43 protein-coding genes (2 of these 43 cut by a window edge) are annotated in these 57,671 nt (G+C 63.4%); 22 read left to right on the top strand and 21 right to left on the bottom strand.

The genetic code is table 11. The features are described 5' to 3' along the window. Nucleotides 1–1,262, bottom strand: partial view of a trimethylamine methyltransferase family protein gene (locus AC04SH_RS12780; RefSeq protein ID WP_488575276.1) — the 5' portion only. 277 nt of this gene lie to the left of the window's left edge; 1,262 of the gene's 1,539 nt are visible here — the first part of the coding sequence; its start codon is at nt 1,260–1,262; its stop codon lies beyond the left edge, outside the window. Nucleotides 1,263–1,479: 217 nt separating this feature from the next. Between AC04SH_RS12780 and AC04SH_RS12785 the strand changes: the two genes are divergently transcribed. Continuing rightward, complete coding sequence (locus AC04SH_RS12785; protein WP_488575277.1) at nt 1,480–2,070, top strand: transglycosylase SLT domain-containing protein; 591 nt, start codon at nt 1,480–1,482, stop codon at nt 2,068–2,070. Nucleotides 2,071–2,082: 12 nt separating this feature from the next. On the opposite strand, the gene AC04SH_RS12790 is transcribed toward AC04SH_RS12785, so the two are convergent. The 6 genes from AC04SH_RS12790 to AC04SH_RS12815 form a co-directional block, all read right to left on the bottom strand. Further along, the gene (locus AC04SH_RS12790) at nt 2,083–4,404 is read right to left on the bottom strand and encodes a dipeptide ABC transporter ATP-binding protein (protein WP_488575278.1); all 2,322 of its coding nucleotides are present in this window, start codon (nt 4,402–4,404) and stop codon (nt 2,083–2,085) included. A gap of 45 nt (nt 4,405–4,449) precedes the next feature. Then, the gene (locus AC04SH_RS12795; protein WP_477231594.1) at nt 4,450–5,607 is read right to left on the bottom strand and encodes an ABC transporter permease; all 1,158 of its coding nucleotides are present in this window, start codon (nt 5,605–5,607) and stop codon (nt 4,450–4,452) included. Nucleotides 5,608–5,619: 12 nt separating this feature from the next. Next, the gene (locus tag AC04SH_RS12800; RefSeq protein ID WP_488575279.1) at nt 5,620–6,654 is read right to left on the bottom strand and encodes an ABC transporter permease; all 1,035 of its coding nucleotides are present in this window, start codon (nt 6,652–6,654) and stop codon (nt 5,620–5,622) included. A 226-nt stretch (nt 6,655–6,880) separates the two neighbouring features. After that, nucleotides 6,881–8,533, bottom strand: coding sequence for an ABC transporter substrate-binding protein (locus AC04SH_RS12805; RefSeq protein WP_488575280.1), 1,653 nt, complete (start codon nt 8,531–8,533; stop codon nt 6,881–6,883). A gap of 256 nt (nt 8,534–8,789) precedes the next feature. Beyond that, nucleotides 8,790–14,837, bottom strand: coding sequence for a translocation/assembly module TamB domain-containing protein (locus tag AC04SH_RS12810; RefSeq protein ID WP_488575281.1), 6,048 nt, complete (start codon nt 14,835–14,837; stop codon nt 8,790–8,792). A gap of 2 nt (nt 14,838–14,839) precedes the next feature. After that, the gene (locus AC04SH_RS12815) at nt 14,840–16,768 is read right to left on the bottom strand and encodes an autotransporter assembly complex protein TamA (RefSeq protein ID WP_488575282.1); all 1,929 of its coding nucleotides are present in this window, start codon (nt 16,766–16,768) and stop codon (nt 14,840–14,842) included. Between the two features lie 271 nt (nt 16,769–17,039). Between AC04SH_RS12815 and AC04SH_RS12820 the strand changes: the two genes are divergently transcribed. From AC04SH_RS12820 to AC04SH_RS12850, 7 genes are all read left to right on the top strand, one after another. Continuing rightward, nucleotides 17,040–22,523 carry an alpha-2-macroglobulin family protein gene (locus AC04SH_RS12820; protein WP_488575283.1) on the top strand — a complete coding sequence of 1,828 codons (5,484 nt, stop codon included), beginning with the start codon at nt 17,040–17,042 and terminating at the stop codon, nt 22,521–22,523. 205 nt (nt 22,524–22,728) lie between these two features. Next, on the top strand, nt 22,729–24,819 hold the full coding sequence (pbpC, locus tag AC04SH_RS12825) for a penicillin-binding protein 1C (RefSeq protein ID WP_488575284.1): 2,091 nt from the start codon (nt 22,729–22,731) through the stop codon (nt 24,817–24,819). A gap of 40 nt (nt 24,820–24,859) precedes the next feature. Continuing rightward, nucleotides 24,860–25,543: a M15 family metallopeptidase gene (locus AC04SH_RS12830; RefSeq protein ID WP_488575285.1), complete on the top strand. Its 684-nt coding sequence runs from the start codon at nt 24,860–24,862 to the stop codon at nt 25,541–25,543. A gap of 233 nt (nt 25,544–25,776) precedes the next feature. Further along, complete coding sequence (locus AC04SH_RS12835) at nt 25,777–26,805, top strand: sulfate ABC transporter substrate-binding protein (RefSeq protein WP_488575286.1); 1,029 nt, start codon at nt 25,777–25,779, stop codon at nt 26,803–26,805. Between the two features lie 23 nt (nt 26,806–26,828). Then, a complete protein-coding gene (gene cysT, locus AC04SH_RS12840) occupies nt 26,829–27,680 on the top strand; it encodes a sulfate ABC transporter permease subunit CysT (protein WP_488575287.1) in 852 nt (283 codons plus the stop codon). After that, a complete protein-coding gene (cysW, locus tag AC04SH_RS12845) occupies nt 27,673–28,557 on the top strand; it encodes a sulfate ABC transporter permease subunit CysW (RefSeq protein WP_488575288.1) in 885 nt (294 codons plus the stop codon). The genes cysT and cysW overlap by 8 nt, the downstream gene beginning before the upstream one ends. Before the next feature lie 12 nt (nt 28,558–28,569). After that, the gene (locus tag AC04SH_RS12850) at nt 28,570–29,610 is read left to right on the top strand and encodes a sulfate/molybdate ABC transporter ATP-binding protein (RefSeq protein ID WP_477231604.1); all 1,041 of its coding nucleotides are present in this window, start codon (nt 28,570–28,572) and stop codon (nt 29,608–29,610) included. A gap of 28 nt (nt 29,611–29,638) precedes the next feature. On the opposite strand, the gene AC04SH_RS12855 is transcribed toward AC04SH_RS12850, so the two are convergent. Both AC04SH_RS12855 and AC04SH_RS12860 read right to left on the bottom strand, forming a co-directional pair. Further along, a complete protein-coding gene (locus tag AC04SH_RS12855; protein WP_488575289.1) occupies nt 29,639–30,037 on the bottom strand; it encodes a PIN domain-containing protein in 399 nt (132 codons plus the stop codon). Continuing rightward, nucleotides 30,037–30,306: an antitoxin gene (locus AC04SH_RS12860; RefSeq protein WP_488575290.1), complete on the bottom strand. Its 270-nt coding sequence runs from the start codon at nt 30,304–30,306 to the stop codon at nt 30,037–30,039. The genes AC04SH_RS12855 and AC04SH_RS12860 overlap by 1 nt, the downstream gene beginning before the upstream one ends. A 226-nt stretch (nt 30,307–30,532) precedes the next feature. On the opposite strand from AC04SH_RS12860, the gene AC04SH_RS12865 reads away from it, so the two are divergent. Together AC04SH_RS12865 and AC04SH_RS12870 are read left to right on the top strand one after the other, a co-directional pair. Beyond that, entirely contained in the window at nt 30,533–31,519 is a 987-nt protein-coding gene (locus tag AC04SH_RS12865; RefSeq protein WP_488575291.1) for a sulfate ABC transporter substrate-binding protein, read from the top strand. Between the two features lie 263 nt (nt 31,520–31,782). Beyond that, nucleotides 31,783–32,232, top strand: a complete 450-nt coding sequence (locus AC04SH_RS12870; RefSeq protein ID WP_112394487.1) for an RrF2 family transcriptional regulator — start codon at nt 31,783–31,785, stop codon at nt 32,230–32,232. 132 nt (nt 32,233–32,364) lie between these two features. Here the strand turns inward: AC04SH_RS12870 and AC04SH_RS12875 are convergent, their stop codons facing one another. Next, nucleotides 32,365–34,188 (bottom strand): phospholipase D-like domain-containing protein, encoded by a 1,824-nt coding sequence (locus AC04SH_RS12875; RefSeq protein ID WP_488575292.1) that lies wholly within the window; start codon nt 34,186–34,188, stop codon nt 32,365–32,367. A 328-nt stretch (nt 34,189–34,516) separates the two neighbouring features. Between AC04SH_RS12875 and AC04SH_RS12880 the strand changes: the two genes are divergently transcribed. Both AC04SH_RS12880 and AC04SH_RS12885 read left to right on the top strand, forming a co-directional pair. Beyond that, nucleotides 34,517–34,690: a hypothetical protein gene (locus AC04SH_RS12880; RefSeq protein WP_488575293.1), complete on the top strand. Its 174-nt coding sequence runs from the start codon at nt 34,517–34,519 to the stop codon at nt 34,688–34,690. A gap of 241 nt (nt 34,691–34,931) precedes the next feature. Further along, nucleotides 34,932–36,080: a hypothetical protein gene (locus AC04SH_RS12885; protein WP_488575294.1), complete on the top strand. Its 1,149-nt coding sequence runs from the start codon at nt 34,932–34,934 to the stop codon at nt 36,078–36,080. Here the strand turns inward: AC04SH_RS12885 and AC04SH_RS12890 are convergent. The 7 genes from AC04SH_RS12890 to AC04SH_RS12920 form a co-directional block, all read right to left on the bottom strand. Continuing rightward, nucleotides 36,075–36,629, bottom strand: a complete 555-nt coding sequence (locus AC04SH_RS12890; protein ID WP_488575295.1) for a gluconokinase — start codon at nt 36,627–36,629, stop codon at nt 36,075–36,077. The two genes, AC04SH_RS12885 and AC04SH_RS12890, sit on opposite strands and share 6 nt — an antisense overlap. A 2-nt stretch (nt 36,630–36,631) precedes the next feature. Beyond that, nucleotides 36,632–37,618: an ABC transporter permease gene (locus tag AC04SH_RS12895; RefSeq protein WP_488575296.1), complete on the bottom strand. Its 987-nt coding sequence runs from the start codon at nt 37,616–37,618 to the stop codon at nt 36,632–36,634. After that, nucleotides 37,615–38,595, bottom strand: coding sequence for an ABC transporter permease (locus AC04SH_RS12900; protein ID WP_181055656.1), 981 nt, complete (start codon nt 38,593–38,595; stop codon nt 37,615–37,617). Before AC04SH_RS12900 ends, AC04SH_RS12895 begins: the two co-directional genes overlap by 4 nt. Continuing rightward, nucleotides 38,592–40,139 carry a sugar ABC transporter ATP-binding protein gene (locus tag AC04SH_RS12905; protein WP_488575297.1) on the bottom strand — a complete coding sequence of 516 codons (1,548 nt, stop codon included), beginning with the start codon at nt 40,137–40,139 and terminating at the stop codon, nt 38,592–38,594. Before AC04SH_RS12905 ends, AC04SH_RS12900 begins: the two co-directional genes overlap by 4 nt. 82 nt (nt 40,140–40,221) lie before the next feature. After that, nucleotides 40,222–41,346: a sugar ABC transporter substrate-binding protein gene (locus AC04SH_RS12910; RefSeq protein WP_488575298.1), complete on the bottom strand. Its 1,125-nt coding sequence runs from the start codon at nt 41,344–41,346 to the stop codon at nt 40,222–40,224. A gap of 305 nt (nt 41,347–41,651) precedes the next feature. Then, nucleotides 41,652–42,680, bottom strand: coding sequence for an HTH-type transcriptional regulator GntR (gntR, locus tag AC04SH_RS12915; protein WP_488575299.1), 1,029 nt, complete (start codon nt 42,678–42,680; stop codon nt 41,652–41,654). Nucleotides 42,681–42,833: 153 nt separating this feature from the next. After that, nucleotides 42,834–44,006, bottom strand: coding sequence for an MFS transporter (locus AC04SH_RS12920; RefSeq protein WP_488575469.1), 1,173 nt, complete (start codon nt 44,004–44,006; stop codon nt 42,834–42,836). 225 nt (nt 44,007–44,231) lie between these two features. On the opposite strand from AC04SH_RS12920, the gene AC04SH_RS12925 reads away from it, so the two are divergent. The 4 genes from AC04SH_RS12925 to mocR all read left to right on the top strand — a co-directional run bounded on the left by AC04SH_RS12925 (nt 44,232) and on the right by mocR (nt 47,444). Beyond that, nucleotides 44,232–44,519, top strand: a complete 288-nt coding sequence (locus AC04SH_RS12925; protein ID WP_477231615.1) for a DUF3175 domain-containing protein — start codon at nt 44,232–44,234, stop codon at nt 44,517–44,519. Between the two features lie 112 nt (nt 44,520–44,631). After that, entirely contained in the window at nt 44,632–45,543 is a 912-nt protein-coding gene (gene iolE, locus AC04SH_RS12930) for a myo-inosose-2 dehydratase (protein ID WP_488575300.1), read from the top strand. Between the two features lie 225 nt (nt 45,544–45,768). After that, nucleotides 45,769–45,975, top strand: coding sequence for a LacI family DNA-binding transcriptional regulator (locus AC04SH_RS12935; protein WP_488575301.1), 207 nt, complete (start codon nt 45,769–45,771; stop codon nt 45,973–45,975). A 2-nt stretch (nt 45,976–45,977) separates the two neighbouring features. After that, complete coding sequence (mocR, locus tag AC04SH_RS12940) at nt 45,978–47,444, top strand: rhizopine catabolism transcriptional regulator MocR (RefSeq protein ID WP_488575302.1); 1,467 nt, start codon at nt 45,978–45,980, stop codon at nt 47,442–47,444. 21 nt (nt 47,445–47,465) lie between these two features. Here mocR and AC04SH_RS12945 read toward each other — a convergent pair whose 3' ends face one another. Then, complete coding sequence (locus tag AC04SH_RS12945) at nt 47,466–48,710, bottom strand: DegT/DnrJ/EryC1/StrS family aminotransferase (protein WP_488575303.1); 1,245 nt, start codon at nt 48,708–48,710, stop codon at nt 47,466–47,468. A gap of 329 nt (nt 48,711–49,039) precedes the next feature. Between AC04SH_RS12945 and AC04SH_RS12950 the strand changes: the two genes are divergently transcribed. From AC04SH_RS12950 to AC04SH_RS12970, 5 genes are all read left to right on the top strand, one after another. Continuing rightward, nucleotides 49,040–49,972, top strand: a complete 933-nt coding sequence (locus tag AC04SH_RS12950) for a polysaccharide deacetylase family protein (protein ID WP_488575304.1) — start codon at nt 49,040–49,042, stop codon at nt 49,970–49,972. A gap of 61 nt (nt 49,973–50,033) precedes the next feature. After that, entirely contained in the window at nt 50,034–51,002 is a 969-nt protein-coding gene (locus AC04SH_RS12955) for a rhizopine catabolism ABC transporter substrate-binding protein (protein WP_488575305.1), read from the top strand. A gap of 145 nt (nt 51,003–51,147) precedes the next feature. Next, complete coding sequence (locus tag AC04SH_RS12960) at nt 51,148–52,263, top strand: ABC transporter permease (protein ID WP_477231956.1); 1,116 nt, start codon at nt 51,148–51,150, stop codon at nt 52,261–52,263. After that, the gene (locus AC04SH_RS12965; protein WP_488575306.1) at nt 52,260–53,081 is read left to right on the top strand and encodes an ATP-binding cassette domain-containing protein; all 822 of its coding nucleotides are present in this window, start codon (nt 52,260–52,262) and stop codon (nt 53,079–53,081) included. The genes AC04SH_RS12960 and AC04SH_RS12965 overlap by 4 nt, the downstream gene beginning before the upstream one ends. A 28-nt stretch (nt 53,082–53,109) precedes the next feature. Beyond that, a complete protein-coding gene (locus AC04SH_RS12970) occupies nt 53,110–54,216 on the top strand; it encodes a Gfo/Idh/MocA family protein (protein ID WP_488575307.1) in 1,107 nt (368 codons plus the stop codon). Nucleotides 54,217–54,365: 149 nt separating this feature from the next. On the opposite strand, the gene AC04SH_RS12975 is transcribed toward AC04SH_RS12970, so the two are convergent. Both AC04SH_RS12975 and AC04SH_RS12980 read right to left on the bottom strand, forming a co-directional pair. Continuing rightward, nucleotides 54,366–55,142 carry a FadR/GntR family transcriptional regulator gene (locus tag AC04SH_RS12975; RefSeq protein WP_488575308.1) on the bottom strand — a complete coding sequence of 259 codons (777 nt, stop codon included), beginning with the start codon at nt 55,140–55,142 and terminating at the stop codon, nt 54,366–54,368. A 107-nt stretch (nt 55,143–55,249) separates the two neighbouring features. Then, complete coding sequence (locus AC04SH_RS12980; RefSeq protein ID WP_112560284.1) at nt 55,250–56,140, bottom strand: NAD-dependent epimerase/dehydratase family protein; 891 nt, start codon at nt 56,138–56,140, stop codon at nt 55,250–55,252. A gap of 117 nt (nt 56,141–56,257) precedes the next feature. On the opposite strand from AC04SH_RS12980, the gene AC04SH_RS12985 reads away from it, so the two are divergent. Then, the gene (locus tag AC04SH_RS12985; protein ID WP_488575309.1) at nt 56,258–57,196 is read left to right on the top strand and encodes an NAD(P)-dependent oxidoreductase; all 939 of its coding nucleotides are present in this window, start codon (nt 56,258–56,260) and stop codon (nt 57,194–57,196) included. Between the two features lie 37 nt (nt 57,197–57,233). On the opposite strand, the gene AC04SH_RS12990 is transcribed toward AC04SH_RS12985, so the two are convergent. After that, on the bottom strand, nt 57,234–57,671 hold the 3' portion of the coding sequence (locus AC04SH_RS12990) for a FadR/GntR family transcriptional regulator (protein WP_488575310.1). Its footprint extends 345 nt past the window's final position; only the last 438 of its 783 coding nucleotides appear in the window; its start codon lies beyond the right edge, outside the window; its stop codon occupies nt 57,234–57,236.

Here is a 57,671-nt window from a genome sequence, read left to right on the forward strand (position 1 = left end):
TCGACCGCCAGTTCCGCCTCGTCGACGACGATTGGGCGCAGAAACTCCATCATGTGCTGGATCATCTCGACATCGATGATGAGCTTCTCGAACGATGCCGTCAGCCCGCCCTCTTGCCAGCCGGCGGCGTGGTAAACGAGGTTGCCGTGGCCGAGCACCGCACCCCACAGCGCCATCAGCGTCTCATAGGCGCCCTGCGCATCGGCGGCATTGGAGGCCGAACCCGGCGTCGTTCGGTAGGGGAGATTGTAGCGCCGCGCCAACTGCCCGGAGGCGATGTTCGCCTTGGTGTTCTCCGGCGTACCGAAGGCCGGCGCACCCGACTTCATGTCGACATTGGAGGTGAAGGCGCCGTACATGACCGGCGCGCCGGGGCGCACCAGTTGCGTCAGCACCACGCCGAACAGTGCCTCGGCATTCTGCTGCGCCAATGCGCCGGCGAGCGTCACCGGGCTCATCGCGCCCATCAGCGTGAACGGCGTCACCGCCACAGACTGGCCGAATTCGGCCATGGTCATCAGCCCCTCGGCCATCATCTCGTCGAAGCGGCGCGGCGAGTTGACCGAGATGATGGTGGCAATGCCTGGATCGTCGCGCATCTCATCCAGCGTCAACCCGCGCGCGATCGCCATCATCTCGATGCCGTCCAGCGCCCTGCCACGTCCGATCGCCGAGACATGGAACGATTTGTCGGTCAGCGTCAGATTGGTGAAATAGGTGTCCATATGCCTGGTATTGGCCGGCAGCTCGACCGGCGCACAGACCTGGTTGCCAAGCATGTGGATGCAATTGAAATGCTGCGCCAGCCGGGTGAGATCGGCATAGTCGCGCAAATTGCCGGCACGCCGGCCGCGCTCCACGTCATGCACATTGGGCGGCCCGGCGACGAGGGTGAAATTGATCGTGTTGCCACCGAGATGGATGGCGTTGGCCGGATTGCGCGGTGTCAGCCGGTAGCTGGACTTCGTGGTCTTCAGCGCCTCGGCAACCAGGCCCCTGTCGATGCGGACATTCGCCGTCGCATGATCGACCGTGGCGCCGGCCTTCTCGAACAGCGACAGCGCCCGCGGGCTCATCACCTCGATGCCGAAATTCTCCAGAATGTGCATCGAGGCCTGATGGATCGCCTCTATCTGGTCGGCCGACAGCATCGCCATCGGCGGATAGGGATTGGTCACACGCCGCAGCGGCAGTTGCGGGATGGCCGACGGCCCCCTGTTGCTGGTCCGCTCGGCGCCGCGCTTGCGTCTTGGTTCATTCATGCCGGCATCAGAGCGCCGGTATCCCGATATGGCTGTCAGAAATCCGCCCTTCGCGGGCGTGATTTTAGCCAAGGCGGCATTTCCGGATTCCGATGAAGACAAAGGCGACGCAAAGGGTCGGAATAATGACACAGGCTCGAGTCGGCGCAGCCGAGCCGGCAACCCGTTAAGAAACGCCGCAAGATTCCCTTTATGATTTCGGCCTATTCGTCTTCCAATGTGTAGGTCGAGTTTTAGCAAAATTGTAGCGGTTGGTGTGCTGCTGGCGTTGTCGGCCTGCGCGACGCCGCCAAACCATATCAACAATGTCTGTGCCGTCTTCGACCAGAATGACGGCTGGTTCGACAACTGGCAGTCGGCGGCCGAACGCGCCTCGCAGAAATATAGCATCCCCGTTCCCGTGCTGATGGCGACGGTGCGCAAGGAGTCCGGCTTCAAGGCCAACGCCAGGCCGCCGCGCACCAAATTGCTCGGCTTCATTCCGTGGAAGCACGTCTCCTCGGCCACCGGTTTCTCGCAGGCGCTCGACGGCACCTGGTCGCAATATCAGAGCGAAACCGGCAGCTGGGGGGCGCGGCGGACAAAGTTCGCCGATGCCGTCGATTTCGTCGGCTGGTACCATTCCAAGACCGCCGACACGTTCGGCGTCGCCCGCAACGACACCTACAATCTCTACCTCGCCTACTATCTCGGCTGGACCGCCTATGGCCGCGGCAACCGCGGTGATGCCGGCGTGCAGGGCTATGCGCGGGCGACCGAAAAGATGGCCCGCGACTACGCCGTCCAGCTGCAGCAATGCGGCAGCTAGCGCCTTCCCGGTTTAGTGCCGCCTTGTCGTATCTTTCGGCTTCTTAACACCGGTTTCGGAAGTCTCGTCGACTACTTTGAGGCGACGGACTCGCATCCCGGCCTGGCCCTGCTCCACGGCCTCGCCGATCTCGTCCGCTGCCGCGGTCGACGATTTGCCACGCGGCCGTTTGGGCGCCGTTCCTGCCGAACCCGGCCCAGCGATATGCGGTGCGTCTTCCGGCACGCCTTCATGCGCCGCGTGCTCCTTGTCGAACTTGATCACCGGCTCCATCGTCGCCAGCACATCGTCCGACAGCCAGCACAGGCTCATATGGCCGTCGCCGAGATGCTTGACCGGCGGCACCTTGGTCTCGCACAGATTGTCCGGCACCAGTTTCTTGTAGCCGCAGCGCGTCTGGAACGGACAGCCCGATGGCGGGTTCATCGCCGACGGGATGTCGCCTTCCAGCACGATGTGTTTCTTGACCACACTGGTATCGGCGATCGGGATCGCCGACAGCAGCGCCTCGGTATAGGGGTGGTAGGGCGGCGCGAAGATCTGGTCGGTCGTGCCTTGCTCGACGATATAGCCGAGATACATGACGACGACGCGGTCGGCGATGTAGCGCACGACGGACAGGTCGTGGCTGATGAACAGCATCGTCGTCTTGTTCTTGCGCTGGATGTCCATCAGCAGCTCGGTCACCGCCGCCTGCACCGAGACGTCGAGCGCCGAGACCGGCTCATCGGCCACCACCACCTTGGCGTCGCCGGCAAAGGCGCGCGCCACGCCGATGCGCTGTTTCTGGCCGCCTGACAGCTGACGCGGCTTGCGCGTCTCGAAGGCGCGCGGCAGCTTCACCAGGTCGAGCAGTTCCAGCATGCGCTTGCGCCGTTCGGCGACGTTGTTGCCGACATTGAATTTTTCCAGCGTGCGGATGATCTGCGAGCCGACGGAGTGGCTGGGATTGAGCGTATCGAACGGGTTCTGGAACACCATCTGGATCGACGACACCGTATCGACGCTGCGCTTCTCGATGCTGGTCGACTGGATCTCCTTGTTGCCGAGCGTCACCGTGCCGGAACTTGCCGTCTCCAGGCCGAGCAGCACCTTGGCCAGCGTCGACTTTCCGCAGCCGGACTCGCCGACAATGGCAACGGTCTCGGATTCGCGCGCCACGAACGAGATCGTCTCATTGGCCTTGACGACGCGGCCTTCGCTGGAGCCGAACACTTCGCTGCCGCCGACCTTGTAGTATTTCCTGAGGTCCTCGATCTTGAGCACCGGTGCGCCGGGAACGACCTTCTCATTGACCTTCTTGGCGCCGGGCGGCAGTGCTTCCCAGTCGATCTCGTTGAAGCGCACGCAGCGCGAGAAATGGCCTTCATGGCCGGCTACTTCGATCATAGGAATTTCGGCGGCGTTGCAGACGCCCTCGACGAAATGGTGGCAGCGCGGACCGAAATTGCAGCCCTTGGGCCGCTCGTGCGGCAGCGGCAATTGCCCCGGAATGGAGATCAGCGGCCGAGAATTCTTGTCGGCGCCCGGTAGCGGAATCGAGCGGAACAGTCCTTGCGTATAGGGATGGCGCATCCGGTCGAACACGTCCTTGATCTTGCCGGTCTCCACCGCTTCGCCCGAATACATCACAGTGATGCGGTCGCAGGTTTCCAGGATCAGGCCGAGATTGTGCGACACGAAGATCATCGACGTGCCGAACTTTTCGCCCAGTCCCTTGACCAGGTCGACAATGCCGGCCTCCACCGTCACATCGAGCGCCGTCGTCGGCTCGTCGAGAAGAAGCAGCGCCGGCTTCGACAACAGCGCCATGGCGATGACGATGCGCTGCTGCTGGCCGCCGGAGAGCTGGTGCGGATAGGAGCGCATCATGCGCTCGGGATCGGGCAGCTTCACCGCCCGCACCATGTCCAGCGCGCGGGTATAGGCCTCTTCCTTCGACACCTTGTCGTGGATTAGCGGCACTTCCATCAATTGCTGGCCGACCTTCATCGCCGGATTGAGGCTGGCCATCGGCTCCTGGTAGATCATGGCGATCTTGTTGCCGCGGATGGCGCGCAACTCCTCGTCGGAGAGCTCGCCCATGTCCTTGCCCTGGAACTTGATCTTGCCGCCGACGATCTTACCGATGTTGGAGAGGTCGCGCATGATACCGAGCGACACCGTCGACTTGCCGCAGCCGGATTCGCCGACGATGCCCATCGCTTCGCCGGGCATCACCGTGCAGGAGAAATCCATGACGGCAGGGATCTCGCCCTTGCGGGTGAAGAAGGAGATCGACAGGTTCTCGATCTCGATGATCGGTTCTCCGGGATTTCGAACTGCCTCATTCATGGGTCGCTCCAATCCTATTTTCATGCGTCGGGCCGAACCCGCAGATCAGTCTTTCATCGATTGTTCGCGCAGCGAGTCGGCGAGCAGGTTCAGCCCCAGCACGAACGACATCAGCGCGATCGTCGGCGGCAACGCCGGGTGGATGAAGGAGCGCAGCAGGCGGCTGGCGTCCTTGATCGCGGTGCCCCAGTCTGGGCTCTCCGGCGCCAGGCCAAGGCCGAAGTACCCCAGCGTGCCGAGCAGGATCGTGGTGTAGCCGATGCGCAGGCAGGCATCGACGATCAGCGGTCCGCGCGCATTGGGCAGGATTTCCCACAGCATGATATACCAGGGCGATTCACCGCGCGTCTGCGCTGCCGCCACATAGTCGCGCGTCTTGATGTCCATCACCAGGCCGCGCACGATGCGGAACACGCCGGGGCTGGAGGCGAACACTACCGCCACGAAGATGTTGAGCTGGTTGGGATCGATGTGGATGACCTTGAACGGATCGGCATCGAACACCAGACCGGCATAGACCCAGCCGCCGATGACCAGGGTCAGTCCCATGAGAATGTAAAGTCGATCCGGCCGGTTCTTGTAGCGGGTCCAGAACAGCACGGAAAAGAAGATGATCGGGAACAGGAAGAACAGCCCGGCCATGGCGTAGGGGATTGGCGTGTCCATGATGCCCGGCGTCACCAGCAGGTAGAACAGGAGGATCACCGGGAAAGCCAGCACCAGATTGGCCAGGAACGACAGCACGGTGTCGATCCTGCCGCCGTAATAGCCGGCGGGCAGGCCGAGCGTGATGCCGACCATCAGCGCGAACCCGGTCGCCGCCGGTGCGATGATCAGCACGATCTGGCTGCCATAGACCATGCGCGAGAAGACATCGCGGGCGAGCTTGTCGCCGCCGAAATAGTAGATGAGCTTGGATACCGGCTCGATCCCGCCCGGCAGCGCGTCCTTCATGATCGGCACCTGGGAAAGCGGATCGAAGGGCGCGACGGTCGCCGCGAAGATCGCGGTGAACAGCCAGAACAGGCAGATGCCGACACCGACAATGCCGACGCCGCTGTCGAACAGCTGGCCGTAAAGGCCGAGCCTTTTCTTGTAGGTGAAGCTCGCCCCCATCACCAGGGCCAGCCCCAGCCAGACCGGCCAGAAGCGCGCAATCACGCCGAGCACGATGTTGAAGGCGCCGATATATTCGACCTGCATCTGCCCAGACCCCTATTGAACTCTGATACGCGGATTGAGGAACGCGTAGCCGACATCCGAGATGAGCTGCGTGATCAGCACGATGAACACCGAGACCAGCGAGCAGCCGAGCAAAAGGTCGATGTCATTGTTGCCGGCAGCCTCGACGAGCGTGTAGCCAAAGCCCTGATAGCGGAACATCACCTCGACGATGACGACGCCGGTGAGCAGCCAGGGGAATTGCAGCATGATGACGGTGAAGGGCGCAATCAGCGCATTGCGCAGCGCGTGCTTGACCACCACGCTGCCGAAGGAGAGGCCTTTCAGGCGAGCGGTGCGGATATATTGCTGCGTCATCACCTCGACCATCGAGGCGCGCGTCATGCGGGCGATATAGCCGATGCCGTAGATCGCCAGCGTCATCACCGGCAGGGTGAAATTGTAGAAGGTGATGCCTTGGCTGGCCGAGGCGGCCGACCCGTTCAGCCAGCCGAGCCAGGAGGCGAAGATGACGGTGAAGATGACGCCCGACACATATTCGGGCGTCGCCGTCGAGGCGATCGAGGCGACGGACAGCGTCCGGTCCGTTCGCGAGCCCTCGCGCATGCCGGCCAAAATGCCGATCAAAAGCGAAATCGGTACCATCACCGCCAGCACGCAGAGCATCAGTATGCCGGTGGCGCCGAGGGCCGGGAAAAGCTTTGACGCAACATTGGTCTTGAACTTGGTCGAGCAGCCGAAATCGCCCTCCAGGATGCCGGAGAATTTCGGCTCCAGCGGGTCATTGCAGAAGGAAAAACGCTGCGCCGGCTTGCCGGTCGCCGGATCGGTCACCGGCTGCTTGGGCAGGATGCCCAGCCATTGGCCGTAGCGCGCGAAGAAGTTCTGCCGGTAGCCGTGCTCGACAAGCCAGCTTTCGAGCTGCTCGGCCGAAGTGTGCATTTCGGTCTGACTGATCGCCAGCTTCTTCAAATTCGGCTCGAGATTGATCAGGAAGAAGACGATCATCGTCAGGCACAGCATCGTCAATGCCATGGTGCCCAGGCGCCTGATTACGAAAGAAAGCATGGCGGTCCCCTGCCGGTCTGGTTGGGGTTGGAGCCAGCTTGGAAAACCAGCTTTGCCGTTGCCGGCAGAGTTGGCCCTCAAACCGGCCCTCGAATGCGATCAACCCTGTTTTATTGCATGGTCCTTGCTGAAGAGTCCGCAACTTTTTGCTGCGCCGGCTTCAGGTCCTGGACCCATGCGAGGAGTGATGGGGAGGAGGCGAACCGCCCCCTCCCGATCGGTCCGATCAGGCCTCGTCGAGCCAAATCTTGCCGTAGTCGCGCTCGTAGGTCGGGTGCATCTTGTAGTTCTGCACCGCCTTGACCGAGTGACTGTAGAGCTTGCGCCAGTAGGGCTGGATGATGATGCCGGAATCCTGCAGGATCTGCTCGATATCCTTCATCATTTCCTTGCGCTTGGTGGCGTCAGCGACCGAAAGCGCGGCGTTGAGCTTGGCATCCCAATCCGGATTGGAATAGGCGCACTCGTTCCATGCTTCGCCGGTACGGTAGGCGATGGCCAGCACCTGGACGCCGAGGGGCCGCATGTTCCAGTTGGTCATGGACAGCGGGTACTTGGTCCAGTCGTTCCAGAACGTCGAGCCCGGCAGCACTGTGCGCTTCACCTTGATGCCGGCGTCGCGAAGCTGGGCGGCGATGGCGTCACCCGTGTTCTTGTGCCAGTCCTCGTCAACGGTGATCAGCTCATGCTCGAAATCGGCCTGGCCGGCTTCCGCCATCAAGGCCTTGGCCTTGGCAGGGTCCCGCTTGATCTTCGGCAGTTCGAAGTACTCCGGATGGATCGCGCAGACATGGTGGTTTTCGGCGACCGTGCCGGCATTGCCGTAGCCGAGCTGCAGGACAACGGCGTTGTCGACACCGAGCTGCAACGCCTGACGGACCTTCTGGTTGTCATAAGGCTTGTTGTTGACGTTGGTGCGGCACACGATGGTGGCCGCGGTCACCACTTCGGACTTCACCAGGTCCAGTCCGTCGAGGATCGACACATAGTCCGCCGACGTCTCAAAATTGGTGTGGACTTCGCCGGCCTCGAAGGCGCTGACCATGGCCGCCGGATCGGTGCCGTAGTCGATGAATTCGATGCCGTCGAGGAAGACCTCGCCGTCCCACCACTTGTTGTCTTCACGGCGCTTGTAGACCACCTTCTGGCCGACATCGTAGGACACCAGCTCGAATGGGCCGGTGCCGATCGGGCAGGCTTTGAAGTCGCCGCCCTTTTCGTCGAAGCTCTTGTGGACGATCAGGCCGGGATAGTCGCACATGTTCGGAATCAGCGCGATGTCGGGCTTGGCCAGCTTCAGCTTGACGGTCATGTCGTCGACCTTCGTCACTGCGCTTTCGTCAAGCTTGTCGTCCTTGACCAGCGTGCCGAGACGGCCGGGCATGGAATTGCCTTCGGCCTTCTTGTCGGCCCAACGACGAATGTTGAAGATCACGTCATCGGCGGTAAAGGCATCGCCGTTGTTCCAGGTCACGCCCTTGCGCACATGCAGCGTGTATTCGGTGGCATCGTCGTTGACGTCCCAGCTCTCCAGCAGATAGGGACGGAACGTGTATTCGGTGGTGTACTTGACCAGCGGCTCGAGCGCCTGGCGCTCGGCATTGGCGATTTCCGACCAGTCGGACTTGCGCGGATCCTTGGGATCCTTGATCCACTGGGCGACCTTGAGGATGCCGCCTTTCTTGCCCTGCACTTCTTCGGCCTTGGCCGGCGTCGGATCTACCAGTCCGAGCATGCCATAGGCCATCGCCGTGGACGCGCCGAAGACGCTGGCCAGAGCGAGGAACTCGCGGCGATCGACCTTACCCGCCTTGGCTTCTTCGGCCATGGCCAGGATGTGGTCGGGAACGCGATCGCCATTACTCTTGTAAATTGTCATGACTTAACTCCCATTGTTGGCTTTCCGCCTTTTAACATTCCGCATCCGGGCCGTGATGTCAAAGACGGCATGGATTGAGAACATGTTAGCGAATGTGCAACTTTGAAAGGGGAGCGGTTCGCGCGATAACGACAGTCTTGGCGCAAATTTGCTACTGCCCAACGGATTCCTCAGGAATCTCGTTTCGTCGATTAAACTGAGACAGTTACCCAAGCTTGGCCAATGCCAGCGGTGAGGCCAAAGTCCGGCCGAAGGATCAATATTCCTTTTCGTAGAAAATGCCGCCCTTGGCCTCGCCGCCATCATTGGCCTCGCCGCGCAGCTTGACGCCGCGCCCGACGTTCAGATCGATCGTCGCCTTGCCCGATCCCGGCTTGTCGCCCTTCTGGATCGTCACATAGGTGCGGTCGTTGAGGTATTTGCCAGCCGAGACGGCGGTGCCGCCCTGATCGTCGGTGGTCACGTCCAGATCGTCGACACCGATTGCGCTGCGCAGGTTTTCGAGCAGCGAGGTCGAGCCGCCGACGCCGGCCAGTTGCCCGGCCGCCTCGGCCAGCTGGGCGATCTGCAGCGGCGACAGGTTCGACATCGAGCGGCCGAAAATCAATTGCGCCAGCACCTCATCCTCGGGCAGTGCCGGCACCGAGGAGAAGGTGAATTTCGGATTGGTCGCCTCGCCCGACACCACGATGGTGACGGTGGCGCTGGTCGTCGTCGATGTCGCGGTCAGATTGAGGTAGGGCACCAGTGAGCCGGAAAAGCCGACCGTGCCTTCGGTGAAAGTCAGCCGCTTGCCGAGGATCGACAGCCGCCCGCGCTGCAGAGTGAAGGTGCCGACGGCTTGCGGCGACGCCGCCGGGCCTGTCAGCCTCAGCGAACCGCCAAGCTCGGCGTCGACGCCCCTGCCCTGGATGAAGATCTGGTTCGGCGCGTTGACGGTGACGTCGAGGACAAGCCCGCTGGCGCCCCCGCCGCTGGCAGTGGCCGGGCGCAAGGCCTTGTCCTGCGCCCGCACGCTGGCGGGCGCGTTCTTGTGCTTGACACCGAGTGCCGTCAGCGAGCCCGGCAGTTTCTCCGGAACGGTGATGACGGTCTTGGCGAGATTGACGGTGCCCGAAATCACCGGCGCCGAGGTGAGCGGCCCCTTGATCGTCAGATCGCCACCGAGATTGGCGGTCACCACCCTGCCGTCGGTGTAGCGGCCGTCGACCAGCTTGATCGACAGATCTGCCGGGAAACCTTGCGCCGGATTGATGCCGACCGTGCCACTGGCCGACAGGCTGCCGCGCGTCGACAGCGTGCCGGTCAGGCGATTGATCCGGGCCACACCATTACCGATCGAAACGTCGGCGGCGATGTCGTTGACGGCAAGGCCCGAGCGCGCGTCGACCAGGCGGGCGCCGAACGTGCTGACCGTGCCGCCGATTACGGGCGACGTCGCCGGGCCGCGCACCTGGACATTGACGTTGGCCGTGCCGCTCAGCGACAGGCCTTGCGCGGCAAGCTTGGCGGCAAGGAAGGAAAACGGCACCTTGCCGTTGAAGTCGAGCACCAGCGCCGGCGTGCCCACTGTGGTGACGGTGCCACCGCCCTTGAGGCCGAGCCCGGCGCCATCGCTGATGTCGGCGTTGAAGGTGAGTTTCTTGCCGGCGAAGGTGCCCGACGAAGAGATGTTCATGCCGTCAAGGCCGGCACTGCGCGTCTGCGACGTCTGCACCCCGCCGGCGTTGATGTCGAAGGCAACGGCCGGATTGGCCGGCGCGCCCGTCACCTTCACGGTCCCGGAGATCGACCCGGCGGCATCGAGGCCCGGCGAAAAACTGTTGGCCAGCGATGCCGGCACCTTGGCCAGTGCTGCATTGATGTCGAGTGCCTGCCCGACCTTGCCGGTCACCGTCGCCGTGCCGCCGCCGAGATTGAGCACCAGCCTGTCCAATGTCGTCGTGCCATTGGCGATGCTGACGGTCGAGGTCTGCGCGATGGCGGCCTTGATGCCCTGCACCGTGGCCTGCCCCGAAGCGAGTTCGATGGTTGTGATGCCGCCAGCGACCTTCACCCGGCCCGCGGCTTTCGCCGGGATACCTTTGACGGTAGCGCCGCCGGAAAAGCCGGTCCAGTCGCCGTCGCGCTTGAGGTCGACATCGATACCACTGATGGCGGTGCCTCCCGAGATGACGCTGTCGGCGCGGATTTTGCCGGAAATGACCGGCGCGGCAAGATAGTTGGCGACCAGCGCATCGATCGACACGGTCTTCGCCTGCAGGTCGCCGCGCGTGATCGACGCCGTCGACGCCTTGACGGCGACGTTGGCGCCGTCGTTGCTCTTGGTGAAGGCTATAGTGCCGCGCACGTCGCCTTCGGCCTTTTCCAGCGCTAGCGCTGCCAGCGGCCCGATATCGGGCAGGTCGAGCGCGATGGTGCCGACCGGCACGAAAGCCTCGTCGAGCGCTAGGTCGCCGGAAATCCTGTTCTTGCCGAGCGACAGCAGCAGGCCGTTGATGGCGCTCTTGCCGTCGGCTGTCGCCAGCACCGCGCTGCCTTGCAGCGCTTGTCCGGCGACATTGCCGGTCAGTTGCACATTAGCCGCCGGATTGGCGGCATCGGCCTTGCCGGTGGCGGTCAACTTCAGCCCGGTGATTTCACGCTCCGCAACCAGCAGCCGGTCGCTGTTAACCGTCAGCGACAGGTCCGGCGCCATGACAGGCCCTTGCGCGTTGAGCGCAAAGCCAACCGCGCCCTTGGCATCCTTCGACAGCAGCGAGATGTCCGATAGAGCGCCCTTGATGTCGGCGCTGAGCTTGTTGTCGGCGAGGCTGGCCTGGCCGTCGGCGGTCAGCGCGCCCGATACCAGCTTGACCGGACTGGCGCTGACATTGCCTTGCGTATCACGCTTGAGTGTAGCGCTGAACTGCGTCCGCTCGGCCAGCACGCCGCGCGCCGCTGCCGGCAATGCCGCCGACAGGGCGTCAGCCTTGAGGTTGAGGTCGATGGCGCCGTCGGCCAGCGAGACGCGGCCATTGAAGGCGCTTTCCAGCGCTGCGCCCTGCACTGAACCGCTGTCGATGGTGATGGCATCCGCCGCCAGGCTGCCGGCAACCTTGGCGGTGATCTTGCCGGCAATCAGCGGTGCGATGGTTGGATTGTCCAGACCGATCTTTTCCGCCGTCACCGTCCCCGAGATCGGACCGGTTCGGCTTTTCACATCGAACGCATCGGAATGCAGCGCCAGCGCGATGCCTTCAACCTTGGTGAAATTCGTCGCCACCGACGGCAACACCGCCGATATGTCGAGCTTTGCTTGCGCAGCGTGCCCCGCAGCCTTCACCGAGAGCGCCTGCAATTCGAGCTTGATCGGGCTTTCCGCGCTGCCGAGCGTCAGCGGCAGGCTCGGACCGGACGAAGTCAGGTCGAGCGCAAAATCGCTGGCGCCGTTCGGGTTGATGGTCCCGGCCGCCTTGCCGGAGATTTTCTCGCCCGACAGCGTTGCCTGATCCAGTACGACGCCACCTGCCGTGGAATAACTGCCGGCCGCATCGAGATTGAGCGGCCCTAGCCCGGCCTGGCGGGTCTGGCTGGTCTCGGCGCCAGCCAGTTTTGCATTGAAGCGGATGTCCGGATCGGCCGACGCCCCGGTGATTTGCGCCGTGCCGTCCAGCGTGCCCGTGGCATCGAGGCCTGGCGAAAAATCATTGGCAAGTGTAGCCGGCAGCGCAAAGAAGGTCGCCGCCAGATCGAGCGTCTGGCCTGCCGTGCCGGAGAGCGTCACCGAGCCACCGCCGAGATCGACCACCAGCCTTTGAATGCTGGTGACGCCGTCGGCAATCGTTAGGCTGGACGGCTCGGCGATCGCCGCCTTGATGCCGCGCACGGTCGCCTCGCCGGATGCGATCTCGACGCTTGTCGTGCCGCCGGCGATCTTCGCCCGCCCCGCCGCTGTCGCCGGGATGCCAGCGATGGTCGCGCCACCGGTAAAATTGGTCCAGTCGCCGTCGCGCTTCAGCTCGACGCCGATGCCGCTGACGACGGTCGTTCCCGACGTCACGCTGTCGGCCTTGATCGTACCGGAGATCGCCGGGCTGTCGAGATAGTTGGCAATCAGCGCGCTAACGGTGATCGCCTTGGCCGCCACATCACCGCGCGCAACCGACACGCTGGCCGCATTGATGGTGACGGTAGGCGCCTCGCCGTCCTTGGCGAAGACCACGGTGCCACCGATGTCGCCGGCCGCAATCTGCCCGGCCAGGGACGCCAGCGGCGCGATGTCGGGCGCGGCGATGGTCAGCGTGCCCAGCGGCAGGAAATGCTCGTCCAGCGCGAGGTCGCCCGACACCTTGTTGTCGCCCAGCGCCACACTGAGCCCGTTGATGGAGCGTTTGCCTTCGCTGGTCACCAGCGCTGCTTTGATGGCGAGCGGTTGCTCGTCGACCGAGCCGGTCAGCGAGACATTGGCGGCCGGGCTTGCGATGTCCGCCTTGCCCGAGGCGGTCAGCTTGATGTCCTTGACCGTCCGCCCCGACGCCGTCAAGCTGGCGCTTTCGGCCGAAACCGAAAAATCCGGTGCGTTGCGCGCACCGCTTGCCGCCAGCGCGAAATCGACACCGCCGGCGACCGGGACGCCAACCAGCGGCGACAGCACTGAGACATCGCCGAGCTTGCCCTTGATGTCGGCCTGGATGTCGCTGCCTTGCGCGCTGGCGGTACCGCTGGCGCTGAGCGAGCCGGAGGTGAGTTCGATCGAATTGGCGGCGAAAGACCCCTGCGGATCGCGGGTGGCGGTCGCCGAGAACTTGACCCGTTCGCCGAGCAGTGAGCTGATCTGCGGCGGCAGCGCCGTCGATACCGCATCGGCATTCATCTTCAGCGTCATGGCGAGGTCGGCCAGCGTCACCTTGGCCGTCAGCCCGGCATTGAGCGCATCGCTACGCAGCGTGCCTTCATCGAGCGAGATTTCATCCTTGCTGATTGTGCCGGCCAGAGAGGCCGTCAGCTTGCCGGTGATTAGCGGCGCCAGCGTCGCCACGTCGGTCTTCAGCCCGGCCGCCGTCAGCGACACGCTGACCGGGCCGCTGCGGTTCTCGATGTCGAAGCCATCGGAATGGATCTGCGCATCCAGATTGTTCACCTGGGAGCCGCCCGCCACCACCGAGACGAGTGAAGCGCCGGCGTCGATCATCGGCGTCTTGCCGTCGCCCAACGCGCGCGCCGTGACATTGTTTATGGCCACCATGATCGGTTGCGCCGGGGTGCCGACATTGACCGTGACAGGCTCGCCCTTGGAAGCGAGTTCGACCGAAAGGTCGCTGGCGCCCTTCGGGTCGACCATGCCTGAGGCGGTGCCGTGGACAGCGCCGCTCTCGATCGTGGCGCGCTCGATGTCGACGCCGCCGGCCGCGGTCGCGGTGCCGGCGAGGTCGAAACTGGTCTTGCCGGCAAACAGCGATCTGAACTGTTCCGGCAGAAAACCTTCGAACGAACCGTCGCCCTTGGCCTCGATCCGGTTGCCCTTGTCGGTGAGCTGATGACGGCCGGTAAGCTGGGTGACGATCTGGCCGTCGACCATGAAAGTGCCGACGCCGCTCCAGTTGGCCAGCGGCCCGGTGCCGGAGACAACGATGTTGACCGGCGGCGCGCCGGGCAGCTTGAGCAGATTGGCAATGATACCGCCGGCCGGTTCGGATGCCTTGAGATCGAGGTCGAGCTTGTTGTCGGCGGGCGCGAAGTGGATGTTGGCGTCGACATTGCCTTGCTTGCCGTCATGGCGGGTGACATTGAGCACCGTCTCAACCGCAAGCGGCGATGCATCGACTTTGGCCGATCCCTTGGCCGCAAGTTCGGCAATACCGCTGCCGGCAAGTTGCTGGCCAAGCGCGATCTCCGGCAGATCGATCTGCCTGATATCGAGCGAAACCGGCAGGCCGGTCGACCCGCTCTTGGCAGGCTCGGTGCTGGCCACCGGCAGCCGCGCCAGTTCGATGCGCTCGGCAGCGATACGGTCGGCGCTGAAATTCTTCGACAGCAGCGCCAGCGGCGACCAGTCGACGGCCACCTTGCGCGCCACCAGCCATGCGCCCTCGCGGTCTTCCAGCACGACGTGGTCCACCGTCAGCGCGCCCGACCAGATGCCGTCAATGCCGCTGACGGTGACCTTGCTGTCCCCTGATGAGGCAATGTTCGAGATGATGCCGGCAAGGTTTTCGCGGCCACGCTCGGTCTTGGTCAGCACGACAACCGCGCCGACGGCCGCCGCCAGTACGATCAGCAGCGTGTAGAAAAAGAGGCGAAGGATGCGTCTCAAAATCTTCATCGTCAGAACGCCTGTCCGATGCCGGCATAGATGCCGAAACGCGGGTCACCACGGTCGCGGTTGAGCGGCAGGGCGGCGTCGATGCGCAGCGGCCCGAACGGCGTAATGTAGCGCAGGCCGACGCCGGCGCCGACCTTGACGTCGGAAAAGTCGGGCGTCGATTTGGTCGAGACGGTGCCGGCATCGACGAACGGCACGATGCCGATCGTGTCGGTGAGCGCGATGCGCATCTCGACCGATGTCTCGAAGAAGGACAACCCGCCGATCGGTTGATTGTCGATGTCCCTCGGACCGATGCCCTGATAGGAATAGCCGCGCACCGAACCGCCGCCGCCGGAATAGAAGCGCCGGTCGGCCGGAACGTGTTCGAGACTGGTGCCGACAATCGAACCCAGCGCAACACGTTCGGCGAGCACGAATTTCGAAGCCGTATCGAGCGACTGATAGGCCGACCCCTCGCCCTTCAGCTTGAGGAAGGCAGCGCCGCTCATAATGTCGTAGCTCGGCTCGGCATAGGCCAGCACCCTGAAGCCGCTGGTCGGGTTGAGGCGGTTGTCCCTGTTATCATAGACATATTGCAACGGGATGCTTGCAATCAGGTATTTGTGCTTGCCGAAGGTGTCGGTGACCCTGGAATAGTCGAGCGCGATTTCGGCCGAAACCGTCTGCTTCTTGTCGATGTCATAGGACAGGCCGGTGCTGCCCTTGATCGAAAAATGGTCATAGGCGTCGGGATGTTCGAGCACGGTCTTGACGCTGGCGATGAATTTCGAGGCCGGCCCGACCACGCCCGGCTTCTCGAACATGATGCCGGCATTGTAGTTGAGCTCGCTCAGATCATTGCTGCCGATGCCGCTGATCTTGCCGTCGATGCGCAGCTTTTCGGCCCGGCCGAAAAGGTTGCGATGGCCCCAATAGCCTTCGAGGCCGAGCCCTTCAGTGTTGGAGACGGTGCCGCCGACGCCGAAATAGCGCGGCTTGCGCTCACTGACCTGGACGCCGATCGGGATATTGCCGTCGGCATCGAGACTGTCGGATTCCTTCAGCGTGACGCTGTTGAACACTTCGAGCCCAAGCAAACGGTCGCGGGCATCGTCGATCTCGTCAGGCGAATATTGCCGGCCGCGTTTCAGGCCGGTCATGTATTCGGTGAACTCGCGATCGACCTTCTCGGTGCCCTCGACGGTGGTGTCGCCATAGCCGGCTACCGGTCCGGCTGCCACCGTCAGCGTCACGTCGAGCGTCGAGGTGTTGTGCTCGGCAACGATCTGCCGATTGGTGATCCGGGCCAGCGGCCGGCCCTCCTGCTTCAGGGCCCGCACGATCAGCGCCTCGGCCTTGAGCACGGCGCCCGAACCGGCATCGCCGCCGGCAATCAGGCCGAAATCGGCGCTCGCCAGCCCGGCGGCATCGCCTTCCAGCCGGATATTGCCGAGCGTGAATTTAGGCCCGCTGGCGATGCTGATCACCACCGGTATCGGCTGCGGACCCGTAAATTCGGCATCCGGCGGCAAATCGTCGAGCGCCTTGCCCTGGATGGTGATGGTCACGACGCCTTCATAGCGGGCGTCTGAATAGAGGGCGGCGACCAGCTGCTCGCGGTCGCTGCGCGCCTTGGCCAAAAGGCCGAGCGAGCCGGAAACCGGGCGTTCCTCGTCGGCTTTCAGCGTCGAGGCGTTTTCGAGCTTCTTGACCAGGTCCTTGTCGGCATCTGGCGCCTCGATGCTGACGGAATAGCGCAGCGGGTCGACGATATCGGCGTCCTCGTTATCAGACGAGCCCCACAATTTGATGCCGAAGATCTCGAAGGCGGCCGCCGAGCCTGATTCGGCAGCGAGCACGGTCGAGCATGCCAACGCGAAAAGCAGCGCGCGCGAAAGCGCACGCCGTGGCGTGCGTCCCTTCGACATCTGCGCTTCATACGCCGGCATTAAGACAACCTAGGTTACAAAACTAAAATTGGAATGAAGTTCTGAAGTGCTCGTAAAGGGGCCACAATCCAATTGTCTGAAATAGGCAGGGCTTGGAATTCACACCTTTTGCGTTTTCGCAAGAAAGCGTGATCCCCTGTCCTGTTGAGCTACTACCGGTCATTGACCGGAAAGGAAACCGTTGGCAGGCGGCACCTGCCGCGTCCTCGTGTTGACAAGCCCGACTGAAGCTTGAACATGCCTTGGACGTAAGCAGTGTCTGGAGGGTGTTATGGCAATGCGCGCGGCTCGTGGTCTGTCTATCCTGATCCTTCTCTTTTTCGCTTGGGGGACTGTCGCGCAAGCGGCCGAAGCCCGCCGGGTGGTAACCTCAAACAATTCCGACTATTTCGGTTTCGATCTCAGATCGGACCAGAATGTCAGCCTCGATCAGTGCAAGACCACATGCCTCGGCGACCCCGCCTGCCGCGCCTTCACCTACAACAACAAGGCCAAGTGGTGCTTCCTCAAATCCGACTATAACCAGCTGAAACCGTTCAGCGGCGCTGTCGCGGGCAAGGTCGTCAATGTCGATGGCGACCCCGATATCGGCGCTCCGCCGGAACTCACCTTCTTCCCCAATTGGATGGCCGATCAAGCCCAGCAATACCGCAACAAGCTGACCGATCCGGCCTATGACAAGCCGACCGACGGGCTAGAAGCGCTCCGCGCCGCGGCCGAACAGGCGGCGTTGACCGGCGACCATAGCCAGGCCATGAACAAATACGAGGCCGCGGTTTCGGTCCTGCCTGATGACGGTCAGCTCTGGCTCGGTCTGGCGCGCGAAACGCTTGCCATACAGCCGGCTAACGGCAGCTCGGAATCCTATAATCTGCCCGTCAAAGGCACCTCCGCCGCCATCAACGCCTACAAATTGCTGCGCACCACCAAGACCCGCGCCGAAGTGCTGGCACTGCTGGGCAACGGCCTCGACCGCCGCGATCTCTACCGCCCGGCCCTGCAGGCCTATGAGGCGAGCCTCGCGCTGGTCAGTTCGCCGGCGGTCAAGGCCGAATATGAGGACCTCAAGGCCCGCAAGGGCTTCCGCGTCATCGATCACTCGGTCGACGCCGACACCAGCGCGCCGCGCATTTGCGCCCAGTTTTCCGAGGAACTGGTCAAGACCGGCGTCGATTACGCCCAGTTCGTCACCGTCGACAACCAGCCGCCCAAGGGCGTCGAAGCCAAGGACAAGCAGATCTGCGTCGAAGGCCTGGAACACGGCCAGCATTACGAAGTGACCTTCCGCGCCGGCCTGCCGGCGGCCATCGGCGAAGTCACCGCCGCCCCGGTCGTGCTGTCGATCTATGTCCAGGATCGCGCGCCATCCGCCCGCTTCACCGGCGACAGCTTCGTGCTGCCGGCCGGCGCCCGCCGCGGCATCCCGGTCGTCACCGTCAACATGACTGCCGCGCAAATGAAGCTCTACCGCATCGGCGATCGTTCGCTGGCGCAGCTTCTGTCCGGCTACCAGTTCCTGAAGCAGCTCGACGGCTACGACATCTCCAGCATTTCCGACCAGATGGGCGAGCCGGTCTGGCAGGGCCAGCTCGACATCGCCAACGACCTCAACAAGGACGTCACCACCTCGTTCCCGGTCGACGAAGCCTTGCCGCAGCGCAAGCCCGGCGTCTACGTGCTGACCGCGCAACCGGTCAACGCGAATGGCGACGACGATTACAATTCGCTTGCCACACAATGGTTCGTCGTCTCCAACATCGGTCTGTCGACCTATACCGGCCAGGACGGACTGAATGTGTTCACCCGCTCGCTCGGCACCGCCAAGCCGATCGCCGGCGCCGAACTGACGCTGCTGGCCAGGAACAATGAAATCCTCGGCACGGCGACGTCGGACGCCGAAGGCCATGCTGTCTTCAACCCCGGCCTGACCCGCGGCGATGGCGGCATGGTGCCGGCCGTGCTGATGGCCAAGCAGGGCGACAACGACTTCGTCTTCCTCGACATGGGCCGCGCCGGCTTTGATCTTTCCGATCGCGGCGTCTCCGGACGTGCCGCACCTGGCGCGCTCGATGTCTATGCCTGGACCGAACGCGGCATCTACCGCGCCGGCGAGGATGTGCATGTCGCAGCCCTTGCCCGCGACGGCACCTCCAAGGCGGTCGAGAACCTGCCGCTGACCTTCATCTTCACCCGTCCCGACGGCGTCGAAAACCGCCGCATTGTCGCCGACGGCGTCTCGGCCGGCGGCTATGCCGTCGACCTGCCGCTCGAAGCCAACGCCATGCGCGGCACCTGGACGGTGTCGATCTACACCGATCCCAAGCAGGCCGCCGTCTCCAGCCAGATGTTCCTGGTCGAAGACTTCGTGCCGGATCGCATCGAGTTCGACATGAAGTCCGACAAGCAGGAGATCGCTCAAGGCGAAACCGCCAACATCGACATTGACGGCCGCTTCCTCTATGGCGCGCCGGCTGCTGGCCTCGCGCTCGAAGGCGAACTAACGCTGTCGACGGCGCGCGATTGGGACCGTTTCGCCGGCTATTCGTTCGGCCTCGCCGACGAACAGTCGGCCGAGCCTTCGGTCACCCCGTTCACCGGTCTTCCGGTGGTCGGCGACGACGGCAAGGCGACCTTCCCGGTCACGGTCGATCAGTTGCCCGCCACTACCAAGCTGGTCGACGCCAAGGTTACGGTGCGCATGCGCGAAACCGGCGGCCGCGCCATCGAGCGCTCGCTCAACATCGGCATTCGCCCGCAAGGCCACATGATCGGCATCCGTCCGGATTTCGAGGACAATGAAGTGCCGCAGGGCGGCACCGCCAAATTCAGCCTGATCGCGGTCGATCCCGACGGCAAGCGCGAAACGCTGAAAGGCGCGCAGTGGTCGCTGGTCAAGGTCGAACGCAATTACCAGTGGTACCGCAGCAACAACTCCTGGAACTACGAGCCGGTCACCTTCACCAAATCGATCGCCAACGGCCAGGTCGATCTCAACGCCGATGCCGAGGCGACCGTAACGATGCCGGTCGACTGGGGCCAGTACCGGCTCGAGATCGAGACCGCCGACCCCGAGGGCCCGGCGACCAGCTATGAGTTCGACGCCGGCTGGTATGTCTCCTCGACCTCCACCGAAACGCCCGATGGGCTCGAAATTGCCCTCGACAAGGACAGCTATGCCGCCGGCGAAGTGGCCAAGCTGAAAGTATCGCCGCATTTTGCCGGCGAACTGCTGGTCACCATCGGCGCCGACAAGCTGCTGAAGACCGTCACGGCAACCGTGCCGGCCGGCGGCAGCACCGTCGACATCCCCGTCGGCGATGACTGGGGCGCCGGCGCCTACATCACCGCAACCCTGTTCCGGCCGGGCGATGCGCAGGAAACGCGCATGCCGGCCCGCGCCATCGGCGTGAAATGGCTGACGGTCGATCCGGGCTCGAAAAAGCTCGCCGTCAGCTTGACCCCGCCGGACAAGACGATGCCGCGCCAGCAGCTGTCGATCCCCGTTTCGGTGGCTGGCGTTGCACCGGGCAGCAATGCCTATGTCACGGTCGCTGCCGTCGATGTCGGCATTTTGAACCTCACCAACTACAAGGTGCCGGATCCGAAGGACTGGTATTTTGGCCAGCGCATGCTGGGGCTTGAAGTCCGCGATATCTATGGCCGTCTCATCGACGGCTCGCTCGGCACCACCGGCAAGCTCAGGACCGGCGGCGACGGCGCCGCCATGCAGACGCAAGGCAGCCCGCCGACCGAAAAGCTGGTCGCCTTCTTCTCCGGCGTCGTCCAGCTCGACGCCGACGGCAAGGCAAGGATCGACTTCGACATCCCGCAGTTCAACGGCACCGTGCGCGTCATGGCTGTCGCCTGGACCAAGGACGCCGTCGGCCATGCCTCGACCGACGTCATCGTCCGCGATCCGGTGGTGATCACCGCCGGCCTGCCGCGCTTCCTGGCGCCCGGCGATGCCGCCGTCATCCGGCTCGATGTCGCCGACACGGACGGCCCGGAAGGTGACTATGCCCTGTCGATCGCAACGACCGGCGACCTCTCGACCGGCGACAAGCCGTTGCCCGAAAAGCTGACGCTGGTCAAAGGCAAGCGCCAGACGCTGACCGTGCCGCTGATTGCACAGACGGCGGGCAACGCCTCGATCACCATCAAGCTCGCCCATGGCGACGGAACCGCCGTGGAACAGACGCTCTACGTCCCGGTGCGCCCGGCGCAATTGCCGGTCACCACCCGGCTGGTCGTCGACCTCAAGAGCAATGGCGGTTCGCTGCGCGTCGACAAGGAGCTGCTCGCGGCAAGCCTGCTCGACGGCGCCTCGGTCAGTGTCGGCGTTTCGCAGGCAGCTGCCTTCGATGTGCCGTCGCTGCTGATGACGCTCGACCGCTACCCCTATGGTTGCGCCGAGCAGACCACCAGCCGCGCCATGCCGCTGCTCTACGTCAACGATCTGGCGTCCTCCATTGGCATGGCAAGCGACCCCGATCTGCACGACCGCGTCCAGGCCGCCATCTACAAGGTGCTGAGCTACCAGGCTTCGGCCGGCAGCTTCGGCCTGTGGGGTCCGGGCTCCGGTGATCTATGGCTCGACTCCTATGTTACCGATTTCTTGACCCGGGCGCGCGAGCAGAACTACGACGTTCCGGCTCTGGCGATGAGCCAGGCGCTGAGCAATCTGCAGAACTCGGTCGGCTATGACCAGGACGTCCAGGACCGCGGCAGCGAGATCGCCTACGCGCTCTACGTCCTGGCCCGCAACAAGAAGGCCTCGGTCGGCGATCTGCGCTACTACGCCGACACCAAGCTCGAAGCCTTCTCGAGCCCGATGGCCGTCGCCCAGCTGGCGGCGAGCCTGGCGCTCTACGGCGACGCGCAACGTTCGGAAGCGACCTTCCAGACGGCGCTGCAGCTGGCCAAGTCGACCACCGACTATGACTACTACCGGTCCGACTATGGCTCGCGGCTGCGTGACGGTGCCGCGATCCTGGCGCTCGCCGCCGAATCGAAGCCGGTGCCGACCATCGTGCCGGAGCTGATCAAGCTGGTGGCAAGGGAACGCGCCGATGCCCGCTGGACCAGCACCCAGGACGAGTCCTGGATGCTTCTGGCGGCTCGTGCGCTGAAGTCGGGCAACGACTCGATCAAGCTGTCGGTCAACGGCGCGCCGCATGCTGGCGGTTATTCCATGCAAGTCAGCGGCAGCGATATCGCCGACAGCCCGCTGACCATCGCCAACACCGGCTCGACGCCGTTGCAGGCGGTCGTCACCACGGTCGCCTCGCCGGTTGAGCCCTTGCCGGCGGGCGGTGACGGCTTCACAATCGACCGCACCTACTACAAGCTCGATGGCACCGAGGCCAACGTCACCGAGGCAACGCAGAACGAACGCTATGTGGTCGTGCTCAAGATCTACGAGCAGAACCGCTGGCCTTCGCGCCTGCTGATCACCGATTTGTTGCCGGCCGGCTTCGAAATCGACAATCCGGGCCTGGTCTCCAGCGCCCAATTGTCGAACTTCACCTGGCTGGCGCAGACCGACGCCGCCCATCTCGAATTCCGTGACGACCGTTTCGTCGCGGCATTCAACCCCAATGACGGCGACGGCGACCGCAACATCATGCTGGCCTATGTCGTGCGCGCGGTGACGCCGGGCACCTATGCCCACCCGGCAGCCACGGTGGAGGACATGTACCGGCCGCAATATTCGGCCCGCACCGCCACCGGCATGATGGAGATCAAGGCGCCGTAAGGCGCCTTGGTAGACGTACGATGGCGCTGCCCCTCATCCGCCTGCCGGCACCTTCTCCCCGTATAGTGACGGGGAGAAGGGCGCTGCCGCGATCGTCGGCACCTCTTCTGCAACGTTGGAAATTGGCGAAAACCTCTGCGCAGGTCCCTTTCTCCCCGTCTCTATACGGGGAGAAATGCCCGGCAGGGCAATGAGGGGCGGCGCCATGCTTTCTAGAAAATTCCTTCGCCGCACCGCAATAACCGCAGCCACCTGCGCCGGAATTCTTTCGGTTGCAGCCGTCACCCTTTGGCAGCTCGACCGCGCCTACCCCCCACCGCTGCCCGAAAAGCTCACCGTCTCCACCGAAGTCCAGGACCGCGACGGCCAGCTGTTGCGCGCCTTCGCCACGCCGGACGGCTATTGGCGGCTCGACACACATCTCGACCAGGTCGACAAGCAGTTCGTCGACATGCTGGTCACCTATGAAGACAAGCGCTTCTGGGACCATGACGGCGTCGACGTGCTGGCGCTGGCGCGCGCCGCCGGCCAGCTTGTCACCAACGGCCACATCGTCTCCGGCGGCTCGACGCTGTCGATGCAACTCGCCCGGCTGATCGAGCCACGCGAAAGCCGCAGCCTCGGCTCCAAGCTCAAGCAGATGCTGCGCGCCATCCAGATCGAGCGACGGCTGTCCAAGCAAGAGATCCTCGAACGCTACCTCACGCTAGCTCCCTATGGCGGCAATCTCGAAGGCGTTCGCGCAGCCTCGCTGGCCTATTTCGGCAAGGAGCCGAAGCGGCTGACCGTCTCGGAAGCAGCGCTGCTGGTAGCACTCCCGCAATTGCCGGAAAAGCGCCGGCCCGACCGCAATCTCGATATCGCGCATGCCGCCCGCGACCGCGTGCTGACCCGCATGGTTTCATCAGGCCTGCTCGGCGAGCGCGAGGCAGCGCGTGCAGCACTTGACGATGTCTCCGGCCTGCGCCGCAAACTGCCAGCGCTGGCGCCACATGCCGCCTATGCCATGCTGCCCAGGGCCGTGCCCGGCAAGCCGCTGCAGCTGACGATTCGCAAAAGCGTCCAGCAAGGGCTGGAACAGGTGGCGCGCGATGCCGCCATCAAGCTCGGCCCTCGTCTCTCGGTCGCCATGGTGATGGCCGATGCCCGCACCGGCGACATTCTGGGCGAAGTGGGCTCGGCCGATTTCTTCGATGCCAGCCGTTCGGGCTGGATCGACATGACCAAGATCGTGCGTTCGCCCGGCTCGACGCTGAAGCCGTTCATCTATGGCCTCGCCTTCGAGCAGGGGCTGGTGGCGCAGGAAATGCTGATCGAAGACAGTCCGGTCGATTTCGGCGGCTATCGGCCGAAGAATTTCGACATGGGCTACCAGGGCGATGTCTCGATCCGCCAAGCGCTGCAGCTGTCGCTCAACGTGCCGGCGATCCGTGTGCTCGACTCGGTCGGTCCGGCACGGCTGATGGCGCGCTTCCGCCAGGCCGGCGTCAGTCCGGTGCTGCCGATCAACGAGGCGCCGGGCCTCGCCATCGGCCTCGGCGGCGTCGGCGTGACGCTGCGCGATCTCGTCCAGCTCTATACCGGGCTCGCCAATGGCGGCAAGGCGAACACGCTGCATGACGGCACCGAGCTGGCCAATGCCGAACGCACCACCGCCACCATTCTCGACGCCCAGGCGAACTGGCAGATCACCGACATATTGTCGGGCGTAAAACCGCCCGAGGGCGCCTTACAGCGCGGCATCGCCTACAAGACCGGCACATCCTACGGCTATCGCGATGCCTGGTCGGTCGGCTTCGACGGCCGCTACGTGCTGGGCGTCTGGGTCGGCCGCGCCGATGCGGGTGCTGTGCCCGGCCTCTCCGGCTATGTCTCGGCCGCCCCCATCCTGTTCGAAGGCTTCGTCCGCTCAGGCCTCGCCGCCGTGCCGCTGCCCAGCCAGCCGGCCGGCGTCGTCAAGGCCAAACGCGAAGATCTGCCGGTGACACTGGCCCGTTTCGGCGCCGGTGCCGACGGGCTGGTGCAGGCAGGCCCGACCGAGCCGGCGCCGACCATCATCTTCCCACCCAACGGCGCCCGCGTCGATCTCGCCACCAACTCCGCCGAGGCCTCGCCACTGGTGCTGAAACTGCAAGGCGGCCGCGCGCCGTTCCGCTGGCTTGCCAACGGCAAGCCGCTCGTCGGCATCGACCGCCGCCGCACCGCGACCTGGCTGCCCGACGGCGCCGGCTATTCGACGCTCACCGTCATCGATGCCGTGGGCCGCGCGGCCAGCGTGAAGGTGTTCGTTGAATAGATGGCGCCAGGCGATTCAAAGCATTGGACTTTGCGTCCTCATGCCTTTCGTCTTCGCTCTCCCCGTCTCCGCCGATCCCCTGCCCGCCGGCTTTGTCCGCCTTGCCGATGTCGATCCCACAATCCGCCAGGACATCCGCTACGCCGGCCTGGAAAATTTTCTGCATCGCAAGGCCGACGGCTATGGCGCGCCGGTCTGCATCCTCACAAGGCAGGCGGCGCAAGCGCTGTCTGGCGTGCAGAAAGCGCTCGCCACCGATGGCCTGACGCTGGTCGTCTTCGACTGCTACCGCCCGGCCCGCGCCGTCGCCGACATGGGCAATTGGACAAGAGAAGGTGGCCCGTCCGACCCGCAATGGTATCCCAAGGTCAAGCGCGGTGACCTCATCGCCAAGGGCTATATCGGCGAACTATCCACCCATTCACGCGGCTCGACCGTCGATGTCGCCATTGCCCGCAGCGATGGCAAAAGCACATCATCCGCTGCCTGCGGTGCTACGGGTGCCGGCACACTGGATTTCGGCACCAGCTTCGACTGTTTCGATCCGGCGAGTGAAACCGCCCACCGCCCGCTCGCGGCCGATGCGGCGGCAAACCGCAAAAGACTGCTCGATGCCATGCGCGCCGGCGGCTTCAGGAACTATGCGCGCGAGTGGTGGCACTACACGCTGGCAAACGAGCCGTTTCCAAAGGAGCGCTTCGACTTCCCCGTCACTGCGAATTGAAACCACCCAGCTGCCTCGACGAATCTCCGCCGGGGCGACCTTGCCTCAGCGCGGCCCGCTTCTAAATAGCGCCGGACCGGCCTGGAGTCGGCCCAGGCTAATATGAGGAAAATGTTTCCTCTCAGCGCGCAATATCGGCGAAAAATTGCTTCGAAGGACCAAAAAAGGCAACGTTGAATGCATCTAATTTCTATCAATTCGATAGAGTTCAGCCGTCATCAACGGAGGCGGAAATGACCAAACCTCATTTCAGGAAACTGCTCGGCGCACTGGTCGCCACATCGATCCAGTTCGGCACGCTCGGTTTCGCGTTTGCCGATACCACCATTCTCAACGTGTCCTACGATCCGACACGCGAACTCTACAAGGCCTATGACGAGGCCTTCGTCGCGCACTGGAAGGCCGAGACCGGCGAGACGGTCACCATCCAGCAATCGCATGGCGGCTCCGGCGCCCAGGCCCGCGCCGTTATCGACGGCCTCGACGCCGATGTGGTGACGCTGGCGCTCGAAGGCGACATCAACGCCATTGTCACCAAGTCGAAGAAGATCAATCCCGACTGGCGCAAGAAGTTCGAGAACAATTCTGCGCCCTACACCTCGACCATCATCTTCCTGGTCCGCAAGGGCAACCCGAAGGGCATCCATGACTGGAGCGATCTGGTCAAGGACGGCGTCCAGGTGATCACGCCAAACCCGAAAACGTCGGGCGGCGCGCGCTGGAACTACCTTGCCGCCTGGGCCTACGCCAACGCCAATGATGGCGGCGACGAAGCCAAGAACAAGGAATTCGTCGGCAAGCTCTACGCCAATGCTCCGGTGCTCGACACCGGTGCCCGCGGCTCGACCGTCACCTTCGCGCAAAAGGGCATTGGCGACGTGCTGATCGGCTGGGAAAACGACGCCTATCTGGCACTCAATGAATTCGGCGCCGACAATTTCGAGATCGTCTACCCCCCGACCTCGATCCTGGCCGAGCCGCCGGTGGCGATCGTCGACGCCAATGTCGACGCCAAGGGCACCCGCAAGGTTGCCGAAGCCTATCTCGGCTGGCTCTATTCCAAGGAAGCCCAGACGATCATTGCCAAGAACCACTATCGTCCGGCCAAGCCCGAGCTGGTGGATCCGGCGGAAATTCCGAAGACGCCTGAAATCAAGCTGATCTCCATCGACGATCCGCTTTTCGGCGGCTGGAAGAAGGCACAGCCTTATCATTTCGGCGACGGTGGTATATTCGACCAGATCTACAAGCCGGCCCAGTGAGCTAAAATCTAGATCAGGACGACATGACCATAGCACCCGCCAAGGCGGGGTGGCGGTTCAGACAGCCGAGCGTCATTCCGGGTTTCGGACTGACGCTCGGCTTCTCGCTTGCCTACCTCACGCTTATCATCCTCATTCCCCTGTCGGGGCTGATCTGGCGATCGGCAGCCCTCGGCTGGACCGATTTCTGGGCGATCGCCACGGACCGCCGCACCCTCAACGCGCTCGAAATCAGCTTCGGCGCCGCCTTCATCGCGGCGACTGTCAACGTCGTCTTCGGCACGCTCGTCGCCTGGGTGCTGGTGCGCTACCGCTTCCCCGGCCGCCGCATCGTCGATGCGATGGTCGACCTGCCCTTCGCGCTGCCGACAGCAGTGGCCGGTATCGCGCTGACCACGCTCTATGCGCCCAATGGCTGGATCGGCCATCTCCTGGCGCCGCTTGGCATCAAGGTCGCCTATACCCCGCTCGGCATCGTCGTGGCATTGGTCTTCATCGGCCTGCCCTTCGTCGTGCGCACGGTGCAGCCGATCATGGAGGAGATCGACAAGGAAGTGGAGGAGGCAGCCGCCACGCTTGGCGCCAACCGCTTCCAGATCATCACCCGCATCCTGTTTCCGGGCCTGGCGCCGGCCATCGTCACCGGCTTTTCGCTGGCCTTCGCCCGCGGCGTCGGCGAATACGGGTCGGTCATCTTCATTGCCGGCAACCTGCCCTACAAGTCGGAGATCGCGCCGCTTCTGATCGTCATTCGGCTGGAGGAATACAACTACCCGGCAGCGACCGCGATCGCCGCGATCATGCTTTTGCTGTCGTTCCTGATGCTGCTGGTCATCAACCTGGCGCAGTCATGGAGTCGCAAGCGGTATGGCTGATCCCGAAATCAAATCCTACGAACCGCATCACGAGAGCCAGTCAGCGGCAGTGACCGAAAGCCTGCCGGTGCGGCTGCTGCTGATGGCGGTGGCCTTCGCCTTCCTCGTCATCTTCGTGCTCCTGCCGCTGATCATCGTCTTTCACGAGGCGTTGGCCAAAGGCGTGGGTGCCTACACGGAATCGCTGTCCAATCCCGATACGCGTTCGGCGATCCGGCTGACCCTGCTGGTGGCGGCGATCGCCGTGCCGCTCAACGTCGTCTTCGGCATCTCCGCCGCCTGGGCGATCGCCAAGTTCGAGTTCAAGGGCAAGGCGTTCCTGACCACGCTGATCGACCTGCCCTTCTCCGTCTCGCCCGTCATCTCAGGCCTGGTCTACGTGCTTTTGTTCGGCGCTCAGGGGCTGCTCGGCGAATGGCTGAAGGCGCATGGCATCCAGATCCTGTTCGCCGTGCCCGGCATCGTGTTGGCCACCGTCTTCGTCACCTTCCCTTTCGTCGCACGCGAACTGATCCCGCTGATGCAGGAACAGGGCAATGGCGATGAGGAGGCGGCGCTCTCGCTCGGCGCCAATGGCTGGCAGACTTTCTGGTATGTGACGCTGCCCAACGTCAAATGGGGATTGCTTTACGGCGTGCTCCTGTGCAACGCCCGCTCGATGGGCGAATTCGGCGCGGTCTCGGTCGTGTCCGGCCACATACGCGGGCTGACCAACACCATGCCGTTGCATGTCGAAATCCTCTACAACGAGTACAACGCCGTTGGCGCTTTTGCCGTCGCTTCGCTGCTTGCTGGCCTGGCTTTGGTGACGCTGGTCTTGAAAACACTTCTCGAGATGCGCTACGGCGCCGAGATCGCCGCGACGCGCGGGCATTAAAGGGTTCTGTAAATGGAAGTTCGCGTTGCCAACGTGCGCAAGGAGTTTGACCGGTTCCCGGCCCTCCATGACGTATCGCTTGACATCAAGTCGGGTGAGCTGATCGCGCTGCTGGGGCCGTCGGGTTCCGGCAAGACGACACTGCTCAGATTGATTGCCGGGCTTGAACGGCCGACGCTCGGAAAGATCTTCTTCGGCGATGACGATGCCTCGCAGAAGTCGATCCAGGAGCGCAATGTCGGCTTCGTCTTCCAGCACTATGCGCTGTTCCGGCACATGACGGTCGCCGACAATATCGGCTTTGGCTTGAAGGTCCGGCATGGGCCGTCGCGGCCGCCGGCGGCGGAAATCCGCCGCCGCGCCTCAGAATTGCTCGACCTCGTCCAGCTTTCCGGGTTGGAAAAGCGCTATCCGGCTCAGCTCTCCGGCGGCCAGCGCCAGCGCGTGGCGCTTGCCCGCGCCATGGCGATCGAGCCCAAGGTGCTGCTGCTCGACGAGCCGTTCGGAGCGCTTGACGCGCAGGTGCGACGCGAGCTGCGCCGCTGGCTGCGCGAGATCCACGACCGCACCGGCCACACCACGGTGTTCGTCACCCACGACCAGGAAGAGGCGCTCGAGCTTGCCGACCGCGTCGTGGTGATGAGCCAGGGCCGCATCGAGCAGGTCGGCTCGGCCGACGAAATCTACGACACGCCGAACTCACCCTTCGTCTACTCCTTCATCGGTGAATCGAGCACGCTTCCCGTAAAGGTCGAGGACGGCCAGGTCTGGATCGCCGACCGACCGATCGGGCTGTCCGCGCCGCATGCGCCGAGTGGCGAGGCCGTGCTCTACTTCCGCCCGCACGATGTCGAACTGCTCGACGGCTGCAGCGGCTGCATCGCCGGCACGGTCGCCGCCAGCCGCCGCGTCGCCGGCACCAGGCGCGTCGAACTTGAAATTGGCGGCGAGCGCCAGCGCGTCGAGATCGAACTGCCCGTCGACCATCCAGCGGCGCAGAAGAGCCGGGTGGCGTTCAGGCCGCGGCGCTGGAAGCTTTTCCCGGCGGCATAGTCCTCGACGTCTAATCCTCGATCAGTTGCTACTCCAGCCAGTTCTCGACCTTAAGGCCCTTAATCCGGCTGAACTCGCCGGTATTGGCTGTTATCAGCGTGATCCCCAGCGCACAGGCGTGGGAAGCAATGAAAAGGTCATTCTGGCCGATCGGCTGGCCCCGGGCCTCCAGTTCGGCACGAAGTGCGCCGTATTCGCTATCCACCGGCACATCGAGCGGCAGCACAGGTAACTCCGCCAGCAATTCCTCGACCTTGGCGAGCAGCTTGGCCGATCCCTTGCGGGCGCAACCATAACGCAGCTCCGAGGCAACGACGATGCTGGTGCACAGGGCGCCGTCTCCCTCGCGAGCCGCCGCACCGGCGGCTTTGCCAGCCGGATTTCGGATCATGTCGCTGATGATGTTGGTGTCGAGCATGAACCGCATCAGAAGATGTCCTCGGGCCTGACGGGCACATCACGGATCTCGGGAAAGTCGTCTTCAGGACCAAGCGGCGGTTCTTTCGCCCATTGGGCAAGCAGTGCCGTAAGGCCGGGTTTGGGGACCGGCTCGATGATCAGACGGTCGCCATCGCGGCTGATCAGGACCTTTTTGCCGGGAAGCTCGAACTCGACGGGAATGCGCACCGCCTGGCTGCGGTTGTTGCGAAAGAGCTTCGCTTCCCTCGGCGGCGTTGAATGGCGGTGTTGCGGCATGGCTGCGCGTCCTTGTATATGCCATATGTATATGCCAAAACGGCAAGATGCAATCATTCTGCGACGCATTGGAAGGAAATCCTACCAACCGGCTGTTTCGGCAATACTTTTTCTCACCGCCGGATGGCAGGCCGGGTCCCCGTGTCTGGCGGCGCTGGACATCGTCCTATTATGTTGGCGCACTATATCGAAGCATTCGAACCGGCATTCCCAAGGAGCCCTTTTCATGAAGCGATTTTTGCTCAGCGTCGCCACCGCAGCCAGCCTGGTCCTCGCCTCCTCACACGCCTGGTCGGCCGACAAATTGCTCAACGCCTCCTATGATGTCGGGCGCGAATTGTTCGTCCAGGTGAACAAGGCTTTCATCGCCGGCCATCCCGGCGTCACCGTCGACCAGTCGCATGCCGGCACTTCTGCCCAGGCGCGCGCCATTGCCGAAGGCCTCGGCGCCGATGTCGTCACCTTCAACCAGGTCACCGACATCGAATTCCTGGTCAAGAAAGGCCTCGTCTCCGCCGACTGGCAGAAGGATTTCCCCGACAACGCCTCGCCCTTCTATTCGCTGCCGTCCTTCCTGGTGCGCGCCGGCAACCCGAAACACATCAAGGACTGGAACGACCTCGTGCGCGACGACGTGCAGGTGATCTTCCCCAACCCGAAAACCTCCGGCAATGCGCGCTACACCTATCTGGCGGCGACCGCCTACGCCAAGGAGGCCTTCAAGGGCGACGACGCCAAGGTGAAGGAGTTCGTCACCAAGCTGTTCAACAACGTGCCGATCTTCGATACGGGCGGCCGCGCCGCCACCACGACCTTCGTCCAGCGCGAGATCGGCGACGTGCTGATCACCTTCGAGTCGGAAACGCGCGGCATCCGCAAGGAGTATGGCGACAACAAGTTCGAACAGGTTACCCCAACTGTCAGCCTGCTCGCCGAATTCCCGGTGGCGATCGTCGACAAGGTCGCCGACGAGCACGGCACGCGCGATCTGGCCAAATCCTATCTCGACTTCCTCTACACGCCGGAGGGCCAGACCATCGCCGCCGAAAATGGCCTGCGCGCCCGCAACGCTGACGTCGCGGCCAAATACAAGGCTGACTTCCCCGATGTCCGCCTGCTGACGGTCGAAGACGTGTTCGGCGGCTGGGACAAGGTGCAGAAGGAGCACTTCGCCTCCGGCGGCCTGCTCGACCAGACCTATGGCAGCCGCTGACATCAGCAGCATCCGACCGAAAAACTGAACAGAAAAGCCGGCTCTTTGCCGGCTTTTCGTTTTCGCGCGCCTAGAGACTGCTACCCGGCAGAATCCGGCGGCCTATGTGAAAAACGTTACAAAGAATCAACGCCTATGTGCCTAACCTCTCAACCCGGCGACTTGTTCTACGCGAAACCAGGTTGTTCAGGCGAAACGTCATGATTTGCACACAAACAACCGCCAGATGCGGGTGGTTGGGGTTTTCATGAACTGAATCGGGCATGCTTACCAAAAAAGGCAAATACGGCCTCAAGGCCCTCGTGCATCTTTCCGGCCTGCCGGTCGGCCAGCTTGCATTCGTCAACGACATTGCGGTCGCCAACAACATCCCGAAGAAATTCCTGGATGCAATTCTGGGCGAGCTGCGCAATGCCGGCTTTGTGCTGAGCCGCAAGGGCAAGGAAGGCGGCTATCGCCTCGCCCGGCCTGCCTCCGAGATCAAGATCGGCCACGTCGTGCGCGTGCTTGACGGGCCGCTGGCGCCGATCCCTTGCGCCAGCCGCACCCAGTACCAGCGCTGCGAGGATTGCGACGAGGCGACCTGCCAGGTCCGGCACATGATGCTGGAGGTGCGCCAGGCCATCGCCGAGGTGCTGGACAACAGAAGCCTCGCCGCCATGCGCGATGCCGACAATGACGATTTTCCGGTCGAACTGACGTCGCAGATCTAATGCATGTCGCTCAAAAGTTCTAAGAGGACGACATGCACAAACAAAGACCTGAAGCGCGTCGCCTGAATCCGTTTCAAACGCGACGCGCTCTAGACGCCTGATTGCTGAAGCGGCAACCAGTAGGGCTGGCGTTCAGCCGGCAAACAACTCCCTGTCCATAAAATGCAGATCGTTGGGATCGAAAAATTTCGCAGCCCACCGATCACTGGTCCCCAGGAACCATCCAGCCGAAGCGGCGGCCTGCTGCTTCACGGCAGCCACCGTCTTGCTTGCCTTTGCCTTGGGACCGGTCGCAGCCCGGTCAAGAAACTCAAAATGGTCAACCAAGGCCAGCGCTTCGATGGCAAAAACTGTCGCCACGTCGCCATCCCGGATCGCCAGCAAATTGTCGCCATTCACCTCTTCCCCTTTCAGGGCAAGATTGGACGAGCCGCAGTAGACCACCGCGTCAGGACCGTTAAATCCGCACACCACAAACTTATGGTGCACCTGATGGCCAAGGCCGACATCAGGCACCTGGCTGAATGGAGGCGGAAGCTGTGTGCCGATCGGCTTGCCGGTGACCAGAACACCGGTCTTCTTGCCTACCTCATACAGCGATATGCCGTTCGGCGTGTCCGAAATTCCGTAGCTGAAGATCGCCTCGCTTTTATGGACCGCATTCAGGCAATCATAGACCGGATTGTCCAAACCACCGTCAAGTTGCATGACTGCAAACAGAACGCTGCCTATCCTTCCCTTGACGTCGGCCTCGGCTTTGACGCGATCGACAACGCCGCCAAGGACCAGACTGGCATCGTCAGCGCTGTGCGGCGAGAATGTAATGCTCATCTTGGGAGCAGCAGGCGGCTTGAACGGCGATGGTTTCGTCGCCCACTTTGAGGCCGAAAATACCGATTTGCTGAGATTGTCAGCCCACGATTCCTCGAAGACCCCAGCGTAGGTCTTTGCCACGCCAGGATCGTCAAACACGAGAACATGGTTGGAATTCACATACAGCCCGGTGACGGAGAAATTGGTCGAGCCGGTCAAAACCTTCTGTGGTCCATCGGCATTTGAAACTATGAGAACTTTGTTGTGGGCATAGCGGCCAAACTTGCCACGTTTGATACGATCGGCGCCCGCCCGCTTGATGAACAAAGCTTCAAACTCATCCTCGGGCTTCGGCTTGGCGGCATTGTGGTGGAGTGCCGCATTGTCGAGGATAATCCGAACGCGCTTGCTGGCGCCAAGATCAAGCAGCGCTTTGACAACGTTCGGCTCGCTTAAGTCGTATACAAAGACATCAAGTTTCAGTTTTTTGTTCGACTTTACCTCTTCTAGAATTTCGAAAATCCTATCCTGAGCAGTAAACCCGAGCCACTGATATTGATCATCGAAAGTAAATTTTTCTCCGGCCGCGTTGGTGCCGGACTGTTGTGACGTATCGAAAAGCAGACCGGCGTTCTTTGGCTTGATAACGGCATCAAGCCCGAAATGTCTTACAAACGCCTGGGACTGCGTGAATCCACGGGTAAATCCAAGCTTGAGTTTACCCTTGGCAAACGTATCGACCTTGATCTGCAGCTTCACGGTCAGGCTCGGATCCAGCGGCAGCAACGATCGCTTGTCGTTGAAATAACGAGGCGTCACATAATAGGTATAAGTGCCGTAGACCGGCTTCAATCCCTGATGGACGAGACCGGGAACATGCACCCAGCGAAATTTGTGAACAGGCGCGTTAATGCTTGAGAACGCAGGCTCGGTGGCAAGCTGGGCATGATCGCCTGGCTTTTCGAAACGCAAATTATTTTGGATATAGTACGGGTCAATGCCCGGTGGTTTCACCTGTATCGTGAAACCGGAAAGTCTTTTCCTTGCCGCCTCGCCTTCGATATTGAAGGCTAGAAGTGTTTTTGCATCTCCCCGATAAGCTCTGACCGAAAACGCTCCGACTTTTGCCGTGACAGACGTCATTTGATCCCCCTTTTGCCCAGGTTTCAAATTCTCAAAATTCGCATGAAAGTGCTGCTCGACGTCGGTCTTTATCCTCTTCGCCCCATCAAGACCAACGATGGCATATTACACTGCAAATATTTGAGGGTATATTCTCTTGGAGAGTAAATTTATCGTGCGAATCGCCAAGTGGCAGTCACCTCCCGAAAATTGGTAAGACGATAACTGTGGAATAGCGGTCGAACCGACTTCGGCTCGACAGGGCTCGGACCACACCGAGCCTGCCGGCGAGGCCGACGCCCTGGATCTTGCCGGTCGGCCCCTTGGGGATCTCCTGCAGAAACAGGATGTGGCGCGGCACCTTGAACTCGACGATGCGGCTGCGCGCAAAATCGCGGATCTGTTCGGCATCGGCGCTGGCGCACTCGTCGAGATCGCCAGGAAACAGCTCGCCATTGCCGGGCCGTTCGGCAGGACGATGCCGACGGCCGTGCCGCGGCGAACGCCACGCGTGGCAAGATAGGCGCAGACTAGGCCGACAAGGTTGGCGAGACCGGCAAAGCAGAGCAGAGTCTGATCCGGCGCCATCAGCACCGCCGCAGCCGGCTGCAAGGGCGCCAGTTGGGGACGTGCTACCGATAGGGCCTGTTTCAAGGTCGAACCTTGAATGGCGATCACCATGGCCAGCCGGTACCGATTGCGCGCCCGTGGCAGACGCAGTAAAGCGATTTTCGGACGCGCAAGAACAGGTGGACACCGATCGGATGAGGCTGCCGTGGTTGGGAAAATCCCGGAAAGCCGACCGGACACCGTCGTCCGCCGTCATTTACCATACTGAAATCATCGCCGATCTCCTGGTGCCCGAGCGGGCCGAGCATGTGCGCTTCTTCAGCCGCAAGCTGGTTCGCCCCGGCAAGTTGCGTACCTTCAACAACCGGGATTTTCGCGAGCTGGTGTTGGCCGCCTTCTATCTTAGCGTCGCGGCGTTGCTGCCGGTCAGCTGGTGGGCAGCGATCTGCAGCCGCGTATCGGGGCTGCGCCTCAAGCGCCATATCCGCAAGGACTTCGTGCGCTACGCCGCCGCGACGCGCGCGGTGCTCGGCAACGGCATCGATGCGCAAAAGCAGTTCAGGGCCTTGCTCTACGCCAACCACCGCAGGCGATTGCTGCTTGCCGCACATCTGGTCGGTCGCCGCTGGTCACCCGATATCCGGCTTGAGGGCCTGGAGGGCCTGCAAGCGGCGCTGGCGCGCGGCCACGGCGCCATCATCTGGTGCGATCAGTTCACGGCCCAGACCGTCATCGGCAAGCGCGCTCTCTATGAAGCCGGCATCGAGGCGCATCAGCTCAGCGTCAGCGCCCACGGCATCTCCGACTCGACCTTCGGCCTGCGCTTCCTGAACCCGCCAATGGTCCGGGTGGAGAACCGTTTCCTGAAAAGCCGGATCGTGTTCGATCGCGGCGATGCCTACCAAGTCACCGGCCGTATCCAGAAGATCCTTGGCTACAACGGCGTCGTGCTGGTGACCAACACCGTGCATGCCGGCTCGACATTCACCGAAGTCGGGATCGGCGAAAGCGGCTGGACCCACCTCGCCTCGGCGCCGACGAATTTCGCCGTCAGAGGCAAGGCGGCGCTGTTTTCCATGGCGACCTTCGAGATCGATCCGTTCCGCCAGTACCGCGCCATCCTGAGCCCCGAACTGGTGCCGACCCCGGCGGGAACCGGTGAACCGACGACCAGAGCCGGCGGCGGCAAGAACATGGCGTTGCAGGCCGAATACATCCTGCTCAAGCGCGACCGCGTGCTGGAGGCGCTGAAACTCTATCCCGAGCAAATGATGATCTGGTCCGGCGCCGACCGGTTCACCGAACGGCCGGAAAGCGCCTTGCCCGACGACGGTGGTTCATGATTTTGCGCCGGCCAGCAGGCTGGCAACGGCGCTGACGATGTCGGCCACTGGACGTGTGGCGTCGACCGTCAGCGCCTGCTCGTCGGCGCCAGGCGGCTCAAGGATGGCGAATTGGCTTTCGACCAGGCTGGCCGGCATGAAATGCCCCTTGCGGGCGGCGACGCGCCGCTTGGCGGTGGCAGGATCGATCTCCAGATAGACGAACACGATATCCCGGCGGAACCCTCGCAGGCGATCGCGGTAGCTTCGCTTCAGCGCCGAGCAGGCGGCGACCACGCCCTGGCCGCTGCCGGCCAGGTCCGCGATCCGCTCGCCAATGGCATCGAGCCAGCCTTCGCGAAGCTGATCGGTGAGCGGCTCGCCGCTCGCCATGCGCGCGACGTTTTCGGGCGGGTGCAGCCTGTCGCCTTCGACAAAGACGGCCCCTTCCTCGGCTGCCAGCGCCTTGCCGACGGCCGACTTGCCGCAGCCGGCGACGCCCATCACCACAATGGCCCGGGGCACCGAGCCGGTAGCGCCCGTTGGCGCCTGTGCCGTCTTTTCGTCCACGGTCAGCGGCTTGCCGGCGCGCGGCCGTAGAGCAGCAGCATGGCGACGATGACGACGCCATAGATGATCTGCCGGCCGGCCTCGGGCATCTGCATGACCGACAGGATGGACTGCAGCAGTGTGATCAGGATGACGCCGGCGACGGTGCCGAGATAGGAGCCGCGTCCACCGAGGATCGAGGTGCCGCCAAGCACCACGGCGGCGATCGACGGCAGGAGATAGGCGTCACCCATCGACTGCGCCGCCTTGGAAGCATAGCCGGCGAGAAGGACGCCGCCAAAGGCCGACAGCCCACCCGATATGGCGAAGGCGATCATCACCACGCGCCTTGTGTCGATGCCGGAGAGATAGGCGGCACGTTCGCGATTGCCGATGCCGTAGACGCTGCGGCCGAAGCTGGTGCGGGTCAGCACGAGCACCATCGCAGCACCGATCAGCGCCCAGATGATGACGGCGTTGGGCACGCCCGGAATGGTAAAACCTGTCGCAAGATAACGCATGGCGCCGGTGGCTGAATCCTGTGGCGAGAAGCCACCTGTATAGACGACCATGAGCCCTTGCGCGACGGCGTTGGTGGCGAGTGTGATGATCATCGATGGGATACGCAGATAGGCGACACCGATGCCGTTGACGATGCCGATCAGCACGCCGCAAAAGATGCCGAACGGAATGGCCAGCGCCACACCGATCGGGCCATAGGCCGCGGCCGCGGCCGCCATCATGGCGCCGACCGCCACCGACCACGGCACCGACAGATCGATCTGGCCGAGCAGGATGACCAGCATCATGCCGGTGGCGATGACACCAAGGAACGACGCCACCTTGAGCTGCTGCAGCAGATATTCCGGCGACAGGAAGCTTCTCGAATAGAGGCTGCCGAGAAACAGCAAGAGCACGATGCAGGCAAAGGCCGTCAGCACCGCCGGATCGGCGCGGCGAATGAATTTGGGCATACGGTTGGCGATGCCGCTCATCGTCGTCTCGCTCACAGGAACCACTCCAGCCGGTTGCGGACCCGAAACAGGGCGAAGGCGCCGAGGCTGACGGCAATCAAAAGAATAACGCCCTGGAACAGCGGCTGCCACAGCGGGTCGAAATCGAAGACGAACAAAAGGTCGCCGATGGTGCGGAAGGCCAGCGCGCCGAAGATCGCGCCGATGGCGCTGCCCTTGCCGCCGAACAGCGAAACGCCGCCCAGCACGACGGCAGCGATCGAGAACAGCGTGTAGGCGTTGCCGCTGGCATAGGCCGCGTCGCCCGTATAGGTGAAGAAGGTCAGGAACAGGCCGCCGATCGCCGCCAGCAGGCCGGCAAGCGCGTAGGCGGCGAACTTGCCGCGCCGGATCGGCACGCCGGACATGTAGGCCGCCGTCTCGGAGGAACCCGCGGCGTAAGCGGCACGGCCAAGCACCGAACGGCTGAAGGGCACCCAGACGATCAGCACCACGGCGAACAGCGCGACCAGGCTTGCCGGCACGACGCCGAACAGGCGCCCGGTGAGCGCATCGGCCAGATCCTCATTGACCGAGCCGCCCGGAAATGGCCTGAGCAGCAGTGCGATGCCGAAATAGACGGCACCCGTGGCGATGGTGGCCACGATCGGCTGCAATCGGCCGTAGATGACGATGGCGCCATTGATCGCGCCGCACAACAGCCCGGTGCCGAGCACGGCGATGACGCCGAAGGCGGTCTCGAGGCCGGTGCCGATGACCAGCCAGGAGGCGAGGCAATTGGTCAGCGTGAAGATCATGCCGACGGAAAGGTCGATGCCGGCGGTGATCACCACCAGCGTCTGCGCCATGGCGACGAAGGCGAGCAGCACACCCTTGTTGGAGGCCGTCTGCACGACATTGGCGGTAAATCCCGCCGGATGGTTCGCGGTGTAGATCGCGAACATGACTATGAAAATGGCGAACGCCAGCAGCGTTCCGCGTTGCTCGGCAAGCCAGTAGCGCCAATCCTTCACGCGTCCGCTCCGTGCCTGGGGGTGGCGTCGCCGCCATGGATGTTGAGCGCGCTGGCGATCAGCGCCCGTTCGGTGAGCTCGGCGCCGACCAGCTCTCGCTTGACTGCGCCGTCATAGAGCACCAGCACCCGGTCGCAGCAGCCGATCAGCTCGTCATAGTCGGTCGAATAGAACAGGATCGCGGCACCCGCGTCCGCAAGCTTGCGCATCAATTGATACAGCTCCTGCTTGGTGCCGACATCGATACCGCGCGTCGGATCGTTGAGCAGGATGATGCGCGGCTGGCGCATCAGCCATTTGGCGATGACCACCTTCTGCTGGTTGCCGCCCGACAGCGCGCCGACCGGAATGTCGAGGCCCGCCGTCTTGATCGCCAGCAGCCCCACCATGTCGTCGATCAGCCGCTGTTCGGCGGCGCGGTCGATGATGCCGGCTTTGGACAGTCGGTCGAGCGCCGCGAAGGACAGGTTTTCGCGCACCGTCATCGGCAGCATCAACCCTTCCGTCTTGCGATCCTCGGGGATCAGCGCCATGCCGATCCGGTCGTCGCGCGCCGCCGCCGGGCTGGCGATCGCCACCGGCTTACCATCGATCAGGATCTCTCCGGAGAGACCGCGCAGCACGCCGAAGAAGGCAAGCAGCAACTCGCGCTGCCCCTGGCCGTCGAGACCGCCGAGGCCCACCACCTCGCCGGCCGCGACGGTCAGCGAGACATTGTCCAGCCGGTCTGTCCACGACAGGTTGCGCGCTTCGAGCACCGGGGCGGCGGTAGCCGGCAGGCGCACTGGCTTGGGCGGAAAAATATGGCTGTATTCTCGCCCGATCATCAGCTCGACGACCTCATTGTCGCTCTTGGAACCGGCGGCATAGGTGGCGACATTGCGGCCGTTGCGAAACACCGTGCACTGGTCGGCGAGTTCCGCGATCTCGTTCATCCGGTGCGAGATGTAGAGCAGCGCCAGCCCTTCCCCGCGCAGCCGCTTCAGAACCGCGAAGATCTTGGCGACATCGGCCGCAGCCAGCGCCGACGTCGCCTCGTCGAGGATCAGGATGCGCGGCTTCCTGGCCAATGCCTTGGCGATCTCGACCATCTGCCGGCGCGACAGTGGCAGGTCCTTGACCAGGGCCAGCGGATGGATGTCGGCCGCACCCGCGCGTGCCAGCGCCTCTTCGGCGATGCGGCGCTGCGCCTTGCGGTCGATCATGCCGAATCGTGTCGGCGGATCGGAAATGACGATGTTGTCTGCGACGCTGAGTTCGGGGACCAGCGACAGCTCCTGGAAGATGCAGACGATGCCGGCCTGGTTGGCCGCGGCCGGCGAGGCAAAGCTGACCTCACTCCCGTCCAGCGTCATCGTGCCCTCGTCGGGCGCCACCACGCCGGCCATGACCTTGATCAGCGTCGACTTGCCGGCGCCGTTTTCGCCGAGAATGGCGTGGATGCTGCCTGATGTGACCGAAAGTTCGGCCTTCTCCAGCGCACGCACGCCGCCATAGCGCTTGGAAATGCCTTCCATGCGAAAGAGTGGAGCCGCACCGTCCATCAGCCCTCCGGGGCAGTTTTTGTGGATTGAGATGGCAAGTGGTTCGGCGCCGCGGAGCATCCCGCGGCGCCGAATGTGCAGCCTATTGGTCCGCCTTGGTCTGGCCCATGATTTCCTGCGCGGTGAAATTGATGCCGCAGGTCGGGAAGGAATTGCCGACGAAGAAATTGTCGGATTCCTTGGCGAAGTAGTCCTGGCCTTCCTTGAAGTTCGGATCCTCGACGATCGCCAGCGGCAGCTTGACCGATTGCGGCACGACCTGACCCTCAAGTGCGGCGATTGCCGTCTTGATGGCGACCGCGACTTGGGCAGGGCCGGTGCCGGCCGAGGAGCATTTCAGGCCGTCCGCCGCGTGCGCTGCGCAGAACTTGCGGAAGCCGTTCTCCGTCTCGCCGCCGAACGGCACCCAGGGATGCTTGGCGTCGATCATCGCCTGCACGATGCCGGTGTCGCCGCCCTGGCCAGTGATGCCGACGAACGGGCCGTTGGTGGCGATCGCGTCAGCCGTGACTTTCTGCGCGGTCGGATCATCCCACTTGCCGGCGACTTCGGTGACGTCCCATTTCTTGCCCGAGGCGTCGAAGACCTCGTGGATGCCGTTGTGGCGATCGGTATCGACCGACGTGCCGGCAACGCCGCGCACTTCAAGGATCTTGCCGCCATCCGGAATATGGTCGACCAACCATTTGCCCCACAGCGCGCCAAGACCCTTCTGGTCCACGTTGACGTTGATGGCGTCCTTGGTGTCGAGGATGTTGTCAAAGGCGACCAGCACGACGCCGGCTTCCTTGGCGCGCTTGATGACCGGCCCGAAGGCGGTCGGATTCTGCGCGTTGACGACGATGGCGTCAAAACCGGAATCGATGAAGTTGTTGATCGCCGAGATTTGCGCCGGCACATCCTCGCCGGTCGATACGACCTTGAATTCCTTCAACTTTGCCGCGACGTCCTTCTGCGCAGCGTAGGCCTTGGCCGTCTGGATCATCTGGATGCGCCAGGTGTTGGCAATATAGCCGTTGGCGAGCGCGATGCGGTATGGGCCTTCCTTCTTGGGGAACTTGAAGAACTGCGTATCGGCCGCCCACGGCGCGAAGCAGTCGGGCTCGGCCGCTGGTCCCTTGACGATTTCAGGGTCGGCCATCGCCGACGAACTCAACATGACGAATGCAGTGGCGGCAACGATGCCGCCAACGAATGACTTGATCATCGATATTCCTCCCGTTTGCAGTGCTGCTTGATGCTGTTTGTCGTGGTGATTTCCACGCCTGGCGGAGGCCCTCCAGCCTTGCCGGCGGCACGTCTCAAGGGCCCGAAGCCGGCCCGATCCCCTCCCCCTCGCCGCTTCATGGGCGAGACACCCAACGTAGCATATTATACATAATAAACAAGCATGAGCTGTTGCTTATGTATAATAAACAGGCTCGGCTTTCCACCAAAACGCCTGCTCAACGAAAATGGTAGCGCTACCATGACGCTGTGTAAAGTACCATTTACTGAGGCCTCGAATGGTGTTCAGCGTGCCGTGCTGTCGCGGGGTTTGAGCTCGAAACCGAGATCGACGACCCGCTGCTCGGGCCTTCGCCCGGCGATCGCCGCCAGCGCCATGGCAACAGACCGGCGGCCGATTTCATAGCGAGGGGTGCGGATGCTGGTGAGCGGCGGGAACGCCGCCTGCATCATTTCGAGGTCGTTGAAGCCGACAATGCCGATGGTCTTCGGCACGTCGAGTGCGGCGCTATGGCATTCGAACAGAACGCCGAGCGCAATATCGTCATTGTTGCAGAAGACGCCGTCGAGAGTCGGCATTTTGGCCAGCGCATCGCGAAGCAGCTCGCGGCCGAGCGTCACGCTGGACAATAGCGGCGTGGTGGTGATCAGCCGCGGGTCGAACAGGCCGGCCTTCTCCATTGCCGCGCGATAGCCGGCCAGGCGCCGCTGCGAGCGCGGATCCATGCGCGCGCCGATGAAGCCGATCCGCCGGTAGCCCGCCTCGATCAGGTGCTCGGTCGCTGTCCTGCCGCCATCGAAATGCGAGAAGCCGACCAGCATGTCGACCGGGTCGGGCCCGGTCTCCATCACCTGCACCACCGGGCAGCCTGCGCTCTCCAGCAGTTTTCGCGAGGTCGGCGTCTGGTCGATGCCGGCCACGATCAGTGCCGCCGGGCGCTGCGGAGCGAAGACCTGCAGCAGGCGCTCCTCCTCAAGGCCGGAATAATGGGTGTTGCCGAGCTGGACGCGGAACGGGCCGTCCGAAAGGCTGTCGTAGATGCCGCGCACCACTTCGGCAAAGACGTTGTTGGTGAGCGACGGCACCAGGACGCCGAACACATCGGCGCGCGCCGAGGCCAGCGCCCGCGCATTGGGGTCCGGGACATAGCCGAGTTCGTCGACGGCGGCCTGGATCTGGCGCCGCAAATCCTGGCTGACGCGGTCGGGTTCGCGCAGCGCTCGCGACACGGTGATGGCGCCGACGCCGGCCTTGCGCGCGACATCGGCGATGGTCGGGCGGCCGCCGCCACGGCGCGAGCGCGGCTTGGTCACAGCCCTGCCCCTTGCGCCGCGCGCGATTGCGGCTTCGTCGTCCCTGTCGCCATGTTTGTCCGGCTTCCCTCACTACGCCATGCCAGCTTGGCGTCGCGCAGCACCTGGCGATTGTCAAGCCGACGGCGGGTTGCGGCCTCGCCGGCTGAAGCCTCAGGCCGTAACCATGGCCGGGCGCCCGGCCCTCCACATCAGCAGAAGGATGGCCGCCACGTTGACCAGGTTCCACGCGATGCCATTGAGGAACGCGGCCGCGTAGGAACCGGTCAGGTCGTAGATCCAGCCTGACATCCAGCCACCGATTGCCATGCCGAAGATGGTCGCCATCATGACGATGCCGATGCGCTGGCCGGCCTCCTTGGCCGGCAGGTATTCGCGCACGATGATGGCATAACAAGGCACGATGCCGCCTTGCGACAGGCCGAACACCAGCGACACGACATAGAGCGAGGCGAGCCCGTCGAACGGGATGTAGAACAGCAGCGACAGGCATTGCAGCACGGAACCGATAAGCAAGGTTTTCACGCCGCCGATGCGGTCGGCGATAAAGCCGGAGGCGAGCCGGCTGACAACGCCCGCCGCCATCATGATCGACAGCATGTCGGCGCCATGCGCGATGCCGTAGCCAAGATCCATGCAGTAGGCGACGATGTGCACCTGCGGCATCGACATTGCCACGCAGCAGCCGAGACCGGCGACGACCAGCAGCATTTGCAGTGCCGCCGGGGAGATCGAGATCGGCTGCACAGGCCGGCTTCCCGGCGAGCCGGCCGCCGCCGCGTCCGGAGCACGGCGCCGCAGCAACAGCACCAGCGGTATCATGGTGACCAGACAAAAGACGCCGATGGCGGCATAGGTGAAGCGCCAGCCTTCCGCCTTGATCAGCGTCGGCATGATGGTTGGCCAGAGCGCTCCGGCGAGGTAGTTGCCCGCGGCCGCCGCCGTGACGGCGACGCCGCGTCGACGGTTGAACCAGTGCGAAATGTCGGCGATCAACGGTCCGAAGATCACCGATGAGCCAAGGCCGATCAGCACCCCCTGGGCAAGGGTAAATTGCAGGATCGACGTCGACGCCGCCGCGAGCAGGAGTCCGGCGGCGAGTGCCACCGAGGAGATCAGCGCCGGGACCCAATAGCCCATGCGATCGATGGCGCGGCCGACCAGTACATTGCCGGCGGCAAAGCCCACCATGGTTGCGGTGTAAGGCATCGATGCCGCCGCGCGGTCAACGCCGAACTCGGCCTGCACGGCCGGCAGCACCACGACGACGGCCCACATTCCGACCGCGCCGATCGTCGCCAGCAGGATCGAGATGGCGAGACGCATCCAGGCATAGGAGCTGTCGATGCCAGGGTTGCTCGCCGGGTTGGCGACGATGGGGGTCAAGGCGTTTCCTGTCCGCGGTTCCGGGAAGTCGACCACCGCCACTATCGGCGCATTCGCGGCGACGGGCAGCGCCACAGGGCCCCGATCCGCGGCTCCAGCAGCCAGGCGATTTTTTCGGGAACCGGCAACGCTCTGCCTGAGTTTTGCGACAGGAAGGAGTTTGCCATGACCGCGAAGAAAAAATGGTCAGCCGAGGTGACCGAGCATAGCGATGCGATGGACCTTGAGGAGCACATCTTCGAAGCCGACGACGCCAAAAAGATCGCGGCTTCGCTCAAACGCTCGGCCGAGCACAGCGACCGGCGCAAGGCCGAGCCGTTCCAGTCGGCGATGTCGATGCTGAATTTCTACATCAACCGCGCCGGCAAGAACCTCCCGCAGGCCCGCCGGAAAGTGCTTGAGGATGCCAAGAACGAACTGCGCATCGCCTTCGGTCGGCCGGAGCAGGACTAGTCTCACAATTGGCTCCGCCAAATTCGCTTGAACTGGACCTAGTGACAGGTCCTCTTTCCCTCCAGTTTGCCAGCCTCGGCATTGCGTTTCCCCAAGCCTGCAAAGTGGCGGCATGACGGTCAAGATCGGCATCAATCCCATTACCTGGAGCAATGACGATGTTCCCGAACTCGGCGGCGACACGCCGCTCGAGACCTGCCTGTCGGAAACCAGGCAGGCCGGCTATCGCGGCACCGAGCTCGGCGGCAAATTTCCCAGGCGAAGCGACGAGCTTGGAGCGATCCTGTCGTCCTATCGGCTGGAGCTCGTCTCCGGCTGGTATGACGGCCGCATTCTCGACCGCACGGTCGACAAGGAATTCGCCGCCATCACGCCGCATCTGACCTTGCTGCGCAACCTCGGCGCCAGGGTTGTCGTCTATGCTGACACCTCGCGCGGCCGTCATGGCAGTATCTTTGCCCCGATATCGCAGCGACCGCGCCTCGCCGATGGCGAATGGGCCGCCTATGGCGAGAAGCTGACTGAGCTCGCCGACCGTATGGCCGCCTTCGGCGTCGGCATGGCTTTCCATCATCATATGGGCACCATCGTCGAGACCGATGACGAGGTCGACAGGCTGATGGCTGCGACCGGCAAAAGCGTCGGCCTGCTGTTCGACACCGGCCATTGCCTGTTTTCGGGCGGCGACCCGGCCTCTCTCTTGAACCGACATCTCGACCGCATCGTGCATTTCCATTGCAAGGACGTCCGCGCGGCCGTGCTGGAAAAAGCGCGGCGCCAGGACATGAGTTTCATGGCTGCGGTGATGGAGGGGATTTTCACCGTGCCCGGCGACGGTTCCGTCGATTTCCTGTCGCTGCTGCAGCCACTCGCCAAACGCGGCTACGAAGGCTGGATCGTCGTCGAGGCCGAACAGGATCCGGCCAAGGCGCATCCCTTGACCTACGCCACGAAGGGTTACGCTTCGCTTCTCACCACGGCCCGCAAGGCCGGGTTTGAGGTAGCGACACGAGAAATGGCCTGACCACCGCCGGGGGCTGGTGGTTGGCCGGTTGGGCGCGCGCCTCGGTAGGGGTAGCGACGCGAAAGCGCCCGGTGATCCGCGCCGCCGTCCTCCCCTGGCGGCGCGGATCGCAATTCTCGGCACCGGTTTGGGAAGGTCGGATTTTCGGCAGCGGAGTTTCCGGCCGCAGAGTTTCCAGCTTGAGGCTGGCGGCAAGCCGTGCCTTGATGCAAATGGAGGAGCGATATGGCATTCGAGGCGGCACTCGGCATGGAACGGCTTTGCACCATCCGTGAGATTGCGCAAAAGGCGGAGCTCGGCGCCGCCACCGTGCATCGCGCGCTGAAGAACAGCCGCGAGGTCCGTCCTGAAACCAGGCGGCTGGTGCTCGACACCGTCTGCCTTCTCAACGAAGAAAAGATCGCCCGCGCAGCCAGGTTCGTCGGAGACTAGACTTGGGCGACCACATGCGCCTTTCCCTCGACATCATGTCGGTCGACCGCAGCTCGGACGAGCCGATGCACCGGCAGATCTATGGCGCCTTGCGCCGCTTCATTCTCGACGGTCAGATCCAGCAGAATACGCTTTTACCGTCGACCCGCTCTCTGGCCGACGACCTGAAAGTCGGCCGCAACACGGTGATCGCCGCCTACGATCAACTGCTTGCCGAAGGCTTCATCGAGGCGCGCGCGGGATCCGGCACCTGGGTGGCGCCGATCCAGCAGAAGCGACCGCCGGCCTCGCTGCGCGCCGGTCTCGCCGCTCCGCAAAAGCTGTCGCGGCGCGGCCAGACCATCGTCAACGGCCCGCAGCCGCCACGCAACGCCGGCGTCATCAACTTCCATCCCGGCGTGCCGGAAACGGCGTCCTTCCCCTTCACCATCTGGTCGAGCCTTCTGGTGCGCAATGCGCGCAGCCGTGACGAGAACCTGCTTGGCTATCTCTCCTTTGCCGGCCATCCGGGCCTGCGCCAGGCCATCGCCTCAACCATCAGCCTGTCGCGCGGCATCAACTGCACCGCCGACCAGGTCATCATCGTCACCGGCGCGCAGGCGGCGCTCGACCTCGCCTCGCGCGTGCTGATGGACGAAGGCGACCATGTCTGGATGGAGGAGCCCGGCTATCTCGGCGCCAAAAGCGCCTTCCTCGCCAGCGGCGCGCAACTCGCGCCGTTGAAGGTCGACCGGCACGGCTGGCACCTCGCCGATCCGGAGTTGCCGCCACCACGGCTGATTTATGTGACGCCGTCCTGCCAATGGCCGTTCGGTACCATTATGCGCATCGAGGAGCGGCTGCAGCTGCTCGACATCGCCGAGCGCCACGGCGCCTGGATCGTCGAGGACGATTATGACGGCGAGTACCGTTTTCGTGGCCGGCCCGTGCCGGCTTTGCGCGGTCTCGATCACGCCGACCGCGTCGTCTATATCGGCTCCTTCGGCAAGACGCTGATCCCGGCGCTGCGCATCGGCTACCTCATCGTGCCGCGTGAACTGTCGGTGCCCTTCGATCGCGCAGTCTCGATCACCGGCCAGTTCGCGCCGCTGATCCTGCAGGCGACGGTCAATGATTTCATCACGCAAGGCTACTTCGCCACGCATCTGAAGCGCATGCGCCGGCTCTACGCGCGCCGGCAGGCCAATTTCGTCAAGCTGTGCCAGGAGCATCTGGCCGAATGGCTGGCCGTGACCGAGAACGATTCCGGCATGCAGCTGCTGGCCAGTTTCACCAGACCTTACAAGGACGGCGACGTCGTCGCCGCGGCGGTCAAGGAAGGGCTCGACGTGCAAGGCATCTCGATCAACTATCACTCAAGCGAGCCGGAACACGGCCTGCTGCTCGGCTATGCCGCGATGGATGAACGCCAAATCCTGCGCGCGGTGCTGGCGCTGCGTGCCGCCTTCATGCGGCTGGACCGGCAATAGGCCGGTCCAGAGCGGCGCGCCTCAGTTCACGCTGTCGAACTTCTGCAAATCGACGGGGGCGGCCTTGCGCACTTCGACCTCATCCAGCGAGGCATTTTCCAACGCCACGCGTGCCGCCGCATCGATATTGTGGATCATGTCGGCAATGTCGGCATCGCCATGCGCCGGGTTCATCGCCACCATCACCGTACGGTTAAGGATGTCGAGCGACCCCTTGCCGAGATCGTCGGCATAGGTGAGCCGCAGGCCCTTGTTTTCCGGCAGCGTGTAGGGATTGAGCGCCGGGTGATGCGCACCCTCATGCATCAGCACCTGGTCCCACTGGGTAAAATTGTGGCGGCCGGTCTTGCCGGCAATGACGCTGGGAATGGTCTTCGAGAAGGTTTGCGCCGACTGTTCGCTCGGCAACAGATACATCACCTGCGCCGCGCAGTCGTCATCGGGGCTGTTCATCGGCGATGGCGTCAGGCCGAGATTGCCGAGATGGCGCGTGCCGGCCAGCACCTTCTTCTTCTCCGCCCGCATCGCCTCGATGATGCCGTCGAGACGGTCGAGCTGGACATTGAGCATGGCGCCCATCAGTTCCGAGGCGCGCGCGCCGATAGCGGCGAACGGCTTGATGCTGTCATTGCGGCCCTGCCAGTAGAAATGGCATGGGTCGATGGCGCAGCGCGCCCGCTCGGCCACCTTCGGATCGCTGGTGGCGATGCCGCCGCCCTCGCCCGAGGTCATGTTCTTGAAGTAGTTGAAGGAGTAGGCGCCGGCATGGCCGATGGAGCCAAGCTTCCTGCCCTGATAGCCGCCGCCAATGCCCTGGCAGACATCTTCCAGCACTTTGAGGTCGCGTTTCTTGGCGATGTCCATGATCGCATTCATGTTGCAGGCGGCACCCCACATATGCACCGGGATAACCGCCTTGGTGCGCGGCCCGATGGCATCGCGCAACGCTGCCGGATCGATGGTCAGGCTCTCGTCGATATCGACGATGACCGGAATGGCGCCGACCGACAGCACCGCCGTGGCCGTGGCCATATAGGTGTGCGCCGGCACCAGCACTTCGTCGCCAGGCCCGATGCCGAGCCCGATCAGGCCGGCGGCAAGCCCATAGGTGCCGCTGGCGGCAAGCGCAAAATGCTCGACGCCGAGATGCCTGGCATAGCGGGCCTCGAAGCGGTTGCATTCGCTGTTGTCGCCATAGCGAAACAGCGCGCCTGAGCGGATCACCCTGGCAATGGCTTCGATCTCTTCTTCGCCGGCAGTGTACATGGCAGCTCTCCACATCGCTTGATGGTGTGAAAGCTCTACGCTTGCCGGCGCTGTTTGAAAGAACCACTCCGCCGCGATCGGACCAAGCCATCCCGGCTGCGCGAGGACGCGTTTGACGCCGAATATGGGCATAGCGAATGTAATCGGCATTCCAGAATGCAGGCCAGCGGAAAAATCGTACCCATCCGAATTCGTTGAAGTGGCCCTGTTGAAAAGCCGGCTTTGGGCGTTCCATCGCGTCCAGTTGGGCAAACGGTCGGTTCCATGCAGCACGGGACACACTTTGGAAGACCCTCGCAACCGGCGTGCCGGCAAGACGGTGGCCGTTCATGACTGCCCCGATGAATGCCCAAAGGCGACAGCTTGTGCTGCATGAAGACGATGTTGGCATGTGCCATGGCGCCAACAGCGCCTTCCTCGAACTGACCGGGCTGGGCGCCTGCAGCTCCGGCGCGGTGATGGTGCCGTGCCCGTGGTTCCCCGAGATGGCCGAAGCGGCAGCCGCGAACCCTGCCCTCGATCTCGGCGTCCACCTGACGCTGAACAGCGAAAAGCAGCACTACAAATGGCGGCCGTTGACCTCGCCGTCGCGCGCGGCCGGCCTGACCGACGAGTTCGGCTATTTCTGGCCCGACGTGGCAACCACCCGCCGCAAGGCGGCACCGCAAGCGGTCGAAACCGAGCTGCGCGCCCAGATCGACACCGCCTATCGCGCCGGCATCGACGTCACCCATCTCGACGCCCATATGGGCGCGGCCCTGTCGCCCGAGTTCTGCGACGTCTACATCAGGCTCGGGCTGGAATACCGACTGCCGGTGCTGCTGACCAAGACACTGTCGGCCTATTCGCCCAACGACAATCTGGTCGGCGTCACCGAGGAGGGTTTCCAGCGCGGCGTCGCCGAGGCCCGCGCCAAGGGTTTTGTCATCTTCGACGCCGCCATCCAGACGACATGGGGCCGCCCGCGTTCGAAGCCGATAGAGCCTGCCTACAAGGCGCTGATCGAAGGCGTGCGTGAAGGCCTGACCTTCTTCTGTCTGCATTTCAACGCACCGGGCGAGCTCGAGCTGATCGAGCCGCGCTCCGCCTATATCCGCACCGAGGAATATGAGCTGTTCCGCGACCAGGGTTTTCGCGACTGGCTCGGCGCGCAGGACATCGACATCATCGGCATGAAGCCGTTGCGCGAGGAGCTTCGCGTACGGCTTGGAACATCGACACTGGCAAAGGCCCGCAAAGCGGCCACGCGGTCAGCGCCGTAAGGAGGTTTATCGCCTCGGCGCAAAGAGGGAATTGGAACTGCAACGACAATGGGAGAATGACATGAAGACCGTTCTGAAACTGGCGCTCGGCGCGCTTGTCTCGATGAGTATGCTGGCGGGCGTCGCGCAGGCCGCTGGCCTGAAGGACCCGAAGGATGTCCGCGTCACCTTCGTGGTGCATGGTTCGGCCTCCGACCCTTACTGGTCGGTGGTCAAGCGCGGTGTCGACGATGCGGCGGCACTCACCGGCGCCAAGGTCGAATATTACGCACCGCAAGTGTTCGATGTGGTCGAGCAGTCCCGCCTGCTCGACGCGGCCATCGCCACCAATCCCGACGGCATCGCCGTCTCCATCGCCGACGCCAATGCGCTCGGCAAATCGGTCAAGGCGGGTCTCGCCGCCAACATCCCGATGGTGGTTCTGGATTCCGGCGAGAAGGAAGGCGCCGAACTCGGCACCACGCTCTATGTCGGCACCGTCTCCGAATATGATTCCGGCAAGAAGGCCGGTGAGCGGCTGGCCAAGGAAGGCACGCTCAAGGTCGTCTGCATCAACCACGAGGTCGGCAATGTGAGCCTCGACCAGCGCTGCCAGGGTTTGAATGACGGGCTGAAGCCTTCCGGCGGCGGCACTGAAGTCCTGACCGTGTCTCCCGACCCGGCCGACATCCAGCGCCGCACCGAAGCCTATCTGTCGGCGCATCCCGATACCCAGGCCGTGTTTGCGCTCGGCGCCACCGCCGCCAACCCGTTGATCCCGTTCTTCCGCCAGAAGGAACTGTTCGGCAAGATCAAGCTCTACACGTTCGATATCAGCCCCGAAGTTCTGGATTCCGTCGTCGCCGGCGAAATGGGCTTCGGCATGGACGCCCAGCAATATCTGATGGGCTATTTGCCGGTGATCTATCTGGTCGAGCACGCCACGCACGGCTTCTGGCCGCAGAACAACGCCTATACCGGCCCGCTGTTCATCGACTCGCCCGACAAGGCCAAGGCCATCCTGGCGCTCGCCAAGGACGGCATCCGCTAAGGCCTGAACGATCTCTGCAGGGGAAGCCGCAACGACGCATTCCCTGCAGTCATCGACATTGCGAAGTGAGCGATTGGGGAGCCTAATGGCAGCCGTGGAAGACAAGGCGATACCTTCAGAAGGGCCGGTCAAGGACCGTTTCGGCATGACGTCGAAGCGCGCCGCCGGCGCCGATGAGCGGCTGGCCAGCACCGGCCGGCTGACGCAATGGCTGCGCCGGCCCGAAGCTGGTGCGGCCGGCGGCCTGATCGCCACCATCATCATCTTCGCCCTGCTGCCGGGAGCATCGAACCTCTATTCGCTGCAGGGGTCGATGACCTTCCTGACGCTGGCGGCCGAACTCGGCATCATCGCCACCGCCGCAGCCCTCCTCATCATTGCCGGCGAGTTCGATCTCTCGGTCGGCTCGATGGTCGGTTTCGCCGGCGTCGTCATCGGGCTGACGGTCAAATATTGGGGCCTGCCGCTGTGGGGCGGCATCGCCTGCGCCTTCGCAGTCGCCATCCTCACCGGCTACGTCAACGGCCTGATCGTGGTGAAGACCCGCCTGCCCTCCTTCATCGTCACGCTGGCCTCGCTCTACATCCTGCGCGGCCTGTCGATCGGCATCACCCGCGCCGTCACCGGCCGCACGCAGATCCCCTACATCCTTGACGGCGCGCCGGACCAGGCTACCGCCGGCCTGTTCAACGGCCATCTCCTGACCGGCTTCTTCCACTGGATGGGCACGCAAGGCTGGATCGCCACCCGCACCGACGGCATTCCCTTCGTCGTCGGCATTCCGATGTCGATCGTCTGGTGGCTCGGCCTGACCGCGCTCGCCGGTTATGTCTTGACCCAGACCAAATACGGCAACTGGATCTTCGCCACCGGCGGCGACCTCAATGCCGCCCGTAATGTCGGCGTGCCGGTCGAACGGGTGAAGATCGCGCTGTTCATCTACACCGCCTGTGCCGCGACCTTGCTTGCCACCATCCAGGTGATGGAGGCCGGCTCCGCCGACACCACGCGCGGCCTGCTGAAAGAATTCGAGGCCATCATCGCAGCCGTCATCGGCGGCGTGCTGCTCACCGGCGGCTACGGCACCGTCTATGGCGTGCTGTTCGGCGCGCTGATCTTCGGCCTGGTGCAGATGGGCATCTTCTACACCGGCATCGACACCGACTGGTTCAAAGTCTTCCTCGGCATCGTCATCCTGATGGCGGTGCTGGTCAACAACTACATCCGCCTCAAGGCGCTTGGACGCGGAGGCGGCAAATGACCCAAGCCATTCAGCCAGCCATGGAACTGCGCGGTGTGTCCGTCAATTTCGGTTCAGTGCGCGCGCTGCAGGACATCGACATCAAGGTCTATCCCGGAGAGGTGCACTGCCTGCTGGGTGACAATGGCGCCGGGAAGTCGACACTGATCAAGGTTCTGTCGGGCGTGCACCGGCCGAGCAAGGGCGAGATTTTTGTCGACGGCAAGCCTGTGACCTTCCGCAGCCCGCGCGACGCGCAGGATCTCGGTGTCGCCACGGTCTTCCAGGACCTTGGCATGATTTCGCTGATGTCGATCACCCGCAATTTCTTCCTCGGCCGCGAGCCGACCAGGAGCCGCCTGCCCTTCTCGCGCTTCGACAAGGAGCGCGCCAATACAATAGCCCGCCAGGCGATGGCCGATATCGGCATCGACGTGCGCGACCCGACACAGGCCGTCGGCACGCTGTCGGGCGGCGAGCGCCAGTCGGTGGCGATCGCGCGCGCCGTGCATTTCGGCGCCAAAGTGCTGATCCTCGACGAGCCGACTTCGGCGCTCGGCGTGCATCAGGCGGCAATGGTGCTGAAGTTCATCATCGAGGCGCGCATGCGCGGACTGGCGGTAATCTTCATCAGCCACAACATCCACCACGCCTACCCCGTCGGCGACACTTTCACGCTGCTCAACCGCGGCCGCAACCGTGGCACCTACGCCAAATCCGAAATCTCGCGCGACGAGGTGATTTCGATCATGTCGGGCGGCGAGGATTTGAAAGCGGTGGAGGCGGAGATCGCCGGGCTTTTGGCGCAGATCGGCAATAGGCCGGCCGCCACATCGTGACGTCTGAGACAATCAAGAGAGATATTGCATGAGCAGGATACGGGTCGGTGTCATCGGCGCCGGCATGATTTCGCAGGTCGAGCATATTCCCAACCTGTTGCGGCTCGGCGATCTGTTTGAACTGGTCGGTGTCGCCGATCCGTCGAGGACTTCGCGCGAGTTCGTCAGCGAGATCCACGGCATCGCCAATTTCGAAACGCCTGAGCAGCTGTTCGACCAAAAGCTGGACGCTGTCGTCATCGGCTCGCCCGACCCGCTGCATCACGAGCAAGTGTTGGCCGTACTCCAGCGCGGCCTGCATGTCTTCTGCGAAAAGCCGGTCTGCTACTCGCCGCAGGAGATTGCCGAGATCGTCGCCGTGCGCGACAGAGCCGGTAAGGTCATGCAGGTCGGTTACATGAAGCGCTTCGATCCAAGCTACCGGCTGGCGCTGGCCTCGCTGCCCGGCACGGCAAAGACCCTGCGCTCCGTCTCGGTCGAGGTCAACGATCCCGATGCCTGGCCCTTCATCGCCCACCAGCGCTATATCAGCGGCAATGACATTCCCAAGGACCTGATTGCTGCCGCGCAAGGCAAGCAGAAGCAACAGGTCGAGCGCGCCATCGGCCGGCCTCTAACTCATCTCGCTTTCCGTGGATTTACCGGCGCTTACAGCTCCGCCTTGATTCACGATGTGAATGCCGTGCATGGCCTCCTCGACGCGCTCGGCGTGCCGGCTGGCGAGGTCGTCGGCGCGCAGATTTTCGCCAATGGCGATGGCGGCCAGGGTGCGGTGAAACTGCTCGACGGCCAGGCGCTGTGGACCATGACGCATCTTACGGTGCCGAAGCTCGCCGACTACAAGGAGCGCATCACGCTGTTCTTCGACGATGCCAGCCTCGAGCTCGAATTCCCCTCGCCCTGGCTCAACCATCATCCGACCCGCCTGACGGTCAAGACGTCGGACGGCCATACGCTATCGACCAGGGACCTGCGCACCGGCTATGGCGAAGCCTTTGTCGAGGAGATGCGCGGCTTCTGGGGCGCGATCGTCAACGGTGACGCGGTGGTCAACCCACCCGAACACGCCGCCCGCGACCAGGCCTTGCTGATCGCGCTGACCCGGCAGCACCTGGCCACTTCGCCAGTCGACTGAGCGCTCGAAGGATGTGTTGAGATTCAGGTCAGGCCGAGTCGAAAACGTTGGATTTCGAGAACCGGAGCGGAGCGTACTGAAGTACGTGAGCACCGGAAGCGCAGAAAGCCGGCGTTTGCAGGCCGGCCTCACCTGAATATCAGCACATCCTACCTGGTGTTGATGACGCCGTCGGTGTTGGCGAGCAGCTTGCGCACCGCGTTGCGGGCCGCGTCCGGTCGCTGCAGCCGGATGGCTTTCTCGATCGCCTCGTGCAGCTGCTGTGCGTGCTGCAGATCGTCGAGTTCACGCGTCGTAAAAGTGAACAGGTTGTCGAAAGCGGATTCGATCAGCACGCCTAGCGGCACCAGCAGATCGTTGCCGGAGGCACGCAGGATGGCGAGATGAAAGCGCGTATCGGCGCGCGTGCGTTCCTGCAGGCTGGTCGCCTCGCCCATCTCGCGGCAGGCCTGGCTGATCTCGGCCATCTGCTCCTCGGTGCGCCGCATGGCGGCGAACGCTGTCGCTTCCGGCTCGATGATGTGGCGGAACTCTTGCACCGTTTTCAGGAACACTTCGCGGTCGGGCGAGGTCGCGTACCAGGCGAGCACATCGCGATCGAGCAGGTTCCAGCGCTCCCTGGGTTCAACCCAGCTGCCGATCTTGGGGCGTGATGCCAAAAGGCTTTTGGCCATCAGCATCTTGATCGCTTCGCGCACCGCCGAGCGGCTGACGTTGAAGGTCTCGGACCATTTGGCTTCATTGGGCAGGATGGTGCCCGGCGGATAATCGCCGCGCACGATCCGCAGCCCGATTTCGCTGGCCAGCGAGGCGTGCACGCTGGAGCCGGGCACCCGGGTTGCGTCGGCCCGACGAAGCGCCGCCGGGCGCTCGGCGGCGGCCGCCTTGTCGGGCTTTTTTCCCTTATTCGGCTTTCCGTCCCTCATGCGTCCACAAAGTCCGGATTTTTGAAGCTGTCAAGCAAAGGAAAGGGCGTTGGCGGCAAAGCCTAAGGCTGTGCACAGATCAGCTTACAACCTTGGCCCGGATAACCCTATTTGACGTATTTGCGCCAGCTGTGTTCGGGACGGAAGCCGAGCATGTCCCTGGCCTTGCGGTTGGAGAGCAGCGTCTCATATTCGCCGAGCTCCGCTTTGACCGGCACATTGGGGTAAAACCGCTTCAACAGTTCGGCCGTTGGTAGGTCGGACGAGGTGTCGTCATTGGCGGCATTGAATACCTGAAAGCCGAGACCGTCCTTTTCCACCGCACGCAGCGTGATCTGGCCTAGGTCGCGGGCATCGACATAGCTCCAGGCGATGCGCTTGCGGAAGCCCGGATCGGCGAACCACTTCGGGAACAGCGAATATTCATGCGGTTCGATGACGTTGCCGATGCGCAAGGCGTAGATATCGGTGCCGTTGCGCTGCGCAAAGGCGCGCGCCGTGTGCTCGTTGACGACCTTGGACAGCGCGTAGCTGTCCATCGGATCGACGTCGTATTCTTCGTCGAGCGGGAAATATTTGGGGTCGCGCGGTTCGTTGGCGAACACCACGCCATAGGTCGTCTCGCTGGATGCGATCACCACCTTCTTGATGCCGAGCTTCACTGCCGCTTCGATGACATTGTAGGTGCCCATCGCATTGATGCGGAACACCTCATTATCGGGCGTGATCATGATGCGCGGGATGGCGGCGAAATGCACCACGGCATCGACCGGCTGCGAGCGCAGCGACGGGTCGAATTCATGCAGGCCCATGTAGCTCGTCAGCGCGTTGAACACCTGGCCGCTGTCGGTGATGTCGGTGATCAGCGTGCGCACCTTGGGATTGTCGAGCGGCTTGGTGTCGATGTTGAGCACCTGGCAGCCTTGCTCGACCAGATATTGCACGACATGGCGCCCGGCCTTGCCGCTGCCGCCGGTGAACATGATCCGCTTCGTCATTTTCGCCTCCAATGCCTAGGATTTCTGTGTATTGTCAGACAATATGGCATTCCGCAACCATCCTCGCCGGCAAAACGGCGGCGCCAGATATCAATCATTGCAACAGGACTTCAAGACATGACCACGACCGCCGCGAGCGAAAAGATCGGCTTCATCGGCCTTGGCCTGATGGGGCACGGCATCGCCAAGAACATCGTCGACAAGGGCTACGGCCTAACCTTCCTCGGCCGCAAGAACCGCAAGCCTGCGGAAGACCTGATCGGCCGAGGCGCCAAGGAAGCGGCAACTTCGCGCGATGTGGCGGCGGCTTCCGACATCGTCTTCATCTGCGTCACCGGCTCGCGCGAGGTCGAAGCCATCATCCGCGGCCCCGGCGGCCTCAAGGAGGGCTTGAAGAAGGGCTCGGTCGTCGTCGACTGCTCGACCTCCGATCCGGTCTCGACCGTGGCGCTGGCGGCGGAACTCAAGGAGATCGGCGTCGACTTTGTCGATGCGCCGCTGAGCCGCACTCCGAAGGAAGCCTGGGAAGGTACGCTCGACGCCATGGTCGGCGCGCCCGACGCGCTGTTTGCCCGTGTGAAGCCTGTCATCGAAACCTGGGCCGGGCGCATCGTCCACATCGGCAACACCGGCGACGGCCACCGCATGAAATTGCTCAACAACTTCATCTCGCTGGGCTATGCCGCGATCTATTCCGAGGCGCTGGCGCTGGCTGAGAAGGTCGGCATCTCGCCGCCGCGCTTCGACAGCGTCATCCGCAACGGCCGCATGGATTGCGGCTTCTACCAGACCTTCATGCGCTGGACGCTGGAGGGTGACCGCGACGCGCATAAATTCACCATCGCCAACGCCTTCAAGGACCTGACCTATCTGGAATCGATGGCGGGTGCGGCCGGCATCGCCAACCCGCTGGGCAACGCCACCAAGAATTCCTTCGCCGGCGCCCATGCCACCGGCCCGGCCGAGCAGTTCGTGCCGATGCTGGCCACGCATATTGCCAAAGTGAACGGCGTCGATCTCATGCCAAGCAAGGACGGCAAGAAGCAGACGATCTGATCAGCGGATCTCCCCCGTGTGGGGAGATTGCGCTGGCTCACCGCCGCGCCTTGCCGATCCCCTCATCCGTATTGGCCAGCAACTTTCGCACCGCGTTGCGGGCCGCGTCGGGCCGCTGCAGGCGGATGGCCTTCTCGATCGCTTCGTGCAGCTTCTGGGCGTGCTGCTGGTCGCTGACCTGTATGGTCGTGAAGACGAAGAGATGGTCGAGCGCGGATTCGATCAGCACGCCGAGCGGCACCAAAAGATCGTTGCCGGAGGCGCGTAGGATCGTGAGATGAAAGCGCGTATCGGCGCGGATACGCTGCTGCAGGCTCAGCGCCTCGCCCATTTCCCGGCAGGCCTGGCTGATCTCGGCCATCTGCTCGTCGCTGCGCCGCATCGCGGCAAAAGCGCTGGCCTCCGGTTCGATGATGTGACGGAACTCCTGCACCGTGCGCAGGAACGCCTCCCGGTCCGGCCCGGTCGCATACCA

The organism is Mesorhizobium sp. CNPSo 4688, assembly GCF_057784295.1.

What these genes read in the sequence shown, in the direction of transcription:
- AC04SH_RS12785 (WP_488575277.1), top strand. Translation starts at nt 1,480, where the DNA reads ATGTGTAGGTCGAGTTTTAGCAAAATTGTAGCGGTTGGTGTGCTGCTG.
- AC04SH_RS12790 (WP_488575278.1), bottom strand. Translation starts at nt 4,404, where the DNA reads ATGAATGAGGCAGTTCGAAATCCCGGAGAACCGATCATCGAGATCGAG.
- AC04SH_RS12795 (WP_477231594.1), bottom strand. Translation starts at nt 5,607, where the DNA reads ATGCAGGTCGAATATATCGGCGCCTTCAACATCGTGCTCGGCGTGATT.
- AC04SH_RS12800 (WP_488575279.1), bottom strand. Translation starts at nt 6,654, where the DNA reads ATGCTTTCTTTCGTAATCAGGCGCCTGGGCACCATGGCATTGACGATG.
- AC04SH_RS12805 (WP_488575280.1), bottom strand. Translation starts at nt 8,533, where the DNA reads ATGACAATTTACAAGAGTAATGGCGATCGCGTTCCCGACCACATCCTG.
- AC04SH_RS12810 (WP_488575281.1), bottom strand. Translation starts at nt 14,837, where the DNA reads ATGAAGATTTTGAGACGCATCCTTCGCCTCTTTTTCTACACGCTGCTG.
- AC04SH_RS12815 (WP_488575282.1), bottom strand. Translation starts at nt 16,768, where the DNA reads ATGCCGGCGTATGAAGCGCAGATGTCGAAGGGACGCACGCCACGGCGT.
- AC04SH_RS12820 (WP_488575283.1), top strand. Translation starts at nt 17,040, where the DNA reads ATGGCAATGCGCGCGGCTCGTGGTCTGTCTATCCTGATCCTTCTCTTT.
- pbpC (WP_488575284.1), top strand. Translation starts at nt 22,729, where the DNA reads ATGCTTTCTAGAAAATTCCTTCGCCGCACCGCAATAACCGCAGCCACC.
- AC04SH_RS12830 (WP_488575285.1), top strand. Translation starts at nt 24,860, where the DNA reads ATGCCTTTCGTCTTCGCTCTCCCCGTCTCCGCCGATCCCCTGCCCGCC.
- AC04SH_RS12835 (WP_488575286.1), top strand. Translation starts at nt 25,777, where the DNA reads ATGACCAAACCTCATTTCAGGAAACTGCTCGGCGCACTGGTCGCCACA.
- cysT (WP_488575287.1), top strand. Translation starts at nt 26,829, where the DNA reads ATGACCATAGCACCCGCCAAGGCGGGGTGGCGGTTCAGACAGCCGAGC.
- cysW (WP_488575288.1), top strand. Translation starts at nt 27,673, where the DNA reads ATGGCTGATCCCGAAATCAAATCCTACGAACCGCATCACGAGAGCCAG.
- AC04SH_RS12850 (WP_477231604.1), top strand. Translation starts at nt 28,570, where the DNA reads ATGGAAGTTCGCGTTGCCAACGTGCGCAAGGAGTTTGACCGGTTCCCG.
- AC04SH_RS12855 (WP_488575289.1), bottom strand. Translation starts at nt 30,037, where the DNA reads ATGCGGTTCATGCTCGACACCAACATCATCAGCGACATGATCCGAAAT.
- AC04SH_RS12860 (WP_488575290.1), bottom strand. Translation starts at nt 30,306, where the DNA reads ATGCCGCAACACCGCCATTCAACGCCGCCGAGGGAAGCGAAGCTCTTT.
- AC04SH_RS12865 (WP_488575291.1), top strand. Translation starts at nt 30,533, where the DNA reads ATGAAGCGATTTTTGCTCAGCGTCGCCACCGCAGCCAGCCTGGTCCTC.
- AC04SH_RS12870 (WP_112394487.1), top strand. Translation starts at nt 31,783, where the DNA reads ATGCTTACCAAAAAAGGCAAATACGGCCTCAAGGCCCTCGTGCATCTT.
- AC04SH_RS12875 (WP_488575292.1), bottom strand. Translation starts at nt 34,188, where the DNA reads ATGACGTCTGTCACGGCAAAAGTCGGAGCGTTTTCGGTCAGAGCTTAT.
- AC04SH_RS12885 (WP_488575294.1), top strand. Translation starts at nt 34,932, where the DNA reads ATGAGGCTGCCGTGGTTGGGAAAATCCCGGAAAGCCGACCGGACACCG.
- AC04SH_RS12905 (WP_488575297.1), bottom strand. Translation starts at nt 40,139, where the DNA reads ATGGACGGTGCGGCTCCACTCTTTCGCATGGAAGGCATTTCCAAGCGC.
- AC04SH_RS12910 (WP_488575298.1), bottom strand. Translation starts at nt 41,346, where the DNA reads ATGATCAAGTCATTCGTTGGCGGCATCGTTGCCGCCACTGCATTCGTC.
- AC04SH_RS12920 (WP_488575469.1), bottom strand. Translation starts at nt 44,006, where the DNA reads ATGCGTCTCGCCATCTCGATCCTGCTGGCGACGATCGGCGCGGTCGGA.
- AC04SH_RS12925 (WP_477231615.1), top strand. Translation starts at nt 44,232, where the DNA reads ATGACCGCGAAGAAAAAATGGTCAGCCGAGGTGACCGAGCATAGCGAT.
- iolE (WP_488575300.1), top strand. Translation starts at nt 44,632, where the DNA reads ATGACGGTCAAGATCGGCATCAATCCCATTACCTGGAGCAATGACGAT.
- AC04SH_RS12935 (WP_488575301.1), top strand. Translation starts at nt 45,769, where the DNA reads ATGGCATTCGAGGCGGCACTCGGCATGGAACGGCTTTGCACCATCCGT.
- AC04SH_RS12945 (WP_488575303.1), bottom strand. Translation starts at nt 48,710, where the DNA reads ATGTACACTGCCGGCGAAGAAGAGATCGAAGCCATTGCCAGGGTGATC.
- AC04SH_RS12950 (WP_488575304.1), top strand. Translation starts at nt 49,040, where the DNA reads ATGACTGCCCCGATGAATGCCCAAAGGCGACAGCTTGTGCTGCATGAA.
- AC04SH_RS12955 (WP_488575305.1), top strand. Translation starts at nt 50,034, where the DNA reads ATGAAGACCGTTCTGAAACTGGCGCTCGGCGCGCTTGTCTCGATGAGT.
- AC04SH_RS12960 (WP_477231956.1), top strand. Translation starts at nt 51,148, where the DNA reads ATGACGTCGAAGCGCGCCGCCGGCGCCGATGAGCGGCTGGCCAGCACC.
- AC04SH_RS12965 (WP_488575306.1), top strand. Translation starts at nt 52,260, where the DNA reads ATGACCCAAGCCATTCAGCCAGCCATGGAACTGCGCGGTGTGTCCGTC.
- AC04SH_RS12970 (WP_488575307.1), top strand. Translation starts at nt 53,110, where the DNA reads ATGAGCAGGATACGGGTCGGTGTCATCGGCGCCGGCATGATTTCGCAG.
- AC04SH_RS12975 (WP_488575308.1), bottom strand. Translation starts at nt 55,142, where the DNA reads ATGAGGGACGGAAAGCCGAATAAGGGAAAAAAGCCCGACAAGGCGGCC.
- AC04SH_RS12980 (WP_112560284.1), bottom strand. Translation starts at nt 56,140, where the DNA reads ATGACGAAGCGGATCATGTTCACCGGCGGCAGCGGCAAGGCCGGGCGC.
- AC04SH_RS12985 (WP_488575309.1), top strand. Translation starts at nt 56,258, where the DNA reads ATGACCACGACCGCCGCGAGCGAAAAGATCGGCTTCATCGGCCTTGGC.